General features: G+C 66.5%; 50 protein-coding genes (1 of these 50 only partly in view). 15 read left to right on the top strand and 35 right to left on the bottom strand.

The window, feature by feature from the left end; translation table 11 throughout:
* Positions 1-2,180: the 5' portion of an excinuclease ABC subunit UvrA gene (locus G5A07_RS00680; RefSeq protein ID WP_191862349.1), read on the bottom strand. 472 nt of this gene lie to the left of the window's left edge; only the first 2,180 of its 2,652 coding nucleotides appear in the window; the start codon lies at positions 2,178-2,180; its stop codon lies off the left edge, out of view.
* Between the two features lie 271 nt (positions 2,181-2,451).
* Here G5A07_RS00680 and G5A07_RS00675 point away from each other — a divergent pair, with 271 nt between their 5' ends.
* The gene (locus tag G5A07_RS00675; protein ID WP_099560609.1) at positions 2,452-2,706 is read left to right on the top strand and encodes a hypothetical protein; all 255 of its coding nucleotides are present in this window, start codon (positions 2,452-2,454) and stop codon (positions 2,704-2,706) included.
* Positions 2,703-3,125, top strand: coding sequence for a low affinity iron permease family protein (locus G5A07_RS00670; RefSeq protein WP_071305203.1), 423 nt, complete (start codon positions 2,703-2,705; stop codon positions 3,123-3,125). Before G5A07_RS00675 ends, G5A07_RS00670 begins: the two co-directional genes overlap by 4 nt.
* Positions 3,126-3,140: 15 nt before the next feature.
* Here G5A07_RS00670 and G5A07_RS00665 read toward each other — a convergent pair whose 3' ends face one another.
* A complete protein-coding gene (locus G5A07_RS00665) occupies positions 3,141-4,634 on the bottom strand; it encodes an FAD-dependent oxidoreductase (protein ID WP_191862434.1) in 1,494 nt (497 codons plus the stop codon).
* Positions 4,635-4,858: 224 nt separating this feature from the next.
* Between G5A07_RS00665 and G5A07_RS00660 the strand changes: the two genes are divergently transcribed.
* Positions 4,859-5,089 carry a hypothetical protein gene (locus G5A07_RS00660; RefSeq protein ID WP_191862347.1) on the top strand — a complete coding sequence of 77 codons (231 nt, stop codon included), beginning with the start codon at positions 4,859-4,861 and terminating at the stop codon, positions 5,087-5,089.
* 9 nt (positions 5,090-5,098) lie between these two features.
* Here G5A07_RS00660 and G5A07_RS00655 read toward each other — a convergent pair whose 3' ends face one another.
* A complete protein-coding gene (locus G5A07_RS00655; RefSeq protein ID WP_043395790.1) occupies positions 5,099-5,548 on the bottom strand; it encodes a BLUF domain-containing protein in 450 nt (149 codons plus the stop codon).
* 189 nt (positions 5,549-5,737) lie between these two features.
* Between G5A07_RS00655 and G5A07_RS00650 the strand changes: the two genes are divergently transcribed.
* A complete protein-coding gene (locus tag G5A07_RS00650) occupies positions 5,738-5,998 on the top strand; it encodes a hypothetical protein (protein WP_227199396.1) in 261 nt (86 codons plus the stop codon).
* Between the two features lie 7 nt (positions 5,999-6,005).
* Here the strand turns inward: G5A07_RS00650 and ligD are convergent, their stop codons facing one another.
* Together ligD and G5A07_RS00640 are read right to left on the bottom strand one after the other, a co-directional pair.
* Positions 6,006-8,555 carry a DNA ligase D gene (gene ligD, locus G5A07_RS00645; protein ID WP_191862346.1) on the bottom strand — a complete coding sequence of 850 codons (2,550 nt, stop codon included), beginning with the start codon at positions 8,553-8,555 and terminating at the stop codon, positions 6,006-6,008.
* A 13-nt stretch (positions 8,556-8,568) separates the two neighbouring features.
* Entirely contained in the window at positions 8,569-8,745 is a 177-nt protein-coding gene (locus tag G5A07_RS00640; RefSeq protein WP_019336566.1) for a DUF3606 domain-containing protein, read from the bottom strand.
* Positions 8,746-8,993: 248 nt separating this feature from the next.
* On the opposite strand from G5A07_RS00640, the gene G5A07_RS00635 reads away from it, so the two are divergent.
* A complete protein-coding gene (locus tag G5A07_RS00635) occupies positions 8,994-9,491 on the top strand; it encodes a DUF892 family protein (protein WP_019659711.1) in 498 nt (165 codons plus the stop codon).
* A 39-nt stretch (positions 9,492-9,530) separates the two neighbouring features.
* Here G5A07_RS00635 and G5A07_RS00630 read toward each other — a convergent pair whose 3' ends face one another.
* From G5A07_RS00630 to G5A07_RS00620, 3 genes are read right to left on the bottom strand one after another with little or no spacing between them, the layout of a single operon-like run.
* Complete coding sequence (locus G5A07_RS00630; RefSeq protein ID WP_049481219.1) at positions 9,531-10,265, bottom strand: DNA-formamidopyrimidine glycosylase family protein; 735 nt, start codon at positions 10,263-10,265, stop codon at positions 9,531-9,533.
* Entirely contained in the window at positions 10,258-11,025 is a 768-nt protein-coding gene (locus G5A07_RS00625; protein ID WP_191862344.1) for a DUF72 domain-containing protein, read from the bottom strand. Before G5A07_RS00625 ends, G5A07_RS00630 begins: the two co-directional genes overlap by 8 nt.
* Positions 11,022-11,489: a BLUF domain-containing protein gene (locus G5A07_RS00620; RefSeq protein WP_043395806.1), complete on the bottom strand. Its 468-nt coding sequence runs from the start codon at positions 11,487-11,489 to the stop codon at positions 11,022-11,024. The genes G5A07_RS00625 and G5A07_RS00620 overlap by 4 nt, the downstream gene beginning before the upstream one ends.
* A gap of 299 nt (positions 11,490-11,788) precedes the next feature.
* On the opposite strand from G5A07_RS00620, the gene G5A07_RS00615 reads away from it, so the two are divergent.
* Positions 11,789-12,058: a KGG domain-containing protein gene (locus G5A07_RS00615; protein WP_126559518.1), complete on the top strand. Its 270-nt coding sequence runs from the start codon at positions 11,789-11,791 to the stop codon at positions 12,056-12,058.
* A 158-nt stretch (positions 12,059-12,216) separates the two neighbouring features.
* Here the strand turns inward: G5A07_RS00615 and G5A07_RS00610 are convergent, their stop codons facing one another.
* The 3 genes from G5A07_RS00610 to G5A07_RS00600 form a co-directional block, all read right to left on the bottom strand.
* On the bottom strand, positions 12,217-13,125 hold the full coding sequence (locus G5A07_RS00610) for a manganese catalase family protein (RefSeq protein ID WP_019337685.1): 909 nt from the start codon (positions 13,123-13,125) through the stop codon (positions 12,217-12,219).
* Between the two features lie 39 nt (positions 13,126-13,164).
* Complete coding sequence (locus G5A07_RS00605; protein ID WP_019337686.1) at positions 13,165-13,686, bottom strand: ferritin-like domain-containing protein; 522 nt, start codon at positions 13,684-13,686, stop codon at positions 13,165-13,167.
* Between the two features lie 159 nt (positions 13,687-13,845).
* Positions 13,846-14,154, bottom strand: a complete 309-nt coding sequence (locus G5A07_RS00600; protein WP_239682781.1) for a hypothetical protein — start codon at positions 14,152-14,154, stop codon at positions 13,846-13,848.
* A gap of 239 nt (positions 14,155-14,393) precedes the next feature.
* Here G5A07_RS00600 and G5A07_RS00595 point away from each other — a divergent pair, with 239 nt between their 5' ends.
* Complete coding sequence (locus G5A07_RS00595; protein ID WP_019337688.1) at positions 14,394-14,786, top strand: response regulator; 393 nt, start codon at positions 14,394-14,396, stop codon at positions 14,784-14,786.
* A 214-nt stretch (positions 14,787-15,000) separates the two neighbouring features.
* On the opposite strand, the gene G5A07_RS00590 is transcribed toward G5A07_RS00595, so the two are convergent.
* The 6 genes from G5A07_RS00590 to G5A07_RS00565 all read right to left on the bottom strand — a co-directional run bounded on the left by G5A07_RS00590 (position 15,001) and on the right by G5A07_RS00565 (position 19,741).
* The gene (locus tag G5A07_RS00590) at positions 15,001-15,687 is read right to left on the bottom strand and encodes a glycosyltransferase (RefSeq protein WP_043395812.1); all 687 of its coding nucleotides are present in this window, start codon (positions 15,685-15,687) and stop codon (positions 15,001-15,003) included.
* The gene (locus G5A07_RS00585; RefSeq protein WP_019337690.1) at positions 15,684-16,271 is read right to left on the bottom strand and encodes an SAM-dependent methyltransferase; all 588 of its coding nucleotides are present in this window, start codon (positions 16,269-16,271) and stop codon (positions 15,684-15,686) included. The genes G5A07_RS00590 and G5A07_RS00585 overlap by 4 nt, the downstream gene beginning before the upstream one ends.
* A complete protein-coding gene (locus G5A07_RS00580; RefSeq protein WP_191862342.1) occupies positions 16,268-17,026 on the bottom strand; it encodes a PIG-L family deacetylase in 759 nt (252 codons plus the stop codon). Before G5A07_RS00580 ends, G5A07_RS00585 begins: the two co-directional genes overlap by 4 nt.
* The gene (locus tag G5A07_RS00575) at positions 17,014-17,955 is read right to left on the bottom strand and encodes a hypothetical protein (RefSeq protein ID WP_049409759.1); all 942 of its coding nucleotides are present in this window, start codon (positions 17,953-17,955) and stop codon (positions 17,014-17,016) included. The genes G5A07_RS00580 and G5A07_RS00575 overlap by 13 nt, the downstream gene beginning before the upstream one ends.
* 105 nt (positions 17,956-18,060) lie before the next feature.
* Positions 18,061-18,567 carry a hypothetical protein gene (locus G5A07_RS00570; RefSeq protein WP_019337693.1) on the bottom strand — a complete coding sequence of 169 codons (507 nt, stop codon included), beginning with the start codon at positions 18,565-18,567 and terminating at the stop codon, positions 18,061-18,063.
* Between the two features lie 10 nt (positions 18,568-18,577).
* Entirely contained in the window at positions 18,578-19,741 is a 1,164-nt protein-coding gene (locus G5A07_RS00565) for a zinc-dependent alcohol dehydrogenase (RefSeq protein ID WP_029550776.1), read from the bottom strand.
* Between the two features lie 149 nt (positions 19,742-19,890).
* Here G5A07_RS00565 and G5A07_RS00560 point away from each other — a divergent pair, with 149 nt between their 5' ends.
* From G5A07_RS00560 to G5A07_RS00550, 3 genes are all read left to right on the top strand, one after another.
* Positions 19,891-20,079, top strand: a complete 189-nt coding sequence (locus G5A07_RS00560) for a hypothetical protein (RefSeq protein ID WP_071305214.1) — start codon at positions 19,891-19,893, stop codon at positions 20,077-20,079.
* 100 nt (positions 20,080-20,179) lie between these two features.
* A complete protein-coding gene (locus G5A07_RS00555; RefSeq protein ID WP_191862340.1) occupies positions 20,180-20,818 on the top strand; it encodes a DUF6766 family protein in 639 nt (212 codons plus the stop codon).
* Between the two features lie 3 nt (positions 20,819-20,821).
* A complete protein-coding gene (locus G5A07_RS00550; protein ID WP_019337697.1) occupies positions 20,822-21,391 on the top strand; it encodes a cysteine hydrolase in 570 nt (189 codons plus the stop codon).
* 7 nt (positions 21,392-21,398) lie between these two features.
* Here G5A07_RS00550 and G5A07_RS00545 read toward each other — a convergent pair whose 3' ends face one another.
* The 3 genes from G5A07_RS00545 to G5A07_RS00535 all read right to left on the bottom strand — a co-directional run bounded on the left by G5A07_RS00545 (position 21,399) and on the right by G5A07_RS00535 (position 23,542).
* Positions 21,399-21,632, bottom strand: a complete 234-nt coding sequence (locus tag G5A07_RS00545; protein ID WP_100041155.1) for a hypothetical protein — start codon at positions 21,630-21,632, stop codon at positions 21,399-21,401.
* Between the two features lie 122 nt (positions 21,633-21,754).
* Entirely contained in the window at positions 21,755-22,201 is a 447-nt protein-coding gene (locus G5A07_RS00540) for a Rap1a/Tai family immunity protein (RefSeq protein ID WP_224329367.1), read from the bottom strand.
* Positions 22,202-22,558: 357 nt separating this feature from the next.
* Entirely contained in the window at positions 22,559-23,542 is a 984-nt protein-coding gene (locus tag G5A07_RS00535) for a LacI family DNA-binding transcriptional regulator (RefSeq protein ID WP_019337699.1), read from the bottom strand.
* Between the two features lie 156 nt (positions 23,543-23,698).
* Between G5A07_RS00535 and ptsP the strand changes: the two genes are divergently transcribed.
* From ptsP to G5A07_RS00515, 4 genes are all read left to right on the top strand, one after another.
* Positions 23,699-26,209, top strand: coding sequence for a phosphoenolpyruvate--protein phosphotransferase (gene ptsP, locus G5A07_RS00530; protein WP_191862338.1), 2,511 nt, complete (start codon positions 23,699-23,701; stop codon positions 26,207-26,209).
* On the top strand, positions 26,206-27,162 hold the full coding sequence (gene pfkB, locus G5A07_RS00525; protein ID WP_191862337.1) for a 1-phosphofructokinase: 957 nt from the start codon (positions 26,206-26,208) through the stop codon (positions 27,160-27,162). The genes ptsP and pfkB overlap by 4 nt, the downstream gene beginning before the upstream one ends.
* 87 nt (positions 27,163-27,249) lie before the next feature.
* Positions 27,250-28,953 carry a fructose-specific PTS transporter subunit EIIC gene (locus tag G5A07_RS00520; RefSeq protein WP_191862336.1) on the top strand — a complete coding sequence of 568 codons (1,704 nt, stop codon included), beginning with the start codon at positions 27,250-27,252 and terminating at the stop codon, positions 28,951-28,953.
* A gap of 83 nt (positions 28,954-29,036) precedes the next feature.
* Positions 29,037-30,290 carry a carbohydrate porin gene (locus G5A07_RS00515; RefSeq protein ID WP_191862335.1) on the top strand — a complete coding sequence of 418 codons (1,254 nt, stop codon included), beginning with the start codon at positions 29,037-29,039 and terminating at the stop codon, positions 30,288-30,290.
* 113 nt (positions 30,291-30,403) lie between these two features.
* Here the strand turns inward: G5A07_RS00515 and G5A07_RS00510 are convergent, their stop codons facing one another.
* Genes G5A07_RS00510 through G5A07_RS00480 form a run of 7 tightly spaced genes read right to left on the bottom strand, consistent with a single transcriptional unit; the run spans position 30,404 to position 42,434 of the window.
* Positions 30,404-31,249 (bottom strand): aldose epimerase, encoded by an 846-nt coding sequence (locus G5A07_RS00510; protein WP_191862333.1) that lies wholly within the window; start codon positions 31,247-31,249, stop codon positions 30,404-30,406.
* Positions 31,239-32,276: a glycoside hydrolase family 43 protein gene (locus G5A07_RS00505; RefSeq protein ID WP_010485713.1), complete on the bottom strand. Its 1,038-nt coding sequence runs from the start codon at positions 32,274-32,276 to the stop codon at positions 31,239-31,241. Before G5A07_RS00505 ends, G5A07_RS00510 begins: the two co-directional genes overlap by 11 nt.
* Before the next feature lie 16 nt (positions 32,277-32,292).
* On the bottom strand, positions 32,293-33,777 hold the full coding sequence (locus tag G5A07_RS00500) for an MFS transporter (protein ID WP_057504068.1): 1,485 nt from the start codon (positions 33,775-33,777) through the stop codon (positions 32,293-32,295).
* Positions 33,778-33,836: 59 nt separating this feature from the next.
* Entirely contained in the window at positions 33,837-36,530 is a 2,694-nt protein-coding gene (locus tag G5A07_RS00495) for a glycoside hydrolase family 3 protein (RefSeq protein ID WP_262405767.1), read from the bottom strand.
* Positions 36,527-38,221, bottom strand: coding sequence for a glycoside hydrolase family 43 protein (locus tag G5A07_RS00490; RefSeq protein WP_049409720.1), 1,695 nt, complete (start codon positions 38,219-38,221; stop codon positions 36,527-36,529). The genes G5A07_RS00495 and G5A07_RS00490 overlap by 4 nt, the downstream gene beginning before the upstream one ends.
* A gap of 53 nt (positions 38,222-38,274) precedes the next feature.
* Positions 38,275-40,227, bottom strand: coding sequence for a sialate O-acetylesterase (locus G5A07_RS00485; RefSeq protein ID WP_191862430.1), 1,953 nt, complete (start codon positions 40,225-40,227; stop codon positions 38,275-38,277).
* Between the two features lie 32 nt (positions 40,228-40,259).
* Positions 40,260-42,434, bottom strand: coding sequence for an alpha-glucuronidase family glycosyl hydrolase (locus G5A07_RS00480; RefSeq protein ID WP_262405766.1), 2,175 nt, complete (start codon positions 42,432-42,434; stop codon positions 40,260-40,262).
* A gap of 92 nt (positions 42,435-42,526) precedes the next feature.
* Here G5A07_RS00480 and G5A07_RS00475 point away from each other — a divergent pair, with 92 nt between their 5' ends.
* Positions 42,527-43,585 (top strand): LacI family DNA-binding transcriptional regulator, encoded by a 1,059-nt coding sequence (locus G5A07_RS00475; protein WP_019337710.1) that lies wholly within the window; start codon positions 42,527-42,529, stop codon positions 43,583-43,585.
* A gap of 8 nt (positions 43,586-43,593) precedes the next feature.
* Here the strand turns inward: G5A07_RS00475 and G5A07_RS00470 are convergent, their stop codons facing one another.
* The 8 genes from G5A07_RS00470 to G5A07_RS00435 all read right to left on the bottom strand — a co-directional run bounded on the left by G5A07_RS00470 (position 43,594) and on the right by G5A07_RS00435 (position 57,224).
* A complete protein-coding gene (locus tag G5A07_RS00470; protein ID WP_191862331.1) occupies positions 43,594-46,152 on the bottom strand; it encodes an exo 1,3/1,4-beta-D-glucan glucohydrolase in 2,559 nt (852 codons plus the stop codon).
* Positions 46,149-47,558 carry a sugar porter family MFS transporter gene (locus G5A07_RS00465; RefSeq protein ID WP_191862329.1) on the bottom strand — a complete coding sequence of 470 codons (1,410 nt, stop codon included), beginning with the start codon at positions 47,556-47,558 and terminating at the stop codon, positions 46,149-46,151. The genes G5A07_RS00470 and G5A07_RS00465 overlap by 4 nt, the downstream gene beginning before the upstream one ends.
* A gap of 44 nt (positions 47,559-47,602) precedes the next feature.
* Positions 47,603-48,937, bottom strand: coding sequence for a xylose isomerase (gene xylA / locus G5A07_RS00460; RefSeq protein WP_191862327.1), 1,335 nt, complete (start codon positions 48,935-48,937; stop codon positions 47,603-47,605).
* A 43-nt stretch (positions 48,938-48,980) separates the two neighbouring features.
* On the bottom strand, positions 48,981-50,474 hold the full coding sequence (gene xylB, locus G5A07_RS00455) for a xylulokinase (protein WP_191862325.1): 1,494 nt from the start codon (positions 50,472-50,474) through the stop codon (positions 48,981-48,983).
* Positions 50,475-50,636: 162 nt separating this feature from the next.
* The gene (locus G5A07_RS00450) at positions 50,637-52,169 is read right to left on the bottom strand and encodes a tryptophan halogenase family protein (protein WP_191862324.1); all 1,533 of its coding nucleotides are present in this window, start codon (positions 52,167-52,169) and stop codon (positions 50,637-50,639) included.
* Positions 52,170-52,180: 11 nt separating this feature from the next.
* The gene (locus tag G5A07_RS00445) at positions 52,181-53,203 is read right to left on the bottom strand and encodes a cupin-like domain-containing protein (protein ID WP_100050055.1); all 1,023 of its coding nucleotides are present in this window, start codon (positions 53,201-53,203) and stop codon (positions 52,181-52,183) included.
* Between the two features lie 3 nt (positions 53,204-53,206).
* The gene (locus G5A07_RS00440) at positions 53,207-53,965 is read right to left on the bottom strand and encodes a SapC family protein (protein ID WP_191862322.1); all 759 of its coding nucleotides are present in this window, start codon (positions 53,963-53,965) and stop codon (positions 53,207-53,209) included.
* Positions 53,966-54,095: 130 nt separating this feature from the next.
* Positions 54,096-57,224: a TonB-dependent receptor gene (locus G5A07_RS00435; RefSeq protein WP_100445754.1), complete on the bottom strand. Its 3,129-nt coding sequence runs from the start codon at positions 57,222-57,224 to the stop codon at positions 54,096-54,098.
* Positions 57,225-57,230: the final 6 nt, after the last annotated feature.

Below are 57,230 nucleotides of genomic sequence, written 5' to 3'. Positions count from 1 at the left end.
ACCTCGGCGATGGTGCGACCATTCCACAGCACCTTCAGGGTGGCCTCGTTGTAGCGGGCGCCATGGCAGGTCGGGCACGGCGCATAGACGCTTGGCATGAACAGCAGTTCGACACTGACGAAGCCCTCGCCTTCGCAGGTCTCGCACCGGCCCTTGGCCACGTTGAACGAGAAGCGTCCCGCATCGAAGCGACGGCGGCGCGCGTCGGGCGTTGCGGCGAACAGCTTGCGCACGTGGTCGAACAGGCCGGTGTAGGTGGCCAGGTTGGATCGTGGCGTGCGGCCGATGGGCTTCTGGTCGACCTGCACCACGCGTTGAATGGCGTCCACATCGCCGGCCAGCTGGCCCCGCGTCGCTTCCATCACGGTCGGCCCATCCGGGGGCGTGCTGTCGGCGCTGTCGTCCACGGGCTCGTGCCCCAGGTGCAGCAGCATCAGCTCGGGCAGCGCTTGTGCCATCAGGCTGGACTTGCCCGATCCGGAAATGCCGGTCACTGCTGTCAGCAGCCCCAGCGGCACCTGCGCGTCCACGCCCTGCAGGTTGTGGCGATGGATGCCCTTCAGTTCGAGCCAGCTGTTGGCACTGCGCTGCCGGCTGGCAGGCGCAGGCACCTGGTCGAACAGATACCGGGCCGTGCGCGAATCCTTTACCTGGCGCAGGCCATCGGGTTCGCCGCTGTAAAGCACGCGCCCTCCCCGCTCGCCGGCCTCCGGTCCCACGTCCACCAGCCACTGCGCGCGGCGCATCAGTTCCAGATCGTGCTCGACAACGAACACCGAGTTGCCGCCGTCGCGCAGCCGGTCCAGCGCGTCGTACAGCGCCTGGCTATCAGCCGGATGCAGGCCGGCCGAGGGCTCGTCGAGCACGTACAGCACGCCAAACAGCAACGAGCTGAGCTGGGTGGCCAGCCGCAGGCGCTGCAGTTCGCCGGCGGACAGCGTGGGCGTGGCGCGATCCAGCGAAAGATAGCCCAGGCCAAGCTCGCGCAGTTGCCGTACACGCGCCATGACCCCGCCCGCCAGCCGCTGGGCTGCCAGGCGTTTTTCCTCCGACAGGGCAGAGGTCAGCCGCACGTCAGGGGCGCCCTCGTGCGTCGCGCGGCCACTTGCCGCCCGTCGGGCACGATCGCGGGTTGTTGCACTCCTGCTGGCGCGTGCGCCCTTGTTGTGTGCGCCGAAATCACCCTGCGCGATGGGCTCCAGCAGGTCCGCCAGTTGATCCAGCGGCAGCCGCATGAACTCGCCGATATCCACGCCGGCAAAGGTGACCGAAAGCGCCTCCGGTTTCAGGCGCTTTCCGTGGCAGGCCGGGCACAGCTTGCCTTCCATGTAGCGCGAAACACGCTTGCGCATCAAGGCGCTCTGGGTGTTGGCAAAGGTGTGCAGCACGTAACGGCGCGCGCCGGTATAGGTGCCCATGTAGCTGGGCTCCTGCTTGCGCTTGAGTGCGCTACGGGTCTCGGCCGGCGTGAAGCCGGCATAGACCGGCACGGTGGGCGTCTCCTCGGTGAACAGGATCCACTCACGGTCCTTCTTCGGCAGTTTCTTCCACGGCACATCGATGTCGTAGCCCAACGTGACCAGGATGTCGCGCAGGTTCTGGCCATGCCATGCCGGTGGCCAGGACGCGATGGCGCGCTCGCGGATGCTCAGCGACGGGTCCGGAACCATCAGTGCTTCAGTCACTTCGTAGACATACCCCAGGCCATGGCAGGTGCTGCAGGCGCCCTGTGGGGTGTTGGGCGAGAAGTCTTCGGCGTACAGCATGGGCTGGTGGGCCGGGTAGGCTCCCGCCCGCGAAAACATCATGCGCACCAGGCTGGACAGCGTGGTCACGCTGCCCACCGAGGAGCGCGCATTGCTGGCGCCGCGCTGCTGCTGCAGGGCGACCGCCGGGGGCAGCCCGTCGATGGCATCCACATCGGGCACGCCCGCCTGGTCGATCAGGCGGCGCGCATAGGGTGCGACGGATTCGAAGTAGCGCCGCTGCGCCTCGGCGAAAACCGTGCCGAAGGCCAACGAGGACTTGCCGGATCCCGACACGCCGGAGAACACCACCAGTGCATTGCGCGGAATGGAGACATCGACATTCTTCAGGTTGTGCTCGCGCGCACCACGGACTTCGATGCAGCCGCTGGCTGCGGCAGCACATGACGACTCGCCATAGGGGGTGTTGGACATCTCAGCATTCCTGCAATCGGTGGGCGGCTCGCGCATGGTGCGCCCGGTAGGCCATTCTCGCTGTTGCGGGGTGAATGGCGTGAGGGGGTGCGCAACCACGTGCCGCATCAGAACGCCATGGCCGACGCAGACCGCGCCGCCGCGCTGATTGTTAACGCGCGTTGCCTGAAGGATTGACGCCACGTTGCCCCGCCCTTGATGAGGCCGCTCACAGTGCATTCCTATGCTGGGCCCGCCACCTGCGAGGTGGTGATCAACCCGGAGATGCACCATGCAACGCGACCAGAAAGACCTTCCCCATCCGGACACGGAGGCGCAGCGCCCCGATCCTGTCAGTCCGCTGCAGGCGACGCTGCACAACCGCCGCAATCATGACGAGGCGCTGCAGGAAACCTTCCCCGCCAGTGACCCGATCTCCCCCTTCGTCGCTGCGCCCACGCCGGACGAGCAGGCCAAGCGCCTCGGGAAGCGGGTCAAGCTGCCGGACCGCCACACGGATGAGGAGGCCGCGGGAGGTGACCAGTGATCCGGCGCGGTTTTGCCCGTGTCGCGGCGGCGACGGCGCGATTGTCCGGCAGCCTGGGGGCATTCGTCGCAGCGCTGGGGGTGATCATCACCTGGGCTGCCAGCGGGCCGGCCTTCCACTTCAATGACACGTGGCAGCTGGTGGTGAATACAGGAACCACCATCGTGACCTTCCTGATGGTGTTCCTGATCCAGCATACGCAGAACGCTGATACCGCTGCGCTGCACATCAAGCTGGATGAACTGATCCGGGTGAGCAAGGACGCCAACCAGGAGTTGTTGAACCTGGAGTCGATGGAGCCGGCCCATCTTGAAGAGATACGCCAGCGTTACGAGGCACTGGCGAAGACCGCTGCAGACATCAAGTCCAAGAAGGAGCGCTGCATGCCCAGCGATGCGGATGCAGCCGCCGAAGCCTGAGGTGGATGCCTGCGCCTACAGCTGTTCTGGTGTGAGGCCCTGTCTGGCAGGGCCTTCCAGCAGCGCTCCGGTGGCGGAAAAGCGGCTGCCGTGGCAGGGGCAGTCCCAGGTGCGCTCATGGCCATTCCATTGGACAACGCACTTCAGGTGCGGGCAGAGCGCCGACATCATGTGCAGGCGCCCGCCCTCGTCGCGGTAGACCGCGGTGCGCTTTCCGTCCACGTCCAGCAGTGCGCCGCAACCACGGGCAAGCTCACTGGGTGAGTGTGACGGCGCCGTGGCAAGGCGATCTCCCACCATGTGCCGCGCCACCGTGGCGTTGGTGCGGGCCCAGCCAGCGGCCGAGCGCACCGGCGTGAAACGCATGGGGCTGAGCAGCTGCTCGATCTCGCTGGTCGTGCCCATGATTCCCTCGGTGATCGCGCGCGCGGCCACGCCTGCCCAGGTCAAACCGTCCGGCCCATAGCCGGTAGCGACCCACACATTATCTTGGGCGCTGCTGCCGATGTAGGGCAGCTGGTCGGCGGGCCGGAATTGCTGCGCCGACCAGCACAGCGGCTCGCCCAGCACGTTGAAGTTGCGGCGCGCGTCGGCTAGCAGATGCTGGGCCGGATCCACCGCTGGCGTTTCGCCGGTGCGGTGTGTTTCGCCAACCAGCACAAGCCAGTCGCGGCCATCAGCGCCGTGCACCCCGCGCAATGAGCGGTGCCGGTCGGCGATCCAGTGAATGCCTGCCGCAGGTGGGTTGGCAACCGGCACCGCCACCCCGTACTCGCGGTACACCTCCATCTCGGCCTGCACCAGGTTGAAGCCTGCGGGCGAATGCGTAGCCAGCACGAACTGCCTGGCCTGTATGCGGGCGCCATCGGCTGTCGCAACGCCGGCGGATGCCTCGATGCGGTTGATCCGGGTCCAGTCGTGGATGCGCACGCGACCTGCCAGATGACGTGCCAGTTGCCTGCAGAACGCCGCAGGATCCAACTGCGCCTGATCGGGAACGCGGAAGGCGTGGCCCAATGCAAACGGCAGCCCGGACTGCCGGTGTTCGCACTGCAGGCCGACGCGCTGATAGGCCTGCAGCTCACGCTCGAACTGCGCGGTGACCTCGCGGGTGCGATCCTGCACACCGTACTGCATGCCCACGCGTTGGAAGCCACAGCGCAGATGGTAGCGATGAACCAGTGTTTCGATGGACCGCAGCGCCTGCTGCCGCCACTGCACGACACGGCTGGCCGTGTCACCGCCCCAACGGGAGATCAGATCGGCCAGCCGGGAGACGGGCGCGTAAAGATTGCCGGTGGACATCACCGTATTGCGCCCGCCGATGGGCCCCGCATCAACCACCAGCACATCCAGGCCGCTATCGGCCAGGCGGGCCGCTGTCAGCAGGCCGGTCATGCCGGCGCCCACCACCAGCACGTCCGCGCGCGTCGTGCCGGCAAGGGGGCGGAAGCTGTGCGACTCGGTGTCAGCTGACCATAAGCTGGCGCGCGGGAACGGTTCGGACATGAAAGAGATCCTTGCAGCTTCAGCTGGGAGGCCTCTCTGATACGCCTTGCCGGGTGAAACGACGGTGGCGTGGTCGTGCAGATGATGCTCACGCGCTGCCACGATCAACGCCATGGTCAAGGCCAGGTGAGCGTTGCGTGGGCAACACGCCTGTGTCGCCTCTGCGAACCGCAACTCCTTGCTTGCAGCGTGGTCGCTAACGTGCCTGGAAGGAGGATCAGGCAGTGAGCACGCACTTGGAAATCGATCTGATGATCGCGCAACTGGAGGAATTGCTGCCGACCTGGGCAGCGTTCTACCCCGAGCCGCAGTTCATCCGCATGCTCGCCGAGGCACTGGACTATATCGCTGCCAGCGCGGAGCCGGAGGCGCGGCTGTATTGCGTGATGCGCACCGGGAACCTCCATGTGTGCAGCGGCGAAATTCCGTGGGCCGAGCGCCATGGAGGTCGCTAGGCCGGTGGATCACGCCGCCACGGCATAGGGTTCCACCAACCTGGCCAGGACATCCATCGCCGTCTCGGTTGGCGCTTCGTCACCGCTGTGCTGGGCGAACCCCGACCAGTCCGCGCAGGCAAGAATTTTCAACTGCTCGGGTTGCGTCGGCAGCCAACGCATCGGCCAGAACGGGAGTCGCCGGTTGCCCACCCTGCCCCGCTGCAACTCGATGAGCCCTGCGTGGCTGGAAGCACCCACCACTCGCGAGTACGCCACGCTCAAGCCGTCCTCGGGTCCCTCCATGTACTGCAGGAAGCGGGCGCCATCGAACAGCAGAACTCCGGTAACGCCGGCATTTCGGTTGAAGCGGGCGGCATCATCGACCAGATCGTCCAGCTTCCCGCTGCGCAGGCCCAACGGGTCACCGGCAACGGCTGGGCCCGCTTCGCTGACGTATGCGACTGCCCTGATCGGCATTGACTGCTCCTGTAGTGAATCCCCCCAGATTCCGTGCCGCTAGGATAGGCCACCTGCGCCCCGCAGTTGTTCCCATCCTGTGCATTTTGTGAATCAGTTGGGACCCAGCCGACAAACGGCATGCAGGACGCCTCCCCGCCCAATGCCATGGATCGTTTACGCTTGGGGCAGATGACTCGGGAGCACCCCATGCCCAATACCGGCCTTTTCCATGTTCTGGAGCTGGACGCCGCTTCCGGCGTGCAGGGTATTGAGCGCGTCAGGTCCATTCGCGTGCGCTGCAACACCTGCGGCGGGATTACGCAGTTGTCGGGGGACGCGTTGGGGGCGGTACCCGGTGGAACGACGCTGGTGTGCGGTGCTTGTCCGTCGCGCCAGACGGTCAGCAACGCGCGGCTGGTCGAATGCGATCATGTATTGCCCGGTAGCGTGCAGGCGCCCGAAGCGTAGGCGCGGGCTACGGGTCTGCCTGCGCCCATCGCGCAAGATTCTGTTTCACTTTCCCGATACCGGCCCAAGGGTCTTTGCGCTGCCGTTTCAGCTTTGCTGGCACGTCCTTGATCGTGAACGCGTCTGCGCGCTTGAGTTTCGTCAGATCGCCCCAGGCGATCGGCAGTGCTACCGGTGCCCCCGGCCTGGCCCGCAGCGAGTAGGACGCAACCGCCGTCGCACCGCGCCCATTGCGCAGATAGTCCACGAAGATCCGCTTGTTGCGGAGGCTTTTGGTGGCCGTTGCCAGGAATCGCTGGGGCTCGGATTGCGCCAGCGCATCGGCGAAACCCTTCGCAAAGCGCCTGGTCAGGTCCCAGTCGCATCCCGGATTGAGCGGCACGACCACGTGCAGGCCCTTGCCACCGGATACACGCAGGAACGATTCCAGCTCCAGCTGCGCCAGCAGTTTCCGGATGTCGGTTGCCGCTTTCTTGACCTCGGCAAAGGGTACGTCCGGTCCTGGATCCAGGTCGAACACCACGCGGTCGGCCTTGTCGGGCGCTTCTGCGTGGCTGCCCCAGGGGTGGAACTCCAACGCGTTGAACTGCACCAGTTCAAGCAGGCTGGCTGCGTCCCGCACCACCAGGTAATGGGCGTTTATACCGCTTTCTTCCTTGAGCTTTACTGCGTCGACCAACTCCAGCCCGGCTGTATGGTGTTTCTGGAAGAAGCAGGGTTTTGCGGTGCCACTGGGGCATCGGATGATCGACAGCGGACGATCAACCACCTCGGGCAGGAGATGCTCCATCACAGCCGCGTAGTAGTCCCATACCTCCTGCTTGGTGTAGCCATCGCCAGGAAACAGGATCTTGCCGGGAGACGACAGCGCGGGCGGTGTGCGGTCGGTAGCGGGTGACGTTTTCGCATCGCGCGCAGGACGCGCCGTTGCGGACTTCCCACCAGAGACCGTGACCGGCCCGGCGCGATCGGAATCTGCGAGATCGGCGATGTCCTTGTCCGCCCGTACCGCCTTCAGTGACGCCTGGCGCAACAGCTTCTGCCCGCCAATCCCGCGATAGAAGACCTCCACCACGAAACGCGGCGGGAACCAGGTCGCGGCGCGCAGGTCGGTGTCCTGGGTGGGCACATGCGCCGTCGGCTTGCGGCTGCCGCCGCCTTCGATGCGCTTGCTGACTTCGCCGATCAGTTCGTCCGAGAACCCGGATCCGACGCGGCCGACGTAGAGCCAGCCATGTTTCGGGTCTGGCCGCGCCAGCAGCAGCGAGCCGAACCCGGTGCGGCTGCCTTTCGGCGTGGTGTATCCGACCACCGCAAACTCGTCGCTGGCCAGCTGTTTGGTCTTGCGCCAATCCTCACTGCGGCCACTGTGGTAGCTGCGCTCGGCGCGCTTGGAAATGATGCCTTCGAAGTGCTGCTCACCGGCCAGGCGATAGGCCTCGTCGCCATCCCCCTGTACATGCGAACTGAACGCCAATGGCCTGCCCTGCCCTTCCAGCACGGATTGCAGCAGGGCCTTGCGTTCCAGCAAGGGCGCATCGGCGACGTCCACGCCATCAAGGTGCAGCAGATCGAACAATGCATACGTCAGGACGCCCTGCCGCTCGCCGGAGAGCGTGGCCTGCAGCAGGTTGAAGTCCTCCCTGGTGCCGGCGCCGGCGATGAGCTCACCGTCCAGTGCCGCCGAGGTGAGGCCCAGTGCTGTGATCGCGTCACGTATTTCAGGGAGCTTGCCGGTCCATTCCAGTGCGTTCCGCGACCATAGCTGCACGTTGCCCTCAGCCACCGTAGCAAGGATGCGGTACCCATCCCATTTGATCTCATGCACCCACTGCCCGCCCTGGGGCGGCGCTTCGCCCAGCTTGGCCAACTGTGGCTCAAACGGCCCGGACGGCGCTGCGGCCTTTCTTGCCTTGCTGAGCGCCAGGGCCTTCTTCGCCCAGTTCTTTCGTCGGGCGCGTGTGGCGGGTACGACCGTGAGTTTCTTCTTCGCGGTCTTTCCGGCCCCGGCACGCTTCAGGTCCACCGGGGGCGCTACAGCAACATCCGCCAGCAGATCGTCTGCCTCGATGTCGCTCGCAAATTCATCGTCGTCCTTGAACAGCAGCCACTGTGGCTGGCGCGCTGGCTTGCCTGAACGGACCAGATGCCATCCACCCTTGAGCTTGGCGCCGAACAGCTCGAATCGTAGATGGCCCTTGGCGAGCTGGGCTTCCGGGTCGCCCTGCGTAGCCCACACACCGTGGTCGAACTGGGCGACATGGCCGCCGCCGTACTGGCCTTTGGGGATTTCGCCTTCGAAGGTCGCATAGTCGACAGGATGATCTTCCACCTCCACCGCCATGCGCTTGACCTTCGGGTCGTAACTGGGCCCCTTGGGCACGGCCCAGCTCTTCAGCGCGTCACCCACCTGCAGGCGGAAGTCGTAGTGCCTGCGGCTGGCGTGGTGCAGCTGCACCACGAAAATGGCGCGTTGCCCTTTCGGTAGCGCCTTGCCCGGCTCGGGCTCCTTGGTCTTGTCAAAACTGCGCTTGCGGCGGTACTCGACCAGGGACATGGGCAACTCCGCGCTATTTTCCCAGATGCTTGCGGACAGCAACGGCTGTGGGGCCGACCGCCGCCACAGCGGCACGAAGTTCCTCGGCGGACACGCCCAGCGCCGTGGTCCAGTACTGCAGCTCGTAATCTTCGTTGACGTTGATGCGATCCCGGTCCGGGCGTCCGGTGTTCTTCTTGTCGTCGCTCATGGGAGTCTCCACGCGTGATCGGGCGTGAAGTGACCGTACCGGCCGGTGCATGGGCACCAGGCGATGCCATTGTGAAGCCATGGCGAAGGCTTGGCGGCACCGGCGCCAACCCGCAGTGGCGGATCCCGCATCGTGAAGGGCACGCGCACGGTTCGCGTGGACCTTCACATGCCGCCTTCACCTGGCACCTGCCTGATCGCAACCGGGCAGACCCTACGCTGATCGCTCCACTCACTGCGGAGCCCAGTATGGCTATCAAGACGGCGGAAGACCTGTTCATCCACGAACTCTCGGACATCTACAGCGCCGAGAAGCAGCTGACCAAGGCCCTCCCGCGCCTGGCCCGTGCGGCCGAGAACCCGGACCTGGCCACGGCGTTTGAAACGCACCTGGAAGAAACCCAGGGCCAGATCGAGCGCATCGACCAGGTTGTGGAGATCCTGGGCATTCGCCTGAAGCGCATCAAGTGCGCGGCGATGGAGGGCCTGGTGGAGGAAGGCAAGGAAGTGATCGACAGCATCGACAAGGGCCCTGTGCGCGATGCCGCCCTGATCGGTGGCGCACAGAAGGTCGAGCATTACGAGATTGCGTCCTACGGCACCATCGCCGCGCTGGCCAAACAACTGGGCTACAAGGACGCCCTGCCGTTGCTGCTTGAGACGCTTGAGGAAGAGAAAGCCACCGACGAAAAGCTCACCCTGCTGGCCAAGGGCGGCGGCAACGCCAAGGCAGCGCAGGCCGCCTGATCGACGCGCCCCGGAACCCGGCTGCCACGGACGGCAGCCTCAGGGCCCGTACAGCACTTGATCATTGGGGCAGAAGAACGTGCGTCGCCGCGTGGTCCCCATGTAGAGCTTGCTGATCGGGCCACCGCACACGGGACAGACCTTCTTCGTGTGCACCTGCCAATGCTTCTTCAGCTCAAAGCAGCGCTTCCATTCCAGGAAATCGAAGCTGTAGGCGCGGGCCTGCTCGATCAGCGCGGTAAGCCTGCGTGGCGGCAGGTCGCCCAATCGGGTGGCGGGATGCACGCCTATCCGGAACAGCACCTCGTTCTTGATGATGTTGCCGACGCCGGCGAAGACCGTCTGGTCCAGAAGCGCATCGCAGGCAAGGACGTCCGGCATGGTTTTCAGCTTGCGCCTGGCCAGCTTCGGATCCCAGGCATCGTTCATCACGTCCGCCCGCCAATCGTAGATGTCGTCCAGAGGCTGGTCGATCAGGCGCACGGAACACGCATAGAAGTTCAGCTCACCGTTGTCGAACACCAGCGATACCCGCGCCGGGGCTGGCTTCCGCTCGTCGATGCGCCAGCTGCCGAACATCATCAGATGGATGCGCAGCGTGTGATGGCTGAATTCCAGCAGGAAGTGCTTGCCCCAACTGCGGACCGCCTTGACCCTTCGGCCCTGCAGCGGCGACAGGTCGATGCGGCTGTTCCCGGAGACGGTGCGGACCACGTGCCCCTTGAAATGGCTCGCTGCTTCGCGCAGCAGGACGATCGAAGGGCCTTCAGGCATGTTCGTTCTCCTGCAGCAGCGCCTGCAGGTGCAGGGCATTGCCGGTGGCGTGACCCAGCGCGGTATTGTCCAGTACGAACCAGGCGGGTCGTTGCGCGTCGGCCTCGGCCAGCAGCTGCCGCGCAAGGCGGGCAAGGGTCGGCTCGTCGTAGGCACTGCGATAGATCTGCGGCTGGCCGTGCCAGCGCCAGTAGCTCCACGTGCGATCACCGCCGGGAATCGCTGCCGCCGGCACACGTGCTGGATCTGCGGCAACCCGTGCAACGCCATGCGCGCTCAGCAGCGCATCCACGTCCGCCGTAAACCAACTCGGATGGCGCGGCTCGCACGCTACTTCGGCCTGCGTGCGCGCGCGCAGGCCCCGCAGGAAGGCTTCGGCCGTGACCGTGTCGTACACCAGGCTGGGCGGCAACTGCAGCAGCAACGGACCGAGCTTTCCACCCAGTTCCAGCACGCCTTCAAGGAACCGCTCGAGCGGTTGCATTGCATCACGCAGCCGACGCTCATGGCTGATCTCGCGCGGGAGTTTCACCGCGAACCGGAAGCCCTCCGGAACGCTCGCCGCCCACCGCGCGTAAGTCCTGGGCTGGTGCGGTCGGTAGAAGGAAGAATTGACCTCCACCATCGGCAGGCGTGTGGCATAGCGCTGCAGTACGCTGTCGCCCGCGCCGAACGCCTCCTGATCCGACCGCGACAGCGACCACCCCGCACAGCCGACGCGTAGCAGCTCAGGCACCACCGGGGCGGCTGACGACATCATCGTGCCAGCTGCCCGTCTGGTTCCATGATGCCGCCCGCGCCTGCTTCCGTCTGCGATTGCGAAACCGACAGTAGTCGATCCAGGGCGCTGGTGCCCGATTCCAGCGCCGACGCGCTGCGCACGAAGCCGGTCCAGTCGGATATGGCGATCTTCCCCAGCGCGAGCTCATCCACCCGCACGCTGCGCATCCGCCAGTGCGGAAACTGCCGGCGCCCCACCCTGCCCCGGTTCAGTTCGACGATCCCACTGTGGCTGCCGGCCGCGAGAATGCGCGCGTAAGCCGCATTGATCCCGGCCTCCGGGCCCTCCAGATACTGCAGGAAGCGCGAGCCGTCGAACAGCAATGTGCCGGTGACATCGGCGGACTCATTGAACTGCACCGCCTCTGCCACAAGTTCCTGCAGCCGCTGTTCCGTCAGGTTGCGGGAGGCTTCACTTACATAGGCAATCGCTCTAAAGGGCATGGCACCACCGGTTGTTGCAGACCGCTCTACCTTAGCCACACCGATCGTACGCGCGGTGAGACCGGTGTGGAGGCTGCGTCGAACTGTGGCGTGTACCTTCCGCATCGCGTTGACGCGCGGTTGGGCCGCTGAACGTGTGCCTGCCACTGTGCGCACGCACGAATGTTCGTGGAGGCCGGATGAGGAATCAGCGCCTTCGGGATGACGCGACGTTGGCAGTCGTGCCACCGCCGTCTAGCGCCGGATCTGGAAGATGGTCGCTGCCGCCAATGAGGCGGCTGAACCCAAGGAGACTTTCCATGGCCAACCAGAACCAGAACCAGGGCACCAGCAACCGCGGTTTCGCTTCGATGGACGAGGACAAGCAGCGCGAGATCGCCGCCAAGGGTGGACGTGCCGCGCACGAGTCAGGCAACGCCCATGAATTCAGCTCGGAAGAAGCACGCGAAGCCGGCCGCAAGGGTGGCGAAGCGGTGAGCCAGGACCGCCAGCACATGGCTGACATCGGCCGCGAAGGCGGCCAGAACAGCCGTGGCGGTGGTAACCAGGGAGGTGGGCAGCAACAGTAGCAACGCGGCGGCAACAACCGCGGTGGCCAGCAGCGCTGATCGGCGCTGAAACCCGATGCATCCCTTCGTGGGCGGACGTGATGTCCGCCCACTTTCGTATGCCCCACGCTGCCCAGGGGCGTTGCAACCGGGGCGCCGCACGGGCGCACCGGGTTCTTTCACGGCTCGCGTGGTGGCAGGTCCAGTGCGCCTGCGCCCGGGCCGGCCCCCAGCTCGGCCCCGGTGGTCGGCCGCGCTTCCGGGTCGGAGAGCGTGCGCAGGGTCATGGCCTGTACTGCCGCTTGTTCGCGTGGGTCCAGGTCCACCGTGCCGCCGCCGTCGCCACCATCCACAGCGGCCTGTGCCTCGCGGTCGCTGACCCGCTCCCAGAGCTCGCCGCTGTTCCAGCTGCCCTGCAGGTCGTCGGCGCCGTCGCCCTGCGACATGTCCATGTACAGATCGGTGAATGCAGGGTCCCCCGGCAGCTTGCCCGGCGGGAAGTTGGGCTGGATGCTGTGCAGCGCCTTCTCGAATGACTTCATGTGCGCGATCTCGCGCGTCATCAGGAAGCGCAGCGCATCCTTGATGCCGGGGTCGTCGGTGACGTTGATCAAGCGCTCATACACCAGCTTGGCGCGCGCTTCGGCCGCGATGTTCGAGCGCAGGTCGGCGGTGGGGTCGCCGATCGAGTCGATGTAGGCGGCTGTCCACGGCACCCCGCTGGAATTGACCAGCGCGGGGCCGCCACCGTACAGGATCTGTTCGGTGTGGCTGGTGCTGTTCTGGCCCAGCAGGCGCATGTCCTCGGCCTCGGCAAGCCCTTCGGACTGGATCGCCTTGGGCCCGCGGTTGAGCATGGCGATGATGGTGCCGATGATCTCCAGATGGCTGATCTCCTCGGTGGCGATGTCCATCAACAGGTCCTTGCGCCCGGGGTCGCATTCGCCAAGTCCCTGGGTGAAGTAGCGCATCGCGGCGGCCAACTCGCCCTGTGGGCCGCCGAACTGTTCAAGCATGAGACTGGCGAGCTGCGGGTTGGATTCGCGCACGCGTACGGTGTACATCAGCTTCTTGTGATGAAAGAACATGAGGGTTTCTCCGGTGGCTGGCGTGGGCTGGCTTCGGGGTCAACGCTTGGCCTGGGCGCCAGGCGTTTCGTCACGGTTGAGGAACGCTCCGACCAGTCCGTCCTGGTGGTCCTCCAGCCAACGCGCCATGGCAACCTCTTCCTGCAGGATCTGGCCACACACGGCCGCAATGTCGGGCGCGCCGGCGCGCTCGGCAGCGATCACCAGCGCCCGGTACGTGGCGATCTCGGTATTCTCGAAGCCGAACGAGAGGCCTACGCTCTTGACCACCTCGTCCTCCATCAGACTGGTGCCCGCCGCGTGGAGGGCGGCAGTCATGCTCGCGAACAGCCCCTTTGCGGTGGGCACGCTTCCCCCAAGCGCCTCAATGCACTCGCGCAGGGAAGCTGCCTGCCCTTGCGTCTCCTGGACGTGCTGGCTGACGCGTGCGGCAAGCTGGGGATAGTTCTCGATCCGCGAAGCCATGGCCTTCATCATGGTCTCCGCTTCCTGTTCCATGGCGTAGGCGTCCTGCAGCCACTTCAGCAGGCGCTCGCTTCGGGCGGTGTTCTGGTCTGCCATCTCGATCTCCGGTGCGGGGCAACATGCCTCCGGAGACCATGGTGGAGCGCTGGCAATCACCGCCTTGTCGGCCGCTGTGATCCGCCGAAGCTCGGCGCTGCACGCAGCGCTGATGCGGCGATAACAACATCCGCGTCCCCTTGCTGGACCCGGGCGCTCTCAGTTCGCCAAGGCGCTGGATACGCCTACGTTGACTGCAGGGCGCTGGCGCCTGGCGTTCGAGGCGCCCGCGCCCTCTGCCGCCATCACGGCCTGCATGACCCGATGTTCAGCACGATGCGCGCCGCCGTCCACGCCCACGACATAGACAAAGCGCCCATCAAACTTGGCCTGTGCACCGTCCAGGGCGTCGTCGGCCAGCAGCGCTCGCTTCAGCGACTTCATCCATGTCCGATCAGGCGTACGGTCCAGTTCCACGACAATGGCGGCGCCGCCACAATCGAGCGGCATGCACTCGATACGCAGCACGCCAGGAGAGGCCGCTTCGGTTCCGGATTGAGGCATGACAGAAACTCCGATAAGGGGTCGGCGGCAGTATCCACAGTGCATGCCAAGAAGCCGTCAACGAAATCCATAACGCCTTCCACGCCTCCTCCACGAGGTTGGCCACGCGCGCAGAGCTTCGCGCCGGACTGACAATGCACACGCAGGATCTTGATGCAGCACAGCAGAAACTGGTGTTCCCAGGACAACACAGGCATGCACGCATGCAATCCGCAACCGGCCAGCGCAGATGCAACCTGCTGCTGGTGGAAGACCAACTCGACCTGGCCGCACTCATGGAGCACGCCCTTGAGGACGTCGGCGATCAGGTGACGCATGCCTACAGCGTGTTCGACGCTCTCGGGCTGCTGGACACCCAGCGGTTCGACGGCGCCGTGCTCGATGTCGAACTTCGCGACGGTGTGGTCTTTCCCGTCGCTGATCGCCTGGCAGAACTCGGCATCCCCTACCTGTTTGTCTCTGCGGTCTACGACCAGCTGGTGCCGCAGCGCCACCGGCGCGCAGCCTTCGTGGCCAAACCGTTCCATGTGAGTCAATTGCAGGACACGGTCCGGCGCGTGCTGGGCGATACCTGCGCGCAGCCGCCCGCGCATTGACTCCATACAACCGTCACCCCAGGTACGGGGCCACCACCAGGCTCAGCTGGCGCAGCGCGCCACCACGGGAGAGGCCATCCCAGTTGCTGCGCGCCACGCTGCGGATCTCGTAGTAGGCAGGGATGAGGGCCTTCGTGGCCTGCCCTGTCCCAACGCTTTCCTAAACTGCACGCTCCCATAACACGGGACCCTTGCGTGACGGAGTCGCTGACCCTCAGGTGATCAGGGCGGGTGCTTCCGCGCCAGAGCGCTCGCCACCCAGCGCCGCCAGATAAGCGGAGAATCCGCCTGTAGCGCGCCCCTGCAGACGCGCACTGGTCATCACCACGGGAGCGCCGGCCCATCGCACCACCGCACCGCGGCGTTGCAGCGCTCTGACAAGCGCCACGTCTTCACTACAGTGCAGGGGAGCAAAGCCGCCAACGGCCCGATAGGAACAGGCAGAGACGCCGAGGTTGGCACCGTGGATGCGCCCATGATGGTCGCCCCACTGCTGCCTTGCCTGGAATGCCCTGCGCAGGCGCCGTTCACTCTGGCAGGTCGTCGCTATGTCCACCAGTCCGCAGAAAGCGTCACAACTGCTCTGAACCTGTGCGGCCAGCCACTCGGGAGGCACCTCACTGTCAGCGTCCGTGCTTGCCAGCCACCTGGCGCCCCGCCCCAGCAGTTCAGCAGCGGCTGCGGCCCGGGCGACACCGACGCAGCGTGCATCCAGCTGTACGCTCCCGACCCGGTATCGGTGGCAGATGGTGCCCGTTGCATCCGTACAAGCGTCCAGCGCGACCATTACCTCCACTGCTTCGCCGCCGAGGCCTGGGTGCAGGGCCGCCACCCGGATGGATTGCAGGCACCGCGCGATACTGTCCGCCTCATTGTGGGCGGGTATCAGGACGCCTATCACCGCAAGCCCTCGTTCCGGGCCAATGATAAGGGGCCCCGTGTCCATCCCTGAAGCACGAAGTCCGCATCGCGGTAGTGGAAGGCTTCCTGCAGGCCTTCCCCCAGGCATCGATGCACCACCTCGGTCCGGCTCGCGCGTCCCGGGAACGAGGGCAACCAATGGCAGGCGACCAGCAGGCCGTCATCGCGAAGTGCTTCATCGATGCCACCGCGCAGTTCGCGCAGTGCGCCTGCCCCCAGGTAGTAGCCCATTTCGCCGCAGACGATCAGGTCGAAGCGTCCTGGCGGCCATTGCTCGGGATGGCTGGCGCAATGGACCTGCACGTGCGGCAGATGGGCCAGGTTGCGGCGCGCCTGGAACGCCGCACGTGGACTGATGTCGGTTGCAAGCAGGCGTTCGCAACGTGCCGCCAGCGCCTCGGTCAGTACGCCGTTGGAACACCCCAGTTCCCAGCCGCGAGCGAACTGGCGCTGGCTGAGGCTTGCCAGCAGCAGCGCACGCTTGCGCTCTTCATACCACCGGCTGCGGTAGCCGAACGGGTCCTCCTGCTCATGCAGGTCATCAAAGTACGGTTGGGCGCTCATGCCAGAAACACCTCGTAGTTTCGGAAGAATCGGGCGAGTACATGTGCGGGCAGCACCGGCGGGCTGTTCAGGCCCGCCACGTCACCCGTCTGCGTCCGGAAATGCGCGATCGCGTTTCGTTTTGCGGACGCCACCGCTGAAATGTCGATCAGCTTCGGAACCTCCCACGCCATATGTGCGCAGGCAGGGTCAAGCCAGTGCCAGCCCCACACCGGGTACTCCAGCCGGTGGCAACCGGCCGCCCGCGCGGCGCGGCAGGCAGCGCGCCCTGCGGCTTCGTGATCGGGGTGGCCATCAAACCGCCATGGCGCCAGGACCAGATCGCGCGGTTGCAGATACTGCTGCAGCCAGCCTTCCAGCCCCTGCTCGTGCGCGCTGACCGCGCCGTCGGCGATACCCAGGTGGAAGATGGAGCCGACCGGAATACCTAGTTCGCCCAATGCCGCGGCAAGCTCCGCTCGGCGCGTTGATCGCAGGCGTTCGGGCGTCCACCACGGCTCGCCCGGATAGCATGCTTCACCGTCGGTCACCGCAACGACACTGACGTCGATACCCTGCCCCACAGCGTGATGCAGCAGCCCGCCACAGCCGAGTATTTCGTCATCCGGATGCGGCGCGACCACCACCATGCGGTCATGCCCGCTGCAGAGTGCGGTTGCCGGTATGGTCGGTTGCTGCCAGAGCCAATCGCAGTGCAGCCAGGCCGGCTCCTGGGTTCCTTCCCCTTGCAGGGGTGTCCTGGCTACAGCGCCCATGTCGCCTCCTGTGTGGCACGCTGCTCGCCCAGCCATTCCCAATCGCGATCGGCGTGGCTCTGGCGAAGGAACACGGTCAGGTCCGCGCAGCGCCGGGCATGGGAGGCCTCCAGGCACATCGGGCCCGGGCCCAGCGCGCGACCCGCCAGGTCCAGCACACGCGTTGCCGCACGCTCGACCACACAGCGCAGGCGCACCACATCTTCGCGATGGGTCAGTTCGGGCGCGGCGTCGATGCGCGCCGCCAGTTCGCGAAGCAGCGCGGCAGCCGGGCCCAGGGCGAGGTCCACTTCACCCAGCAGCCGCGCGCGATTCCCCTCGGTGCAGGCCGGTCGCATGCGCTCGGCCAATGCGGCCGCTGCGCCAAACCAGACCGCCGCGATGCCTGCCCCGCCATGCCAGAAGCCCGGGCGCTGAAGGTAGTCATCGCGCGTCCCCAGGATCACCATCGGTGCGCCGTCAAAGCGCACCGTGGTGGACGGGATTGCGGCCATGCCCACGGCGGGCCATGGCTCGCCTGCAAGTGTGTGCCAGTGTTCCGCCGCCACCTGGCATAGCCACACGCCCTGCGCGTTGCGAACCGTTACCAGTGCCGAATCCACCCATGCGCTGCCGGAACACCAGGGCTTGTCACCGTACAGTCCACCGCCGGCATCGATGCGAACGGTGTTGGCCGGACCCTCTGCAGCCCACACCGCCAGCAACGTGTCTTCAGCATGGATGGGCACCCTCAACTCGGCAGCAATCGCTTGGGCGTCATAGTGGGCCTCCAGTACCTTGGCCAGGCAGAGATCCTCTGCCCCGCAGGCTGCCAGCGCCTGCCAACGCTGCAGCGTCTGGCCGCCCCCGGGCAAAGGCAATGCCGGTTGCTGTACCAGCACCTGGCGTGCGCGATTGAACAGCGAAGAGGATGACGTCACATCCTGCATGGGTGGCAGACCTGCATTGGAGATACGCCATGAACGTAGGCGGCAGGCAGTCACATGCCTGTCTTGACCGCGTGGCGGGCACATGAATGCCCGGTACCGTGATCCTCACGGACCCGTCTGCGTGCGTTGCTCTCGTGCACGCACGCACTGCCGCAGTTGCCACAGCCATGGCAGCACCACCAGGCCCAGTGCCGGCAACAGGGTGAACCACCAGACGTCTGGTGCTGCAGATTTCACGTCGAGCGACCACCGGGGGTGCACCTGCCAGCCGACCCAGCCCAGCAGGACCCACGGCGCGGCATCCAACACGCTGTGCACATGTTGTTCCGCCGGGCTGATGCGTCGACGGCCGTCCGCGCTGACGGTATCGAAGTATCCGGCGACCGCGTGTGCGATGACCAGAAGTGCCAGAAACGTGAGGAGCGACAACGTGTTTTCCAGCAGCAGCCACGCCAGCACGCCGCTGCCGATCAGAAGCAGCTGCACCCCATGCAACAGGCTTTCGCGCATCGCGGAGGTGTGTGGAAGGTCGGTCCGGCGGTGAAAATGGAAGTCCAGCCAACCGGCCACCAACCACAGTGCGTACACACAGCCCACGACAATCGCACTCATGGCGCCACGCTCACGGTGTCAGAACGATCTTGCGGCAGTCGTCATCCTTGGCATCAAACATCGCATAGCCCTGCGCTGCATCGGCCAGGCGCATCCGGTGCGAGATGATGTCACCCGGGTCCAGCTTTCCTTCCATGATGGCGTCCAGCAGCTCGGGCATCAGCCCCTGGACATGGGTCTGCCCCATCTTGAACGTCAAGCCCTTGTCGAACGCGTCGCCCAGCAGGAAACCGTGGATGAAGCCGGCATAGACACCGGGGATGCTGACCACGCCGCCGCGGCGGGCCGCTGCGATGCACTGCCTGATCGCCACCCCGCTGCTGCCTTCCAGTTTCACGGCGGTCAGCGCTGACTCCAGCGCACTGCCTTCGGCCTCGAAGCCTACGGCCTCGATGCAGGCGTCTGCGCCGCGCCCGCTGGTCTGGGTCAGGATGTAATCGGCCGGGTCCTCGATCTCCCTGAAGTCGATGGGGGTCACCCCGTAGGCGCGACGCGCGTAGTCAAGGCGGTAGCGAAGATGGTCCACCATGAAGATGGTCTCGGCCCCCAGCAGCCGGCAGCAGGCTGCGCTCATCAGCCCCACCGGCCCGGCACCGAAGATGGCCACCGTCGAGCCTGCCTTGACCCCTGCGTTCAACGCAGCCTGGTAGCCGGTGGGGAGAATGTCAGACAGGAACAGCACCTGCTCATCAGCAATGCCTTCCGGAATGCGCAAGGGACCCACATTCGCCTTCGGTACACGCACGAATTCGGCCTGCCCACCGGCCACGCCGCCATACAGATGGCTGTAGCCGAACAATGCGGCCGGAGGCAGTATGCCCTTCTGATTCAGTGCGGCGCCCTTGCCCGGATTTGTGGTCTCGCAGGCGGCATACTCGGCCAGCCGGCAGTGGAAGCACTCGCCACAGGCAATCACAAACGGGATCACCACGCGATCACCGGGTTTCACCTGGGTCACGCCGCTGCCGACCTCTTCCACCACGCCCATGAATTCGTGGCCCAGCACATCGCCATCGTGCAGGTCAGGAATCTTGCCCCGGTACAGGTGCAGGTCCGAACCACAGATGGCGGTGGCGGTCACCCTCAGGATCAGATCATCCTCGGCCGCCAGTACCGGGTCCGGCACGGTCTCGACGCGCACATCCTTGCGGCCGTGATAGGTCAATGCCTGCATCGCGGTGCTCCAGAAAGATCGGAACACCAGCATCGCAGGGCGCTCCTCCTGCTGCGGTGACATCCGGGTGTGCGCAGCGTTCATTCCGCGGCGTCGTGGCGTTAACCCGGACCGGTGCAGGCTTCAGGTTCTCGCCGCAGGAGCTGCCCATGAACGACAAGCTGCCTTTCAATCCAACCACAGACGTGGACGATCAGTCGAAGGCCCATACGCCGGACAAACGTCGCAACGACCAGGCCAGGTGGAAGGAGCACGACATGCCCGACGATGGGGACGGCCCCAAGGCGGTACCTGAAGACTACGAGCGGCCGGATCCTGACCCGACAGGCAAGCGTTGAGCCCGCCTCACATTCCGGATGCGCAGCAATCACGAGGCAAGGCCCTTTGCCCACGCAAGCTTCATGGACGGTCTTTGGAGCAGCCTGAACGAGGTGTTGCATGTGGAAACGCAACGGTCTCTCGCTGGTGCTGCTTGCGCTCACGTTGGTGCTCATTGTGGGGCAGGCAGTTGCAGGGCATCACGTGCACAACCAGGAACTGGTCGAGCACGGACGCATGCCGATCGATTTCTGGCACTACCTGGCTACCGGGCACTTCGTCAGCGCTACGTTCGAGAATTGGGAGAGCGAATTCCTGCAGATGGGGATGTACGTTCTGCTGACGGTCAGCCTGCGCCAGCGCGGTTCGGCCGAATCGCGGCCGCTGGACCCTGCGCAGGAACAGAATCGCATCGAACCCGGCCGCACGCCCTGGCCGGTCAGGCGCGGTGGCCTGTGGAAGGTTCTTTACGGTCATTCGCTGGCGATTGCGTTCGGGCTGTTGTTCCTGTTCAGCTTTACGCTGCATGCATTGGGAAGCTGGCGCGCCGAGGAGGCCGAACAGCAGTTGAAGGGATTGCCGCCGCCAGGCTTTGTGGAGCACCTCGCCAGCAGCACATTCTGGTTCGAATCCATGCAGAACTGGCAAAGCGAATTCCTGGCCGTGCTGTCTCTGGTGGTGCTGACGATCTTCCTGCGCCAGAAAGATTCGCCGCAATCCAAGCCGGTCGAGGCGCCACATACCCAGACAGGAGATTGAACCATGGCAGATGATCCGTCGACTGCCTTGCTGATCATCGACATGTTCAGCCGTTTCGATTTCCCGGGCGCGCAGGAGCTGGCGCCCGCGGCAGAGCGGGCGGCCCGGCAGATCCGGCGCCTGAGGGATGACTTCGACGAACGCGGGTGGCCGGTCATCTACGCCAATGACAACTTCTCGGATTGGAAGCGCGATTTCCGCCAGCAGGTGGAACAGTGCCGGCGTGACGGCGGTCCGGCGGGGCGGATTGCCAGCCTTCTCTCACCTTTGCCCGGTCATTACTTCGTACTCAAGCCCAAGCATTCGGCGTTCCTGGCCAGTCCCTTGCCGATTCTGCTGGCCAAACTCGGAGTGCGCCGCCTGTGCCTGAGTGGCATGACGGCCGATTCGTGCGTTCTCGCCACCGCGCTGGATGCCAACGCCAGAGAGTTCCACGTCGTGTTGGCACCGGAGGTCGTGGCGGGGCTGCCATCCCGGAAGCGGCGCGCACTGGCGCTGCTGGCTGATTCGGGCGCAGCCAGGATCGCGCGGCTTTCTTCGCTCGTCTCCGGGCAGGAAGCAGGATGGCGCTGAAGGCAGCTCAGGCCCGGTCGGCTATACCCTGTACGCCCGCATGACCGGCGCAATGTGCACAGCAGAAGATCTGGCCATTTCCTTCAACGCCATGCCCGATAACCGCGCATTCGCAGTGTGCGCAGCGGGGTGCGAATGCGTGGATCGCGCACTCGAACGAATCGAACGTGCCGCTGCGCCCGCCCTGCTGCAGCGTAAAGCTTTTGTCGTAGTTGTTGCCGCAGACATCACAGGTAGCCATGGGGCACCTCGTGCTGTGGAAGGAACATGCAGTGTGGCAAGCGCGAATGTCGGTGGCCGTGAATGCACCGTGTCGCGAGGGTGTAGGACGTTCGCACCGTCGCCAAGCGGGCGCGGCGTGCTTCATTGGTCATTGCCGGGCTCGGCACTGTTGCCACGTGGTGTGCCGCGACCACAGGGAAACGCCGTCCGCAGCCCTTCGACAACCAGTGGCGACGCATCCTGCTGCAATCGCTCGCGGGGCAGTTGCCGGAGATGGGAAGACACATGGTCGACCAGTTCATGCGGAAGGATCTGGCCCTGCCCGCACCACTGTCCGCGGCTGGCATCGGCGACGCCCAGGATATAGCCGCTGGCGCGAGCGCTGGACAGGCTCCGGCACTGTTCGCCGTCGCAGAACCCGTCATCGCCTTTCCCCTGCAGGAGGGTGATGAGTTCCGTGCCGCTGACAAGCCAGGTCCGTGCCGGCTGCGTTGTTCCGGCCACGGCGGACCCAGCCAGCGCGCAGAGGCCAAGTGCGAGGAGCCGACACATGACGCGGCGCGCCTGGGGTTGGTGATGTCCCTTCATGTTGAGGCCCTGGCTGTTGCTTTCATGGATGCCACGCGGCAGAGGTCAAAGCCGATCAAGCTAGCCAAGAAACGCGATGGCATCGTAGAGGCTTTCAGAATACGTCGTATTGGCCGTTTTCCATGCGCCACTGCCCGGAGATACGTCGCCAGTCGGACCAACGGGATGCTGAAGGCACGGGCGCTGCCAGCCATCTGGAAAGATCGTGGTGGGATATCTGCAGGCGGAGCAGTGTTGAATATGGCTCTGACAATGCGATCCTCCACTGTGTCTGCGTACGGATGGCTTGTAGCAGACAACGCATGACCCGCCAACACCTGGCGGCTGCTTCATGGACTGCCGCAAGCAGGCGCCGGACTATCGCGCAGCCGTCGACCCTCTCACGACGCACCTTCCCGTCATCACCAGTCTGCGCACGGGCAGCTCCGGCATGCGCAGGCGTTCCAGCAACAGCGACATCGCAGCTCGCCCCATGTCTTCAACCGGCTGCTCGACCACGGTAATGCCAGGTTCGACCAGTTCGGTCCAGCGCTCGTTGTCGAACCCTGCCAGCGCCAGCTCTCCTGGGATGGCGAGACCGGCGCTGCGCGCCGCCTTCAATGCACCCATGAGCAGCAGGCTGTTGCTGGTGACCAGCGCGTCGGGACGCGAAGGGCCGGCCAGCCATTGGTCGACCGTTGCGATGGCGGCCTCGGCCGTTGGCTCGACTTCGCGGTAATCCGGCTCCAACCCGTGCGTGCGCATCGCAGCAAGATAGCCGTCGCGGCGCTCGGCCGCCGTGGTGCTGGTGCTGCCGAACAGGCCGCCGATGCGGCGATAGCCACGCTCGACGAGATGCTCGACCAGGGCGCCCATCGCCGCGGGATTGTCCAGCACCACGCTGTCGATCGACCCGCTGGCCGCGGCGCGGTCCACCAGTACCGTCGGGAAGTCCAGCGCGAGCCGTTCCAGCCGCCCCACCGTGGTCCGTGTGGGCGCAAAGATCAGTCCACTGATGCGCTCCTCGTGCATCAACTGAAGATACAGCGCCTCGCGCTCGGGGTCTTCATCGGTGTTGCAGAGCGTGACGCGCAGGCCTTCGCGATAGGCGACCTCCTCCACCGCACGGATAAGCGCAGTGAAGAACGGGTTGCGGATATCCGCAACGATCAACCCGATGATGCCGGTGTGCCGGGAGCGCAGCCGTCTTGCCTGCAGGTTCGGCCGATAGCCGGTCTGGCGGATCGCCACCTCGACCCGGCCGCGAACCTCTTCGCTGACCGGGCCGCCCCCGAGCACCCGTGACACCGTGGATTTGGAGACCCCCGCCACGCGTGCGACGTCGTTGATGCTGATGCTCATTGGAAACGTTCCCGGAAACGTGCGCTGTTCATGGCCGAATGGCTGTCCAGGATAATCCTAACGCCAAAGGACTATTGGCTTTTTGTGCAGTGCACATTGAAATACGGAGTGGGAACGTTCCCAATACGTCCCAGCCCCCCCTTCCCGGAGCCCGCTTTGTCGCCCCTGACCTCCCCCTCCCCCGTCAGCCGGGAACTGATCCGCCTGGACGCGCGGGCACAGGACAAGACCGATGCCATCGCCCAGGTAGCCCAGATGCTGGTCGCCGCCGGCTGCGTGGCGCCGGGCTACGAGGCCAGCATGGGACGCCGCGAAGCGCTGGCGAACACCTTCCTCGGCCATGGTGTGGCGATCCCGCATGGGCTCGGCGAGGACCGCCACCTGGTGCGCCGCGACGGCATCGCGGTGCTGCAGTTGCCGGAAGGCGTGGAATGGAACCCCGGCCAGGCCACCCGCCTGGTGGTTGGCATCGCTGCCCAGTCCGATACCCACATCACCCTCCTGCGCAGGCTGACCCGCCTGATCCAGGACGAGGCCGCGCTGCAGCGGTTGTTCACCACCCCCGATGCGAGCGACATCGTCAATGCGCTGGCCAGTGATGTCGCAGTCACGGCAGCCCACGTGCCGGTGGCGGACCTGGCCGAGCGTTTCGACTGGACCATCGCTTACCCCAGTGGACTGCACGCGCGCCCGGCCACGCGCTGGGCCGAGACGGCGCGGGGTTTCACGGCCCGTGCGCAGGTGCGCGCGGGCGATCAGGTGGCCGATGCAAAGAGTCTGGTTGCGCTGCTGCAGCTCGGGCTTCGCGAGGGCGATGCCGTTAGTGTTTCTGCCGAGGGTGCCGATGCCCACGCCCTGCTGGCCGCACTGCGCAAGGTCATGGATGGGCTGGTGGCGCAGGAAAAGACCGATGCGGAGCGTGCAGCACAGCGAAAGGCAGCGCCGGTCGCGGGCTGGAGTCCACCCGAAGCGCAGGCGGCGATCGTCGGCATCGGCGCCAGCCCCGGACTGGCCATCGGACCGGTGCATGTACTGGCCAGCGCGCAGGCCGATGTTGCCGATCGCCCTGCCCCGCTCGGCGAGGGCGGCGCACGCCTGCAGGATGCACTCGGTCGCACCCGCCAGCAGCTGGCCGCACTGCAGGACGACACGCAGCGCCGCCTTGGCGCTTCGGATGCTGCGATCTTCAAGGCGCAGGCTGCGCTGCTTGACGACACCGACCTGATTACCCGCACCTGCCAGCTGATGGTTGAAGGTCATGGTGTCGCCTGGTCGTGGCACCAGGCCATCGAGCAGATCGCCTCCGGGCTGGCGGCGCTGGGCAATCCGGTGCTGGCCGGGCGCGCTGCCGACCTGCGCGATGTGGGTCGGCGCGTACTGGCGCAGCTTGACCCCTCTGCGGCCGGTGGCGGCCTGGCCGATCTGCCGGCGCAGCCGTGCATCCTGCTTGCCGCCGACCTGTCGCCCTCGGATACCGCCAACCTCGACACCACCCGCGTGCTCGGCCTCGCCACCGCACTGGGCGGGCCGACCTCGCACACCGCCATCCTCTCGCGCACGCTCGGCCTGCCGGCGCTGGTTGCCGGTGGCGCCGAACTGCTGGCGATCCAGGCCGGCCGCGAGGCGATCATCGACGGCAGCAGCGGGCGGCTCTACCTGTCCCCCTCCGAGGCAGATCTTGCTTCGGCTCGCGCCTGGATCGCTGGGCAGCAGCAGATCCGCGCGCGAGAAGCGGCGCAACGTGCGCAGCCAGCGCAGACCACCGATGGCCATCGCATCGACATCGGCGCCAACGTGAACCTGCCCGAGCAGGTGCCATTGGCGCTGGAACAGGGCGCGGAAGGTGTCGGCCTGATGCGCACCGAATTCCTGTTCCTCGAACGCGGCAGCACGCCCAGCGAGGAGGAGCAGTACGCAACCTACATGGCGATGGCCAACGCGCTGGACGGCCGTCCGTTGATCGTGCGCGCGCTCGATATCGGTGGCGACAAGCAGGTCGCCCACCTGGAGCTGCCACACGAGGAAAACCCGTTCCTCGGCGTGCGCGGCGCGCGCCTGCTGCTGCGCCGCCCGGATCTTCTGGAACCGCAGCTGCGTGCGCTGTATCGCGCAGCCAAGGACGGTGCACGCCTGTCCATCATGTTCCCGATGATCACCTCGGTGCCCGAGCTGGTCGCTCTGCGCGCCATCTGCGAGTGCCTGCGCACCGAACTCGAGGCGCCCGACGTGCCGATCGGCATCATGATCGAAGTGCCGGCCGCTGCCGCCCAGAGCGATGTGCTTGCCCGCCACGCCGACTTCTTCTCGATAGGTACCAACGACCTGACCCAGTACGTGCTGGCGATCGACCGCCAGAATCCGGAGCTTGCCGCAGAGGCCGACAGCCTGCATCCGGCCGTGCTGCGCGCGATCCGCGCCACGGTGGACGGTGCACGCACGCAGGGGCGCTGGGTGGGTGTCTGCGGCGGCCTGGCCGGCGATCCGTTCGGTGCGATGCTGCTGGCGGGACTGGGCGTGGACGAACTGTCGATGACCCCGAACGACATCCCGGCCGTGAAAGCACGCCTGCGTGGCAGCGCGCTGGCCGATCTGCGAACGCTGGCTGCGACGGCGCTGGACTGCGAAACCGCTGAGCAGGTGCGTGCCCTCGATGGAGCGCGCGCATGAGTTCCCGCGCCGTCACCATTACCCTGAACCCGGCAATCGACCAGACCGTGCGGCTGGCGAACCTGCAACCGGGTCACGTGCATCGCGCCCGCAGTTCCCGCGACGACGCCGGCGGCAAAGGCATCAACGTGGCCGCCTGCCTGGCAGACTGGGGCGTGCCGACCACTGCGCTGGGCGTGCTCGGCGATGGCAACGACGGCGTGTTCAGCGCACTGTTTTCCGATCGGGGCATCGCAGACGCGTGTCTGCGCGTTCCGGGCCGTACCCGCACCAACATCAAGCTGGTGGAAGACGCCAACGGCGAGACCACCGACATCAACCTGCCCGGCCTGTCACTGTGTGACGCCGATCTGGACGCGGTATCGCGCCGACTCGACGCACTGCTCCAGCCGGAGCTGCCAGTGGTGCTGTCCGGCAGCCTTCCGTCCGGGCTGCAAGCCGATGCATGGGCCCGACTGCAGGCGCAGGTGCGCGCCGCCGGCGCGCGCGTACTGCTGGATACCAGTGGCGACGCGCTTGCCGCGGCGTTGAGTGGTGCACAGGGTGCACTGCCCTACGCGGTCAAGCCCAATCGCCACGAACTGGAGGCCTGGACCGGCACCCAGCTGCCGGACCGCAGCGCCCTGCGCGTCGCTGGCCAGGCGTTGGTCGAACGCGGTATTGCGCTCGTAGCGATCTCGATGGGCACCGACGGTGCGCTGTTCATTGATCGCAGCGGCGCGCTGGTCGCACGACCGCCGCGACTGGCCCGGGGCAGCACGGTCGGTGCGGGCGACGCCATGGTCGCCGGCATCGCTGCCGCGATGCTGGAGTCCTCCCTCGATCTGGCCGGTTGCGCACGGCTGGCGACCGCGTTCTCGATGAGCCGGCTGCAAAGCGGTGACGCACGACGGCTGGACCCGGCGCAGGTACGCGCATGGGCCGGCGATGTACTGATCGAGCGGTTGGATTGACCCCTCCTGCCGGAGGCACGGCGGCTGGCTTCACGCCAACCGCAGCGCCCTCGGCAAGGACGAACCCGAAGAATTCCAGGAGTTCCCATGCACGCTTCCACCGTAGTCATCGCCGCTGGCGAGCGCAGCATCGAGGCGGTTCTTGCCGCCGAAGCGCTGCGCCGCGCCGCCCGCCAGCGCGGGCTCGAGCTGATGATCGAGATCCGCAGCGACCAGGGCGTGACCGGCGCACTGCCTGCATCGAACGCCGCCGCCGCGACGCACCTGCTGCTGGTGGGTGATGGTGAGGCGGACATCGCGCGCTTCGCCAATGCTGAGATCGCGCATGCCAGCCTGGGCGAAGTACTGGACGACCCGGTTGCGGCGCTCGCACCGCTCGCGGCCGCACATTCAAACGACGCCGGCACGAATGCGGACAAGCGCATCGTTGCCGTTACCTCCTGCCCCACCGGCATCGCTCACACCTTCATGGCGGCTGAGGGGCTGCAACAGGCCGCCAAAGCGCTGGGCCATGCAATCCGGGTCGAAACCCAGGGCTCGGTCGGCGCGCAGGACGCGTTGAGCGACGAGGAAATCGCGGCTGCTGACCTCGTCCTGATCGCCGCAGACCGCGAAGTCGATCTGTCGCGCTTCGCTGGCAAACGCCTGTTCAAGAGCGGCACCAAACCGGCGATCAACGACGGCCAGAACCTGATCCGCAAGGCGCTGGCCGAGGCCGGCGTGCAGGCAGGTACGGCAACTTCAGGGCGCACGACCGAAAAGACCAAGGCCACCGGGCCCTACAAGCACCTGATGACCGGCGTGTCGTTCATGCTGCCGTTCGTCACTGCCGGCGGCCTGCTGATCGCACTGGCATTCGCACTCGGCGGCATCTATGCCTTCGACGATGCACACAAGGGCACGCTGGCCTGGTCGCTGTTCCAGATCGGCGCCAAGTCCGGCTTCATGCTGATGGTGCCGGCACTGGCCGGCTACATCGCCTACTCCATCGCCGATCGCCCGGGCATCGCCCCGGGCATGATCGGGGGATTGGTGGCAGTCAACATGGATGCGGGCTTCATCGGCGGCATCCTGGCCGGTTTCATCGCCGGCTACGGCGTGCATTGGATCAACCGTGCGCTGCGCCTGCCGCGCAGCCTGGAAGGCCTCAAGCCGGTGCTGATCCTGCCGGTGCTGGGCACGCTGCTGGCCGGCCTGTTGATGATGTATGTGATCGGTACGCCGGTGGCCGGGCTGCTGGCCTGGCTGACCGACTGGCTGCGCGGCATGCAAGGCAGCAGCGCGATCCTGCTTGGCCTGCTGCTGGGCGGAATGATGGCAGTGGACATGGGCGGGCCGGTCAACAAGGCGTCCTACGCGTTCTCTACTGCATTGATTTCCAGCCAGGTCTACACGCCGATGGCGGCGACGATGATCGGCGGCATGACGCCGCCGCTGGGTATCGCACTGGCGACATGGCTGTTCAGCAACCGCTTCACCGCCGAGGAGCGCGGCACGGCCGGTGCCGCCGGCGTGCTTGGCCTCAGTTTCGTGACCGAAGGCGCGATCCCCTACGCCGCGCGTGATCCGCTGCGCACCATTCCGGCGCTGATTCTTGGTTCTGCCGTGGCAGGTGCAATCTCGATGGCCGCTGGCGTCGAGCTGAAGGTGCCGCACGGCGGCGTGTTCGTGCTGCCGATCCCGAACGCAGTCACTCACCTCGGCATCTACCTGCTGGCACTGCTGGCGGGCGTGGCCGTCACTGCAGTCGCGTTGCGCATCCTCAAGAAGCCGGTCACCACGCCGGCCTGATCCACCCCATCACCAAGCCCCTTCCACCTCCCCTGCGCACGCAGGGGCGCAGCGACCTACGCCCTGCACAAGGACCCTCGCCCATGACCCGCTCTTCCCGACACATGTTGCCGATGGCGATCGCGCTTGCCCTGCCATCCCTGGCCACCACCGCAGACGCGAGCGACGTCTTCACTCCCAAGCTCGCCTACACCGGCGAAGCCGCCGCCACGCTCGATGGGGGCAAGCGGAGCGGCACGGCCTATGCCGGCCAGCTGATGTTCGGTGCCGATGTGGACCTGGACGCTGCGTTTGGCTGGCGAGGCGCGACGATCAAGGCCTACGGCATCAATCGTCATGGCACCAACCTCGCCAACAGCAGCACGGGCAACAGCACCTCGGTGCAGGAGATCTACGGTGGCCAGGGCACGCGCCTGGCCAACCTGACGCTGGAGCAGAAACTGCTGGACGACCGGCTGGTGCTTGAGGCGGGACGCAGCGTCGCCAACATCCATCATCTCGGTTCGGAGCTGTGCCAGTACTTCCAGGGCAACTCGGCCTGCGGCAACCCGACCTACGTATTCCGTACCAGCAACTTCACCTGGTGGCCGGTATCGAGCTGGATGGCCGATGCCACGGCCTGGGTGACGCCCGATGTCTACGTGCGCGTCGGCGCCTACCAGGTTGATCCCAGCCAGGCCGAGGATGGCCAGCATGGCCTGAAGTGGAATACGAACCAGGCCACCGGCTGGATCGTGCCCTACACGATCGGCTGGCGCAGCCCTGCTTCGGCACGACTGAAAGCCCGCTACGAACTCGGTGGCTGGCAGGACAACTCGACCTATCGCGATCCGCTGCGCGATGCCAACGGCATTCCCGCGCTGCTCAGTGGCCAGGAGTACGCGACACGTCACGGTCGCTCAGGCGCGTTCGCCCGCTTCGAGCAGCAACTCACCAGTGATGGCGCCGGCCGCGGCCTGACCTTTTTCGGTGCGGCGCTCAAGGGCACCTCCGGCCAGTTGATCGAGGATCATTTCCTGCAGGCCGGGCTGGTGCAGAAAGGCACGTTCGCCCGCCGGCCGCAGGACAGCATCGCCTTTGTCGTGACCCAACAGAAGTACAGCAGGATCGCACTGGAAAACCTGCGCCTTGCCCGTGCCGCAGCGGGTGGCAGCGGTACCCCGCGCGGGAGCCAGGTGATGATGGAGCTGAGCTATGCCATCCAGGTCACCCCGCAGCTTCGGGTCGCGCCGAACCTGCACTACATCGTGCATCCGGACCAGTTAAACGAACCCGCACGCCAGCTGGACCTGCCGAATGCGCTGATCGCGGGCATGCGGGTTGACTGGAACCTGTAGCAGATGGCACGTGGTGGTGAGGCGCAGCCCGTGTCATGCACCAGGGTCCACAACCGGTCCGGGCGGCGTACCGACACTCCGGAACCAGGGCGATTGCGGGCCCTGGCCGGGCTTCAGCTGCTGTCCGCCGCCCACGCCAGGTCGAACGTCAACGCGAGGCACTGGCCGGGCTCCAGCCGGTGCGGCGCCAGCGTGAAGCCGTCCGGCGGACCGCTCTGCGGCTCGACACAGGTGGCGTGCGGCGTGCCGTCGTAGACCACCCAATGGTCGTGGTCCGAGCGCAGCCGCAGGCGCTGGCCTTCGCGTATCAGCGTGATGTCGCTGTCGGCGATGAAGCAGTCATCCCAGGGACCGATGGTCGGATCCACACAGGGCAGCGTGGCAATACCTTCCTCGTCCCGCGGGTACATCGCACGAGGCGTGAACAGCAGCCGGTCCGGCTTCCGGAACCAGGGATGCCAGCCCAGCACCGCCGGCATCGCCTGCTCGCCGGCCTGGACCGAAAGGCGCATCTGCAGGGTGTGGGCCTGCAGCTGCAGGTCCAGCATGGCAATGCCACCGAAGGGCCAGTAGCCGTCGTGCGGCAACGCCAGCGCCAACCTGGCTGTCGCCGCATCCAGCCGGTCGATCTGCCACGGTCGCGAGAAGCCCAACCCATGAATGGCATGCCCGTCGAAGTTGAGCGGCAGCCGATGCGGCCTGCCATCAAAGCGGAACGTTCCATGGCGGATGCGCCCGGCCCAGGGCACCATCGGGTAGCAGCCCCAGGCGATCGCAGCCGCCCCGCCCTCCTGCGCATCCACCAGCCACTCCACGCCCTGGTAACGCAGGTGCGCCACGCGCCCGCCCGCCCCTGCGGCGAGCGCAACCTCCAGTTCGCCGCATCTCAGCCAGTGCAGTTCACCGGCCGGCAGCGGGGCCAGCGCATCATCCACCGGCAGCATGCGCTCAGGCCCCATACGGATTGATCGTGCGGATGCTTCCGTCCGGCTCCATGTGCAGCGGCGTGCACTTGGCCGAGCGCAGGTGGGTGATGCCGCCGGACATCAGCGCATCGTGATAGAACAGGTACCACTGCCCTTCGAACTGGCAGATGGAGTGGTGGGTGGTCCAGCCCACGACGGGGGTGAGGATCACGCCAGCGTAGGTGAACGGGCCATACGGGCTGTCTCCCACGGCGTAGCACAGCTGGTGGGTGTTGCCAGTGGAGTACGACAGATAGTAGCGACCCTGGTACCTGTGCAGCCACGGGCCTTCGAAGAAGCGGCGCGCATGGTCGTCCGCACGCAGCGGCTGGCCATGCTCATCCAGGATCTGCACTTCGCGGGTGGGTTCGGCCAGCTCGGTCATGCCGACATCCAGGCGGCCCACGCGCGGCCCCAGGGCCGGCGCGCTGCCCTCGGGTTCCTCGTGGGCCTCGCTGTACTGGTTGTCACGATACTTCTGCAGCTGCCCGCCCCAGATGCCGCCGAAGTACAGGTAGTGGCTGCCATCCTCGTCTTCGAACACGGCCGGGTCGATCGAGTACGCGTCCTTGATCGGCTCCGGCTGGGGCACGAACGGGCCCTCCGGCCGCTTACCGATCGCCACGCCGATGCGGAACCGGCCCTCGGCGTCCTTGGCCGGGAAGTACAGGTAGTAGTGGCCATCGCGGCAGGCGGCATCGGGGGCCCACATCTGTTTCCGCGCCCAGGGCACGTCGCGCACGTGCAGCGCCATGCCGCAATCCATGGCCGCGCTATCGGGCGTATCCATCTTCAGCACATGGTAATCCTGCATGCCGAAATGGCCACCTTCGTCGTCGAATGGCTGGCCACCGTCGATGTCGTGCGAGGGATAGATGTACAGGCGCCCCTCGAACACGTGCGCCGAAGGGTCGGCGGTGTAGATGTGGGTCACCAGCGGTTGCGAAATGGCGTGCGCGGTGAGCTGCGCAAGACGGGCTTTGCTGGCCTGGCCGTCTTCGCCGGCATGGAGGTCGATCATGGTTGTCATCTTGGCGTTACGCGGAGGCGTCGGCGGAACGTCGACGCAGGTGGAGGTCCTGCTCGATGCGGGTTTCGGTGCGCTTGTCGATCCTGTAGAAGAACAGCAGCGCCACGGCGAGCAGGAAAGGAAGGGAGCAGTAGACGCTTACGGTCAAGCGGATGCCCTGCACCACGCCCTCAGGCTGTTGCGCCAGTCCTGCCTGGTAGCCGTAGTGGGCAAGGATCGCGGCGACCAGCGCGCCTCCGACGCTGAGGCCGATCTTCAGCCCGCACAACATCGCCGAGAAGATGATCGCCGTTGCCCTTCGATGGTTCTTCCACTCCGAGTAGTCCGCGACGTCGGCGATCATCGCCCACAGCAACGGGATGGTGATGCCATAGCAGAAGCCATGCAGCATGAAGGCTGCGAACGCCACCGCCACCGCCGTCGGGGGGAACAGGTAGAAGGCCAGCAGGAACAGGGTCGAGACAAACAGGGCGCCACCGAAGACATCGCGCTTGCCGAAGCGATCCGCCAGCCGCCGTGATGCGCCGATACCCAGGATCATGCAGAGGATGCCGCACGCGTTGAACAGGCTGAACGCCGAGGTGGCCGCATCCTTCGGCCAGGTGAACGCCGCGAAACCGGCGCTGGCCAGGGCGCCATTCAATGCACTGATCAGGCCGTTGAAGCCTGAGTTTTCCAGGAAGCCGGCCAGCGCCGCTTCGCTCATGTAGTACTGGAAGTAATAGATGTAGGTGCCGCCTTTCAACGCCAGGTTGATGAACACCAGCACGGTCAGCGCCAGCATCACCTGCCACGGGCGGTTGTGCAGCAGGTCCGAAAGGTCCTGCACTATGCCGCCGGTCTGCTCGCGCGTCGGCACGATGCGCTCGCGGGTGGTGGCGAAGGTGATCAGGAAGAACACCGTGCCGATCAGTGCGAAGGCGGTCATGACCTGTTCAAAGCCGCGCACCCGGTCGCCATTGCCCAGGATCAGCACCAGCGGCATCAGCAGCACCTGGATGATGAACTGCGCGATCATCACGGCCACGAAGCGGTAGGCCGACAGGCTGTTGCGCTGGGCCATGCTGCCGGTCAGCACGCCGCTCAACGCGGAGTACGGCAGGTTGTTCGCGGCGTAAACGCAGACCAGCAGCGCGTAGGTGGCCAGTGCATAGATCACCTTTCCGCGCTCGCCCAGGTCGGGGGTGCTGAACGCCAGCAGTGACAGTACGCCAAAGGGAATGGCCGTCCACAGGATCCACGGGCGGAAGCGGCCCCAGCGGGTGGACGTTCGGTCAGCCGCGATGCCGATCAACGGCGTGAACACGAACGCACCCAGCAGGCCGACCACGAAGATGATCGTGGCCGCGGTGGCAGCTGGCAGGCGGTAGACGTCGGTGTAGAAGAATGCCAGGTACGTGATCAGGGTCTGAAAGATCAGGTTGGCGGCGAGATCGCCCAGGCTGTAGCCGAGCTTCTCGCGTACCGATAGCGCGTGTTCAGTGCTTGCCATGCAGCGGACATCCTTGAAAAGGAATCTGGTCGAAGGGGAATCGATGCCGGCGGGGGCGATCAGTCATGCGCGGGCACCACGGTGAACCTGCCCCGCGCACGTATATCGGCACTGGACGCCCCCACCCTGACCTCGTAGGCACCGGGCTGCACTGCGTACGCCGCACGCGCCTCGTCATAGTGGCGCAGGGCCTGCGCCGCCTCCAGGGTGAACGTCACCGTGCGGCGTTCGCCCGGGGCCAGCTGGACGCGCTGGAAGCCACGCAGTTCCTGCACGGCATCGCCGCTGCCGGCGTGCTCGCGCCGCACGTACAGCTGTACCACTTCGTCACCGCTGCGCGTGCCCGTGTTGGCGACATCCACTGCCACGCCCAGGCGGCCATCGGCGCGGAGGCTGTCTGCATCGAGGCGGAGCGTTCCATAGTCGAACCGCGTATACGACAGACCGTGACCGAACGGATACAGCGGCGTGCCGCGGAAGTAGCGATAGGTGCGGCCCTCCATGGCGTAGTCGTCGAATGCCGGCATCGCTTCGCCGGCCTTGTAGAACGTGACCGGCAAACGGCCGGAGGGATTGACGTCGCCGAACAGCGCCTGGCCGACAGCGGTGCCGCCGCGTTGCCCCGGGTACCAGCTCATCAGGATCGCCGGCAGATGCGCCTGCGCCCAGTCCACGGCGATGGCCGAGCCACCGGTGAGCACCATCACCACCGGCTTGCCGGTGCCGTGCAGGGCCTCCAGCAGGGTGCGCTGCGGCGCGGGCAGCCGCAGGTCGGTACGGTCGCCACCGGCAAAGCCCGGGTAGTTGACCGTCATCTCTTCGCCTTCGACATCGCCGGTGAGGCCACCGACGAACACCACCACATCGGCATCGCGTGCTGCATCCAGCGCTTCGTCGAAGGGCGCCTTGGCGCCGGGCATGCGCCACCCAAGGCGCACGCCCGCATCGCGCTGGTCGTCGTAGTACTCCAGTGTCAGCGCATAGGCACGCCCGGCCTGCAGGTCCAGTTCGACGCCCCCGGCATGCAGGCGATCAGTATTCACCCAATGATCGATCACACGCTTGCCGTCCAGATACAGGCGGTAGCCATCATCGCCGGCCACCTCCAGCCGGTAACGGCCGGACACGGGTGGCAGCAGTTGGCCACTCCAGCGGATGCTGAAGCGGTCGTTGGGAATCCCCTGCCCCGGTGCCGCTTCGCCGCGTGCCAGCAGGTTGTCGGTCGGCGAGCCGCGGTCCCAGCGGAAGCCGATCTGCGCGTCGGTACGCACCAGGGCCGGAGTGCCGGACAGGTCGGGCGTGCGGAAGTACTCACCGCGCAGGCCGCGCTCGGGCGAGTCCGCCGAGGGCCGCAGGTAGGTCGGCTCGATCAGCGGTGTGGCGCCGGGATCGTCACGGCCTTCCACGAGGTCGACGCCGCGGGCATAACGCACTTCAACGCCCTTGGCCGCCTCGCGTATGCCCTGCAGGATCGTCACCGGCGCGGCCGGTGTGCCGAAGTAGTTGCCGAGCAGCGCCATGGTGTCGTCGGCGGTGGGTCCAACCACGGCAATGCGCCTGGTGTTGCGCGACAGTGGCAGGATGCCGTCGTTCTTCAGCAGCACCAGCGATGCCTGCGCGGCCTTGAGCGCGAGCGCATCATGGGCCGGCGCCTGGTTCACCGAGGCGGGAATGCGCGCCCAGCGCACCCGCTCCGGTGGGTCGAACATGCCCAGGCGCATCCGTGCGGTGAACAGGCGGGTCACTGCATCGTCGATCTCCGCCTCGCTGATCAACCCCTGGCGCACGGCCGAGGGCAATGTGGCGTACTCCTGGCCGCATTCCAGCTCGGTGCCCTTCCTCACCGCCAGCGCCGCAGCGGCTTCGCGCGTGGTGACGATACGGTGGTGCTTCCAGATATCGACGATGGCCCAGCAGTCCGAGACCACGTAGCCCTTGAAGCCCCAGTCGCGTCGCAGCACATCGCGCAGCAGGAAACGGCTGGCACTGGCGGACTCCCCGTACACGCGGTTGTAGGCGCCCATGACAGCATCGACGTCGCCCTCCTTCACCAGCGCCTCGAACGCCGGAAGGTAGGTGTCATACAGGTCGCGCCGGCTGGGCCGTGCATCGAAGTGATGGCGGTCGGCCTCCGGTCCGCTGTGCACGGCCAGATGCTTGGCGGTGGCGTCCAGCTTGCGGTAGACGGGGTCGTCGCCCTGCAGGCCACGTACGAAGGCCACGCCCATGCGCGCGGTGAGGTACGGGTCCTCGCCATAGGTTTCCTGTCCGCGGCCCCAGCGCGGGTCGCGGAAGATGTTGACGTTCGGCGACCAGAAGGTCAGCCCCTGGTAACGCCCGTGCAAGCCTTCGCGGAGGAACTGGTGGTGCTTTGCGCGGGCCTCGTCGCTGATGGTCGTGGCCACCTGCCCCATCAACGGTACATCGAAGGTCGCGGCCAGGCCGATTGCCTGCGGAAACACCGTGGCCTGCCCTGCCCGTGCGACGCCGTGCAGCCCCTCGTTCCACCAGTCGTAGGCGGGTACCCCCAGCCGTTCGATCGCCGGCGCGGCGTTCTGCATCTGCGCGGCCTTCTCTTCCAGCGTCATCTGCGCGACGAGTGCGGCGGCCCGTTGCTCGAAGCTGGCCGAAACGTCCAGCCAGGGCCGCGGCGCGGCCGCGGACGCGGCGGCCGCCACGCAGGTCAGTACGAACAGGGCGGCCCCACCGCGCAAGGTACGGCGGCGGGCCTTGGACGAAATCGACAGCCTCATTTGCTTCTCCCGGTGCGCTCGTCGCGCGCGAAAGGACCCAGCAGTGCGCCCACGAAGCCGCCTGCCCGGTCCGTACTCAGAACGGTGCCGTCCACCCCGCCTGCGAGCAGTTGCCAGCCCTGCCCATCGCCGGTGTCGAACGAGAACGCATAGTCGCCCTCGTTGCCGGCAATCTTCAGGCGCAGTGCTGCAGGCACCGGTACTTCACGGCTGGCCAGCGTCCGCGTGCTGCGGCCACCGTCGCGCGCTTCGAGGAAGAGCGAGAGGCGCCCCCCGCCAAGGTCACGAACGCCAAGGAAGTACCAGTACGCCTCGCTCTGGAACGCCGCCAGACCGGCGGCGACTCCGGAAGCTGGCGGGGTCATCGCGGTGCTCGCCTCGAAGCGCAGATGCTGCTGGCGCCGGCCGAGAAATGCCGGATTGCGCAGCGTGTCCAGATCCTCGGCGAGCGGGTGCACGGCCAGCATGCCGGGGCGCGTGGCCAGGTCGGCCCAGGCATGCCTGGGCACCCGCACGCGCAGCCACTGTGGATCAAGCGTCGGGCCATCGAAATTGTCGCGCGCTACGAAATTGCCGGTCGAAGGGGCCTGGGATGCCTCGCCCTGCATCCACGCGGGGGCCTTGGCCACATAGGGAATGGCCCGGTCAACCGGCAGGATCTGCGGCCAGCCATCCTGCCAGCGTACCGGCAACAGGTAGGTCTCGCGCCCGGTGTTGTAGTGCTGCTTCTGGTAGTTACGGCTGGCCAGGAACACCGCCCACCACGAGCCATCCGGGCCTTCGACCAGGTCGGCATGGCCGGCATTGGTGATCGGAAGTGGACGGTCGTCCGGCAGTTCGCGCTGGGTCAGGATCGGATTGCCCGTATAGGGAACGTAGGGGCCCCACACCGTGCGGCTGCGCAGCACCACCTGCGAATGCTGCGGCCCGGTACCTCCTTCAGCGTCGGACAGGTAATACCAGCCCTCCCGCTTGTAGATATGCGGTCCCTCGATCCAGATGGGATTCTTCGCCGGCTCCACGCCTCCGTCAACCAGCACCCGGCGCGGCCCGACCGGCCTGAATGCCGCCAGATCGATCTGCTGCATCCAGATGGCGCGGTGCCCGTCGTAGCGCGGCGGACCGGGCGGTGCATCGTTGTTGACCAGGTACACCTTGCCGTCATCGTCGAAGAACAGTGACGGGTCGATGCCATCGATGCCGGGCAGCCAGTGCGGATCGGACCACGGACCGGCCGGATCGCGCGCGGTGGCGATGAAGTTGCCACCACTGTCGGTGGCGGTGGTGACGACGTAGAAGGTACCGTCGTGGTACTCGATGGTCGGCGCGAAGATGCCGCGCGAGACGCTCAGGCCGTCGAAATCCAGTTGCGTGGGGCGGTCAATCACATTGCCGATCTGCTTCCAGTGCACCAGGTCGGCACTTTCGAACACCGGAATGCCCGGGAAGTAGGTGAAGCTGGAATTGACCAGGTAGAACCGGCCGTTCGCGCGCACGACGCTGGGATCGGCATGGAAGCCGGCCAAGACAGGATTGCGGTAGTGGCCGGCCGGCAGCGGCACTTCAAACGCCTGGTCATTGCCGCGGTACTCGAACCAGTCGAAGTACACCGGGGGAGCATCCGGCGGCGCGCTGGCCCGGGTGGTTGCGGCCGACAGCAGGAACAACGCCCCCAGCAGGTGTCGCGCCATCGACCTCAAGCCGGCCCTGTCGCGGGCCAGAGGGGACTGCTTGGACAACGTCATCATCGTCGGGCCTCGGCTTCGGCAATGGGAAGTTCGAACGGGCCGGCCGGCGCCCCGCTGCGGTCGCGCAGCGTGCACACCGGGCCATCGGCCCAGCAGTAGCGCACATGCGTTGCGCGCGTGGACAGCGGGCCGCGCAGCAGGATCCGGCGCGCATCCAGTCCGGCATCGGCGTACTCGCAGTGGCGCGTATGGCCCCTGGCCTCGCACAGTTCAAAGCCGATCGGACGCAGTGCGCCGGTCGCGGTGAGCGCGCCTTCGACATCCTCGAACGCAATGGCGACGCCCGTGGGTGTCCGCACGGCGGTGACCGCTCGCGGGCCCGACGGTGCTACGCCCTGCTCGCCGTACACGACATGGCGTGCCACGCGCGCCAGGCGGCGCCCGAGCTCCTGCTTGTTCGGCGGATGGATGTCGTAGGCGTCGCCGATGTCGATGGCAATGGCAAGACCGCTCTGCGCATCCTCGGCCGCGACGCGCCGCTGCGCCTCACGCACCTGCGCCCAGCCGCTGTCGGCGGGCGCAGCCGGCGGCTGGCCGTAGCCGGCCAGTTGTACCAGCAGCAGTGGCGTGCGCGCACCGAACTGCCGCCGCCAGTCCTCGCGCAGCGCACGCAACCGCACTGCATAGGCCGCACCATCGCCGGTGTTCGATTCACCTTGATACCAGAGCATGCCGCGCAGCCCGAAGCCCCCGAGCGGTGCGATCATTCCGTTGTACAGCGTCGACAGCCCGGTGGCGGCCTGCCACGGGGCAAACGGCGGCGCCTGTTGGCCCGGCGCAACCCGATACATCCACGGTCCCTGCAGTGGCACCCGCTCGCCGGTATCGAACTGCAGGCGGTGTGCCGTTGAAGGACCGGCCAGGCCGCCTTCGCCGTAGGTGTCCAGCACGTTGACCGCAATGCTGTTGGATCCTGCCTTCAGCAGGCCATGTGGCAACGGGTAGCGCCTCTCGCCGGCGCCGTACTGGCTGCCGACGGCGACCCCGTTCACCCAGGTCACGTCCACCTCGTCAGCCGATGCCAGCTCCAGGGTCGCGCCGCGTGCAGCCTGTTCAGCGCTCAGCATCACCTGCGTGCGATACCAGACCATGCCGTTGTAGTCGGCAAGTGCGGGCTCGTTCCACCGCTCCCATGCGCCCAGTGTGGCCGGTGCGCGCGACCATCCGCGGTCATCGGCATCCGTCCGCCATGGTGCGTCACCTGACAGTGCGCCCTCGCGTGTGGCCCACCAGTGCTGCCAGTAGCGACCCCAGCGTGCATGTGCCTGCTGCGGGTCGTGGGCAGACTGAGCAAGGATGTCCAGGGGCTCGTCCATGCCGCCCTGCCCGCGCAGCGCGCCCGGGCTGGTCCACGCCTCGATACGGGACCCGCCCCACGCCGCCTGGATCAAGCCCATCGGCACGGCAGCCGTGCGCTGCAGCTCGCGCGCGAAATAGAAACAGGCTGCGGAGAAGTCGCGCACCCTGTCGGGGGTTGCCGTTATCCATGCAGGGTCGCCCTTGAAGCTCTGCTGTGCCTGCGCGGCCCCCTCCTGCGGCACGGTGAACAGCCGGATCCGTGGCATCGTGGCCGAGGCGATCTCGCTGGCAGCGTTGAGCGAGCGCCACACCGGCAGCTCCATGTTCGACTGGCCCGAGCACAACCACACGTCGCCCATCAGCACATCGCGCGCCGTCTGCCGGCGCGTTCCGTCGTTTACCTCCAGCGTGTAGGGACCGCCAGCGGCGACCGGGGACAGCATCGCCTGCCAGCGGCCTGCGGCGTCCGCCCGGCTGCTCACCGCCTGCCCCGCAAACGTCACGGAAACCGGCTGCCCGGGGCCTGCGTGCCCCCAGACCGCAATGGGCCGGTCGCGCTGCAGGACCGCGTGATCCTTGAACAGGGGATGCAGCAGTCCCGTCGTTTCCCGCGCCGCGGCCGGCATCGCCACTACTGCCGCAGCCATCATCAACAGCGCACACCCGACCGCTCCGAACCTGCTCATCGGCCATCCCCCGGTGCGAACGGAAACTGCAAGGCCTGGTAGTACGACAACGGATGCGGCGGCGGCCGCTCGCCGGCGGGCAGTGGCCGGCCACTGAGCGACTGGAAGTACGCCACGCTGGCGTCACGCCACCATTGCGCTTCGTTGTGCTGGATCTGCAGGAACGCCGCGACGTGCCGATGCCGCTGCGGATCGATCCGGTCGCTCAGGCCGGCCCAGGTCGCCTGCATCGACTGCACCTGGCGCACGCCGCGCGAATAGCGCCCGACCAGTTCGTCCCAGAGCGTCCTGCCCGAGCGCATGCGGCGGTCCCACGGCACATGATGGAACCACAGCAGCAGCGACTCGGGCACCCGCTCGGGGTCGCCATAGACCTCGGCCACCTGCGACGCGTACTGGCCCACGGCGTTGCTTCCGCTGGCGCTACGGTCAAAGCCGATGCCCTTGCTATCTGCGCGGTGGTAGTACACCGACGTCCAGTCCGCACGCGGGCCGCCGTCCACCCAGGGGCCGGGGCCGTAGTGATGGCCGCGTGCCATCAGGTGATGCAGGCCCAGCGGCGTCATGTAATCCACCACCGCCTCGCGCGAGTCCATCATCATCCGCACGATCGGGCCGGTCACCTGCGGGTCGGGCGAGAAGGTCAGCGCTGCCCAGTCTTCGGCAATCGCGCGCGCGGATTCCTGCGGGTTCCAGGCCAGTCGGCCGAAGGCGTACCAGTTGGCCTGATCGAAGTGCGAGCCACTCCAGGTGCGGTCCACGCCGATGTTGGCGACGCCGGCGATACCGGTCAGCGCATGCCCCTCCAGCGAGCCATCGACCACGCGGGAGACCGTGGAGCCTTCGCCGCGTGCATGGGTGTCGGCCTGCAGCACTTCCTCGTAGAGCGTTCCCAGGTACACCAGGTGCGTCGCAAAACCCAGGTACTCCTTGGTGATCTGCAGCTCCATCATCAGCGGCGTGCGCGGCATCGCGCCAAACAAGGGGTGGAACGGCTCGCGCGGCTGGAAGTCGATGGGGCCGTTCTTCACCTGCACGATCACGTTGGGGCGGAAGGCGCCGTCCAGCCCGACAAACTCGCTGTATGCCTGCTTGGCGCGATCTTCGGGAACCACGTGCGAATACACGAAGGCCCGCCACATCACCACACCGTTGTAGGGCGCCAGCGCGTCGGCCAGCAGGTTGGCGCCGTCGGCATGGGAACGACCGTAATCCTGCGGGCCGGGTTGCCCTTCCGAGTTCGCCTTGACCAGGAAGCCGCCAAAATCCGGAATGCGCGTATGGATCTCATCGACCTTGTCGCGCCACCAGCGCCGCACAGCCGGATCCAGGGGATCAGCCGTTGCCAGGCCGCCGAGTTCGATGGGTGCACTGAAGCGCGCGCTCAGGTAGACCCGGATGCCATAGGGGCGGAACAGGTCGGCCAGCGCGGCGGCCTTGGCCAGATAGGCCGGCGACAGGCTCATCGCACTGGCATTGACGTTGTTGAGGACGGTGCCGTTGATGCCGAGCGAGGCGTTGGCACGGGCGTAGTCGGTGTAGCGCGGGTCACGCCACTGCGGCAACGTCTGCCAGTCCCAGAGCGAGCTGCCTGCATAGCCACGCTCGACGTAACGATCCAGGTTGTCCCAATGGTTGAGCACACGCAGTGCGACCCGAGGCGACTCACGCACCTCCAGCCCCCGCAGCGACGTGCCACGCTGCAGCAGGCGCAGCAGATGGAAGGTGCCGTACAGCACGCCGACATCCTGGCGTGCCGCCACCAGCAGTACATCGCGCCCCTCGATCCGGACCCGCCGGATCAGGAACCCCCCGTCGCCCAACGTGGCGATCTCGTTGCCGTACGCGGCGACGAGGGTCGAGGATTGCGGCGTGCCCAGCACCAGGGCATGGTCAGTACTGATTGCCGTTCGCATTGGCGGTGCCGCTCCCAGCAATCCAGGGAGGCTGCGCGCAAGCTCGTCGCGGGTAGCGCGCTGCATCGGCGTGCAATCCGGGGCCACCACTTCGGCCAGTTGCCGCCGGTAATCGGCAGCGACCGTTGCGGCAACCGGCTGGTACCGCATCCACAGCGCATAGCCATCCTCCGCCCGTGCCCCGCCAGCACAGGCCAGCAGCACGACCACGGCCCACAGGCGCGTGCCGACAGCACGCAACAAGGGCGTTAACATGCGCCTTTGTAGACTACGTCCGGGCCCGGGACAGCGCATCATCGTCCTTCGCACCCGCGCGGCAGCGCCACCAAGAACAAAGGGATCGTGCATTGGACAAGCCGAAGAAATCGGTTCGCCGCAGAACCGCAGGCGTGACGATCGACGAGGTTGCGGCCCTTGCCGGCGTTTCGCCGATGACCGTGTCGCGGGTGATCAACCAGGGCAAGGTGCGCGACGTCACCCGCGAGCGCGTGCTGCGCGCCGTGCGTGAGCTGGGCTATACGCCCAATCTTGCCGCCAGTTCGCTGGCCGCCGCACAGCACACGCGCATTGCGCTGATCTACACCAACCCCAGCGGCGCCTACCTGCGTGAACTGCTGGTGGGCCTGCTGCGCGTCGCCTCCAGTTCCGCCATCCAGCTGGTCATCGACTACTGGGACAACCTGGATGCCGAATCCGAACGCAGGGCGGCGCGCGCGCTCGCCGGACGCGTCGACGGGGTGATCCTGCCGCCGCCCCTGTGCGAATCGCAGGCCGCCGTAAGCGAACTGGTCAAGGCTGGCATTCCGGTGGTGGCCATCGCATCGGGGCGCCTGAGCGAGGCCCTGTCCTGCGTCCGCATCGACGATTTCAGCGCGGGCAGGGAAATGACCGATCACCTGCTCCGGCAGGGACACACCCGCATCGGCTTCATCCGTGGGCGCGATGACCTGAGCGCAAGTGCGCTCCGCTACGACGGCTTCGTCACCGCCCTGCGCGAGGCCGGGCTGGCGGTGGACCCCGGCCTGGTCCAGCACGGTGACTACACCTACCGGTCCGGCCTGGCTGCGGCCGAGAAGCTGCTGTCCCAACGCCGGCCACCGACCGCGATTTTCGCCAGCAACGACGACATGGGCGCCGCCGCCATCTCGGTGGCGCATCGGCGCGGGCTGGAAGTGCCGCGCGACCTGTCGGTCGTGGGTTTCGATGACACCTCGGCCGCCACCACCGTGTGGCCGGAACTGACCACGATCCACCAGCCCATCGCCTCGATGGCCAACGCGGCCGTCGACATCCTGCTGCGCACCATCCGCCGTCCGGCGGCGGACGCAACGGTGCTGCGCGATCATGTGATGCCGCATCGGCTGATCGCACGCGATTCGGTCGCCGCGCCGCCCCGGCGGCGGTAGCGCAGGCATCATGCTCCGCATCCGAGGGTGACCTCGGCTTCGTTCAGCGCACCCAGCGCGACGCGTGACACGGAGATCGTCATCGCATCGCCCGTCACCACCGACCACGGCCGGTCGATCGCGTCCAGTTTGGCGCCCGCCTTGGCCAGGCACTTCAGCGGCACGCCAGCACGCTTCCACTGGCCTTGTGGAAGCGCCGCCAGCGACGACCCGATGGCGATGCGTGCCGAGCAGCCCGCGCCGCAACCGACCGACAGCCACACCTCACCCTGCGGCGCAGCGTCGACCCGCAGCGTGGTCAGCAGCATCAGGTCGCCGTTGGATTCGCGCTGCAGGTCCAGCGCCGTGTGCGACTGCAGTGCAGCGACGGCCTCGCCCTTGCCCGACCAGGCCAGGCGTCGCCCATCCTCCTGCGCCAGATGATCCACGCCGGTGATCTTCAGCCGGTCATCTGGCAATGCGTCCGGTACGCGGGTCACGGTCAGGCCCTGGCCAGCGGCATCCTCGAGTCGCAGCGCCATGCCAGGGCCTGCGTCACCACGCGCGAAGTAGACGCCGGTCGCGCCCTCGTTGCCGGTCACGCCCGATGCCTCCGGCAGCGCGGCCAGGTCGCCGTTGTCGGCGTAGGTCAGGCCGAAGCCGAACGCAAACAACGGATCGTAGTCCTTCTGGCCAACGTTGTTGGCGTACTGGGTGGCGGTGCGCGGCCAGCTGAAACTGAGCTTGCCCTTGAAATCGTGCTGCACGCGGCCATCGCTTCCGCGCAGCAGTACATCGGCAATGCCGGCGCCTTCCGAGCCCGGCAGCCACGCAGCCACGAAGGCATCGGCGGCATTGATTTCCCGGTTCACCCAGAGCGGCCGCCCGCTCAGGAAAACCGCAACAACCGGTATGCCTTCGGCCTTGAGCCGCTTGAGCAGCGCCAGGTCCGTTTCGTTGCCGGGCTTGTAGGCCAGCGTCGACCGGTCTCCCTGGAACTCGGCATAGGGGTCTTCGCCAAACACCACCACCGCCACATCGGGCCTCACTGCATAGCGACCGTCAACGGCAAGCACGGCTTCACCACCCGCCGCGCTGGCCTGGCGCGCGATGCCCTCATAGATCGTGTCCGCATTGGGGAAGTCCTTGCGGGTGGTGCCGGTGCCCTGCCAGTTGAGCGTCCAGCCGCCCGCCTGCTTGCCGACATCGTTGGCACCGTCGCCGGCCACGAGGATCCGCTGCTTCGGAGACAGCGGCAGGACGTGGTCCTGGTTTTTCAACAGGACCAGCGATTCGCGCACGGCCTGCCGGGCGACCGCGCGATGTGCCGGCGCGCCGATCAGTGCGAACTGCCCGCCGACGGCCCGCGTGGATGGCCTGCCGGCCTCGAACAGCCCAAGGCGGAACTTGACCCGCAGGATCCGGCGCACTGCATCGTCCAGCCGCTGCGTCGTGATCCGGCCGTCCTTGACCGCAGCCAGCGTCGTCTCGTAGAAGCCCTTCCAGCTGTCCGAAGCCATCGCCATGTCCAGGCCCGCGATGATGGTGGCCGGGCAGTCTGTGGTGGTGCAGCCCTTGACCTGTCCATGACCATTCCAGTCACCCACCACGAAGCCACCGAAGTTCATGCGGCCCTTGAGCACATCGGTGAGGTAATGCCGGTGCCCATGCATCTTTTCACCGTTGACGCTGTTGAACGACGCCATTGCGGTCTGCGCGCCGGCGGCGATTGCCGGCGGGTATCCGGCCGCGTGGATGCGCACCAGATCTGACTCGCTGATACGGGTGTCGCCCTGGTCCTTGCCGTCAGTGGTGCCCCCATCGCCCAGGAAGTGCTTCACCGAGGCGATTACATGGCGGCCATCGAGGAACTCCGGTGTTCCCACCCTGCCCTGCAATCCCTCCACCATGGCGGCGGCATAGCTGGCCACCACCTCCGGCGATTCGGAGTAGCCTTCGTAGGTGCGTCCCCAGCGATCATCCTGGGGTACCGCAACGGTCGGCGCGAACGTCCACTCCATGCCGGTGACGCGGGTCTCCAGCGCGGTGATGCCACCGATCTGCCGCAGCAGCTCCGGATTGCGCGTGGCGCCCAGCCCGATGTTGTGCGGGAACAACGTGGCACCCATGATGTTGCTCTGCCCGTGCACGGCATCGATGCCGAACAGCAGAGGGATGGGCTTGCCGCCTTTGGAGGTATCCATGGAGGCGTCGTAGAACGCGTCGGCCAGCGCCAGCCATTCGGCCGGCGAGGCGTCATAGCGGCCGCCGGGATCGGAGTTGCCTCCGGCCAGGATCGAGCCGAGGCGGTAGCGGCGCACGTCGTCGGGGGTGACGCTGGCGATGTCGCCCTGCACCAGCTGGCCGACCTTTTCCTCCACCGTCATGCCGGCCATCAGGTCGGTGATGCGCTTCTCCAGTGTCGGATCCGCAGCCAGCGGCCAGGCGACCTTCGGCCAGGGATCATTGTCGGTAGCTGCGGCGGCGGCAGCCCGGTCCTGGCCGCGGCAGCCGAGCAATCCCAGCATCAGTGCGGCGACCAACGCACCGCTGCGGATTACCAAGGCCTGCGATGTCATGGCGCTCATCCTTCCATCTGCTCCAGTTCCTTGCCCTTGGTCTCGTGCACATGCCGGACGACGAAGATCACCGAGATCACGGCAGCCACCAGGTAGATGCCGTAGGTGGCTGCCAGCCCTGCCGCGGCCAGCAGCATCGGGAACGTCACCGTGACCACGAAGTTGGAGGTCCATTGCGCTGCGCCAGCGACCGCCAGTGCCGAACCGCGGATCTGGTTCGGGAACATCTCGCCCAGCATCACCCACATCACCGGCCCCCAGGACAGATTGAAGAACACGACGTAGGCATTGGCCGCCACCAGCGCCAGCGTGCCCATGCGACCGGGCAGCTGCAGGTGCCCGTCCGCCAGCGAACCGCTGGCAAAGGCCACCACCACCAGTGCAAGCGACAGCGACATCCCTGCCGAGCCGAACCACAGCAGGGGCTTGCGGCCGATCCGGTCAATCAGCAGTACCGTGACAACGCAGGCACCGATGCTCAGCGCGCCGGACAGCACGTTGATCAGAAGCGCGTCGTTTTCGGAAAAGCCGACCGCCTGCCACAGCACGGCGCCGTAATAGAACACCACGTTGATGCCGACCAGCTGCTGAAAGCAGGCCAGCCCGACGCCGACCCAGACAATCGGGCGGATCCGCCCGGTCGCCCGGCTCTTCAGGTCGGGCAGTCGAGGGCGATGATGGTCGTTGGACAACGAGGCATCGATCTCCTCGAGCGTGGCGCGGGCCTTGTCGCTGCCCAGCAGCCGGGTCAGCACCCGCAGTGCATCGTCCTTGCGCCGCTTCACCACCAGGTAGCGCGGGCTCTCAGGAATGGTCAGCAACAGCAGCAGGAACAGCAGCGATGGCGCGGCCTGCATCCAGAACATCCAGCGCCAGGCGGCCTGCCCACCCCACAGCGGTTCGGTCGACGCGCCCGCTGCAGCCGCCAGCAGGTAGTTGGACAGGAAGGCAGCGGTGAGCCCGGTGATGATGGCGATCTGCTGCACCGTAGCCAGGCGGCCGCGATAGCGGGCCGGAGCGACCTCGGCAATGTAGGCCGGCGAGATCACACTGGCCGCGCCTACCGCGAATCCGCCCACCACCCGCGCCGCAATGAACCAGCCTGACGAGACCGCCGCCCCGGCACCGAGCGCCGACAGCAGGAACATCACTGCCGAAAGGATCAGCACGTTGCGACGGCCCAGGCGGTCGGCCAGCCGTCCAGCACTGAATGCGCCCACCGCACAGCCCAGCAGCATCGACGCGATCTCGAACCCCTGCATCCATTCGCCGGACCGGAACGCCTGGTGCAGGCCATCCTGGGTGCCATTGATCACACCGCTGTCGAAGCCGAACAGAAAACCGCCAATCGTTGCTACCACGCTGATCAGTACGATCAGTCGTGTGTTTTCACCGCTGCCTGCTGCCTGGTTCATCCCCGTCCCCTTGAGTGCACCGTTGCGCCCTTCGCCTGCCGCGCTCAGCGCAGCAGGTATTGGTTGAGCAGGTTTTCGTAACGCTCCTGCTTGCCGCTGGCCTGGCGCGGTTCGCCGAGCCGGGAGGCCAGTGCCGCCAGGTCCGGCAGGCTGAGCGTGCCACGCTCGAAATCCTGGCCGGCACCGCTGTCGAAACTTGCGTAGCGCTCCTTGCGCCATTGCTCCCAGGGCGACTCGGTCAGCAGTGCATGGGCAACCTCCAGGCCGCGTGCGAACGCGTCCATGCCGCCAATGTGGGCAATGAACAGATCCTCCAGGTCGGTCGACTCGCGGCGCACCTTCGCATCGAAGTTCAACCCGCCCTCCAGCCCACCCTGGCGCAGCACGACCAGCATCGCGCCGACGGTGTCGTACAGATCGCTGGGGAACTGGTCGGTGTCCCAGCCGTTCTGCGCGTTGCCGCGGTTGGCGTCGATGCTGCCCAGCAGGCCGTGATCGGACGCGACCTGCAGATCGTGCTCGAAGGTGTGCCCGGACAACGTGGCGTGGTTGGCCTCGATGTTGAGCTTGAAGTCCTTGTCCAGCCCATGCTCCTTCAGGAAACCCACCACCGTGGCACTGTCGAAGTCGTATTGGTGCTTCATCGGCTCCATCGGCTTGGGCTCGATCAGGAAGTTGCCCTTCAGGCCAATGCTGCGGCCGTAGTCGCGGGCCATGGTCAGGAAGCGTGCGAAGTGCTCGATCTCGCGCTTCATCTGGGTATTGGCCAGCGACGCATAGCCCTCGCGTCCGCCCCAGAACACGTAATGCTCGCCGCCCAGCTCGACCGTCGCTTCCAGTGCAGCCTTGACCTGCACGGCTGCACGCGCGACTACCGCGAAATCGGGATTCGTCGATGCACCGTTCATGTAGCGCGGGTGCGAGAACAGGTTGGCCGTGCCCCACAGCAGCTTTACGCCGGTGGCCGCCTGGCGCGCCTTGGCCAGGCCCACCATGTGCGCGAGGTTCTTCTGGTACTGGCCGATGTCATCGGCATCCGGCGCCAGGTCGATGTCGTGGAAGCACCAGTACGGCACGCCCAGCTTCGTGAAGAACTCGAACGCTGCGTCCACCTTTGCCTCGGCCGTGGCCAGCGGTGACGATGCCTCCCACGGGAATTGCCGGGTGCCCGGGCCGAACGGATCGTGCCCGGCATTGCAGAAGGTGTGCCAGTAACACACGGCGAAGCGCAGATGCTCCTGCATGGTCTTGCCGCCGATGACCCGGTTGGCATCGTAGACCTTGAACGCAAGCGGATTGTCCGAGCCCCTGCCCTCGAACGGAATGCGGCCGACGCCGGGGAAGTACTCCTTGGCGCCGATGAAGGGCTGCGTGCTCATGGTGCGTGCTCCTGTCGTTGTACGGGGTGTCGTGGAGGAGCCATCAGCCGCGCTGTAGCGGCGTGATGGCATCAAGATGGCTGAGGAAGCGTGCGTAGGCCCGTGCATAGGCTTCGCTGCGGTCCGGATCCGGCCGTGCGGACAGCGCGGGATCGACGGTGACGTGGCGCGCGGTGATGTCGCTGATCGGGGTGGCGTCTCCCTGCGCCCTGGCGAACGCCCACAACGCCTGTAGCGCCGCTCCAAATGCCGCACCTTCGGCCTGCACCGGGACGTCCACCGGCAGGCCGAACACATCAGCCACCAGCTGACGCCAGGCAGCGCTGTTGCTGCCACCGCCGGTGAGCACGATGCGATCGAACTGCATGCCTGCGCGGACAAAGGCGTCGTAGCCGTACTTCAGGCTGTAGGTCGCGCCCTCCATGGCGGCGCGGTACACATGCGCCGGGGTGAAATTGGCGGTGTCCAGGCCAGCCAGCACGCCCTTGCCCAGCGGCAGGTCAGGGGTACGTTCGCCATTGAGGAACGGCAGCATCACCAGCCCGCCTGCTCCCGGTGGCGTCGCGCGCAGGTGCGCATCGCCGTCGCGAGTGCTGAAGCCGAAGGCACGGGCCACCTGTTCGGTCGCCACGGTGCAGTTCATGGTGCAGATCAGCGGGAGCCAGCCCCCCGTCGACGAGCAGAACGCTGCCCAGGCGCCGTCGGTATCGATCACCGGCGATCCGGAGTAGGCAAACAGCGTTCCGGAGGTTCCCAGGCTCATCGCCAGCCGACCTTCCTTGACGCAGCCGGTGCCGATCGCCGCCATCATGTTGTCGCCGCCGCCAACGGCCACCTTCACCGCCGTCGGCAGCCCCAGCGCGGCTGCCGCAGCAGGCGCGATATCGAACAGCGCATCGGGTGATGCGATGGGCGGCAGGCAGGCGGCAAGATCACGATCAGGGTCGGTTGCGCGCAGCAGCTGCTGCGACCAGGTGCGTGTGCGCACGTCCAGCCAACCGGTTCCAGACGCATCGCCAAGCTCGCAGAACCGCTGCCCGGTCAGCACGAAGTTCAGATAGTCGTGTGGCAGCAGGATGGTCGCCATCCGCGCGTAGGCGTCGGTACGGTGGATCCGGGTCCAGGGCAACTTGGACGCTGTGTAGCCGGCCAGGATCGGGTTGCCCGCCAACGCGATGGTCCGTTGCAACCCGCCCACGGCGTCCATGATCTGGATGCACTCGGCCGAGGTGCTGGTGTCGCACCACAGCTTGGCCGGTGCCAGTACCTCGCCAGCATCGTCAACCGGCACGAACCCATGCTGCTGGCCCGATACCGCCAGCGCAACGATGCGTGCGCGCAGCGAGGGATCGATCCGGGCAAAGCAGTCGCGCAGGGCCGACACCCAGTCGGCCGGCGCCTGTTCACGGCTGCCATCGGCACCGCTGTCCAGCGCGAGCGGCGCGCTGGCCGAGGCCACAACCGCCTGCTTCCGCGGGTCATAGACCAGCACCTTCAGGCTCTGCGTCCCTGCATCGATCCCTGCAACCAGACCCATCGAAACCGCCTCCATTCAAAAAAGGTAGCGCTAACATTCCGTGGACTCAAAAAAGGGGCGTGATGTTCAGCCCCTCCTTGCCACCGCTCGCGTCATCGCCACCGGTGTTGCCGCACTGTAACCAGCTGCAGCGGAAAAAGCGTGCTGCAACGCAAAACCCTGCTACGCGTTTGCTGCCGTCGAACGCCACACGTCAACGCCGGACCTGCAGTACTGCGCGATGAACTCCGCCTGCGTCGGCATCTGCGCGGCGGCCTGCTGCCCCGGCTGCTGGATGCCCTTCAACAGGGTGCGCAGATCGGCGTCGCTCACTGCCCGCGCCAGCGGGTGGGCAGGACCGGGCGCGATGCCCTGCCCGAGCAGCACGCTGGTCCACGATTCCACGCGGAACAGCTCGCCGGGGTCCTGCCAGGCGTGTGCGCGCTCGCGCCACGCCTGCAGCCGCTGCTGCAGCGATTCGGGCACGCGCATTTCGCGACACGCCTTCCACATCGGTTCGGTGCGCTGCGTTGCGTGATAGTGCAGGATGATGAAGTCGCGCACGTGCTCCATTTCCTGGCGGCTGACATCGTTGTACAGCTTCACCAGCGACGCACGGATGCCGTCGAACGGGAACAACTGGATCAGGCGCACCACCGCGCTGATCGTCAGATGGATGCTGGTCGACTCCAGTGGCTCGATGAAACCGCTGGCCAGCCCGAGCGACACCACGTTCCCGTTCCAGGCCTTCAGCCGGCGCCCGCTGCGGAACGGCACCTTCCATGGATCGCGCAAAGGTGGGGCCCCGGCATCGCGCAGCAGCTTCGCTGCGGCCTCGTCATCGGACAGGTGGCGGCTGTCATACACCAGCCCGCAGCCAACGCGGTGCTGCAGCGCGATGTGCCAGCGCCACCCCGCTTCGTGGGCGATCGCGCGGGTATAGGGAACCGGCGGCGCCACCGCTTCGGTCTGCACCGCCACGGCCCGATCGCACGGAAGCCATTCGTGCCAGTCCTCGTAGCCGGTGCCCAGCGCCTGCTCGATCAGCAGGCCACGGAACCCGGTGCAGTCGATGAACAGATCGCCCTCGATCACCTGGCCGTCGTCCAGCACCAGCGCCTGCACCGAGCCGTCGTGTGCGTGCTGCCTGACCAGGGCGATCCTGCCTTCGATCCGGCGCAGGCCGTGGGCCTCGGCCCTGTGGCGCAGGAACCGCGCATACAGGCTGGCATCGAAATGATATGCATAGCTGGCCTGCGGCTGGGTGTGCAGCGAGAAGCGGTCGCCACGCGAGGCGATGCTCTCCAGGCAGAAGTCGCCCAGGTCCGAGGGCATGCCGCGGCGCAGGCTGTCCAGCCAGAAGTGATGGAAGGGAGCCGCCCAGGTGCCATGGCCGATGGTGCCGAACGGATGGAAGAAGCGATCCCCCGGCAGCCGCCAGTTCTCGAACGAGATCGACAGCTTGAAGGTACCGGCCACCGCGCGCAGGAACTCCTGCTCGTCGATCTGCAGGAAGCGATGGAAGGTGCGGATCGGCGGCACGGTGGACTCACCGACGCCGACCGTGCCGATCTGCTCGGACTCGACCAGCGTGATCTGCAGTTGGTCACGGAACTGATGCGCCAGCGCGCAGCCGGCCAGCCATCCCGCTGTACCGCCACCGGCAATGACCACTTTACGGATGCGCCCTGCAGGCGTGCTCTCGGTATCCAACACGGTGCCCTCTCTCAACGGTTGAGCCTGCCCAGCAGCATCGCGCGCATGCGGCGGGCGCGCTGCTCGTCGAACGGTGCCAGATCCCCGCGCGCCGTGTCAGGCAGGTGCTGCCCGGCGCGCTCGCCGGGGCCGAATACGTAGTATCGGAAGAGCCCTTCCCAGGCCTGCTTCTCACGCGCTGGCAGGTCGCGCACGGACCACATCGCGTGCTGTAGCGCCGCCAGAGGCGCCCCCAGCCAGGCCGGCGAGCTTCGCCACCAGTAGTTCACCAGCACGTTGAACGGTTCCAGGCTGCGTACATGGTGCCACCACATGCTGGGAATGAAGATCGCATCGCCCGGCCCAAGCACCGCCCTGCGTGCATGCGCCAGCGCGTCGCGGAAGCGTGGATGCCGACCGAAGTCGGGGTGTTCGAAGTCCACCACGCTGACCACCTGTCCACCCGGCGTGGGATCGAGCGGACCCGGATAGAGGTTGTCGATCTGTGCGGGCGGGAACAGCGTGAACTCGCGCTGCCCCACCGCGCAGCAGGCGAGGTTGTCGGGTGTGTCGAAATGGCACGAGGCCGTCACCCGGTTGCCGATCCAGATGCTGGCGGTGGCGTCGATGCCCTGCTTCGCCAGCCCGGCGTCGTTGGCCTGCGCGAATGCCGGCAGCAGGGCCCGCGCGATCGGCAGCGAGGCCACGTAATAGGTTGGCGGCCGCGGCGCATGCAGCGTCGTGGCGATCTCTTCCAGCACCTGGGCCAGCAGGCCCCGCCGCACTTCGAAGTTCAGCCGGGTGAAGTCCGCGCTGTAGAACGGGCGGCCTGCGATCTCGGGGCCGCCGAACGAGTACTGGATGGGCGCACCCGCATCGACGCTGCACAGGTACACCATCGCGTCGTGCACGCCGCCCAGTCCGGCCTGGACCAGTGGCCAACCGCTGGCGATGCCGCGCAGTACGACCGGCTCACCGGCGTCCACCAGGTCAGCCAATGGCAACGCGGCAGGATCGATGCCTTCCAGGATCCGCATCGGCAGGCTGGCGTGCACCGGTCAGTTCCTGATCGCCTGCGTGGTGCCGTCCTGGACGCGGAGACGGCGCTGCTTCTCGGCGATCAGGCGGCGCATGTTATGCAGCGAGGCAAGCATCAGGTATGCACCTTCCAGGTAACCGGCGCGGTTCAACGCAGCCAGGCGTGAACTGTCCAGCGCCGCCAGGCGCTCGCGGTCAATGCCGTGCAATCCGCTCACGCCCACGCGGTGATACGGCGCGAGCTGCACATCAAGCGTGACCGGCTGGATGAGCCCGCAGTCGTCGAGCATCGTGAACATATTGGCCGCGAAGGCACTCCCCTCGTGGATGCCGCGCAGCACGCCGGCGATGTGGTCCAGGTAGGGCGTGTTGCCGCCCTGCGGCAGGAACACCGGCTCACCGGCGCCGGCGGTGACGCGCGGATGGTCCAGGTCCACGTGCATCACCGCATCCTGGGTGAGCACGCCATCCACGTAGTGCTCCTGGAACCCGATCAGGAACGGCCCTTTGGCGGCCGCGCCAGGCAGGTAGGAGGCATTCCAGCGCCCGTCCTGCAGGAACAGGTTCTCGTGTTGTTCGAAACCCAGCAGGGCCACGGACTGCCACGCTTCCGTCCCGGTTTCCCTGCGCAGGAAGATCGGATACTCACGCTGCAGTTCAGCGAACTCGCTGGGATAGGCCGGCACCATGCCCACCGCATCGCCGAACTGCGGCCCGAAGCCGGTGGCGACCTTCAGGTCCCGATGCGCGATGTTGTTGAGCATTTCATAGCGGGCCATCAGGATATCCAGTCCAGCGCGGGGTGGCTGGACAGCAGGGTAGCGCAGGCGCGACAGGTGCGGCGATACCATCCCGGCACGGCACCGCTGGCGGGCAGCGGTGCCGTGCCGGACGCGTCGGCAACCAGGCTCAGAACTTGTAGCGGACGCCCAGCATGTAGCGCGGGCTCTGGTCTGCCAGCTTGACGATCATCTGCGACGTGCGCGAGCGCCACCGCACATCCTCACCGGTCAGGTTGATCGCCTCCAGGCTGAAGGACCAGTGGTCATCGAGCGCGTAGTTGACGCTGAGATCCCACTGCTCGTACGGCTCCACATAGTACGGATTGCGGCTGGAGCCCTGGTTGGCCAGGATCAGGTACTGATCGCGCCAGTTCCATGCCAGTCGCACCGACCACCCGTACTTCTCGTACATCAGCATGGCGTTGGCGGTGTCGCTCAGGCCGGTGAGCGAGAACTGGTCGATACCCGGATCGCCGCCGTTGTTGTAGCCGACATCACCTTTCACCACCGTGTAGTTGGCCAGTACGCCGAACCCGGTGTCACCGAAGAAGTACTGCCCGCCCAGCTCCCAGCCGTGCAGCTTGGACTTGTTCTGGTTGATCGGGCGATTGACGTTGAACTGGTATAGCGGATCGTTGGCCTGCCCATACAGATCGTAGGCCGCTTCGGTGGCCAGGACCTGCGCATCGGTTCCGTTGTAGGCGCCCAGGCCGGCAGGATTGTTGCGCAGCAACGCCAGTGCGGTGAACAGCGAGGTGTCGTTGGCCGAGCAGGCGGCTGCGTTGGCCGGCCCGACCTGGGCGACGCAGGCGCCGCTGGTCAGGAAGTCCAACGCCGCCCGCGCATCCGGCCCGGAGGTCGGGTCGGTGAGGCCGTACAGGCTTTCCTGGACGACGGTGTTGCCGATGAAGTTGCTGACCGACTTGTTCCAGTAGGTCAATGACACATAGCTGGCATCGGCGAAGTACCACTCCAACCCCAGGTCGAGGTTGTCCGATTCCAGCGGCTTCAGGCTCGGGTTCTGGGAATTGCCGCTGGCGCGCGACGAGGGATCGATCAGCACCGAGCCGAACGGTTGCTGGGCCCCGGGTCCTGCATAGAGATTGCCGTACGGCGCGCGGGCGATGCTTTTGCCGAACGACACACGGCCCTTCAGTTCCTCGGTGAGGTCGATGCTGAAATCAAGGTTGGGCAGGATGTAGCTGTACCGCGCCTTTTCCGTGAAGGGCTGCTGCTCATCGGACAGCACGATGCGGAAATCGTTGTTGGCCTGCCACTCGATGGACTCGGGAACGGCAATGACCGAGGTCGACACCACGTCGGTGGTTTCATAGCGCACGCCCAGGCGCGTGTTGGTGCGCATGCCCCCCAGTTCCCCGTCCAGCTCTACCTGGAAGTACGCCGCCTTGGTCTTCTCTTCCACGAAATTGTCGGCCGCGCGTTGCGGGTTCACACCCAGGCCAACGCCGTACTCGCGCGACGCCCATTGCGCGAGCTGCCCGGCATTGCCGCGCCAGGCCGGCCAGCTGTTTGCACTGTAGTCGTCGAACAAGCCGACGATGCTGACCGGTTGAAGCAGGTCCATCAGGCCCGCGGCGGTATCCCGGTCCACGTTGGCCACGCCCCAGTCGCCCAGGGTGGAGTAGGCCTCGGCGGCCTGGATGCGGTGGGTGGTGGACTTGTTGGTGTCCACGCCGAACTGGAAGCGGCCGTGGTCGAAGTTCCATTCGCCATCGACGCGCGCCTGCTTGATCTCGCTGATCTGGGTCTGCGCGTTGACGCGCAGCACCTGCGTGCCAACCTCGCCTTCCTGGAAGCCCGGATTGACCACGCCATTGGTCCCGGCGACCGCATCGGCGGTGCTGGGATACCAGACCTGGGTGCCAACCGGCAGGCCATTGTTGAAGTTCAGCTCCTGCACCCAGGAGCCACCGCAATGCGGGCCACGGGTGCAGTTGTTGGTGCCGGCGATGCTCATGAAGATCGAACCACCGCCGGTCAGCGGATCATTCGGGCGGCTCTCGTTCTTCGAGTTGTGCGCATCGAAGCTGAGCTTGAAGCGGTCGCTGACATTCCAGACGGCGTTGAAGCCCAGCGAACCCAGCTTGTACTCCTGCATGCTGCGCTGCTGTTCCAGGCCGAAATCCTTGGTGCCGGCGATTTCGCGGATGTATACCGGCGTCGCGACGGCGCCACTGGTGTCGAACTCGACGTTGGTGTAGTTGCTGTTCTGCAACCACATGCCCTGCTCGCCGCGATTCTCGGTGATCTCGTTGGTCGAGTAGGTGTAATCCACGGTCAGGGTCAGGCTGTCCGTCGGCGCGAACTGCAGCACGGCCTGGCCGTTGACGCGTTCGCGCTCGAATTCGGAGAACGCGTAGCGCAGGTCATTGGGCCGCGCGTAAAGCTGGCCGACGGCCGGAGCATTGACCACGGTCGGGTTGCCCGGCATCGACCCTGTCCACGGCTGCACGTTCCAGTAGTTCTCCGTGGCCTGCACCGAGCCACCCTTGCGCTTCTGCTGGCTCGCGCTGAGGCTGACGCCAAAGGTCTTTTCCGGATTGCTGTAACTGAAGATGCCCGACAGCTCCGGTGTCAGGTCATTGTCGAACGGCTGGCTCTGGTCGGACACCAGCTTCGCCCCGGCGCTGGCCACGATGCCGGCGTGATCGAGCGGACGCGAGGTCAGGATGTTGATCGTCGCACCGATGCCACCGCTGGGCACCTGTGCCTGGCTGGTCTTGTAGACCTCGATGCCATTGATGGCCTCGGCGGCCAGTTGCGCGAAATTGAAGGCGCGGGTGCCGCCGTCGACACCGCCGATGGCCACCTGTCCGGAGGCACCGAACGCGTCCGCGCCCGGCATCTGCCGACCGTTGAGCGTGACCATGTTGAACTGCGGACCGAAGCCACGCGCGGTCACCTGCGCGCCCTCGCCGTCACGGCGCTCGATGGAGATGCCGGTGATGCGCTGCAACGACTCGGCAAGATTGGTATCGGGGAACTTGCCGATGTCCTCGGCGCTGATCGCATCGACCACGCCCGCCGAGTCGCGCTTGATGTCCATGGCCTGGCTCAGGCTGTTGCGTATGCCCGTGACCTGCACTGCATCAAGCTGGGTGGGTTGCGACTGGCTCTGCGGCTGCGGCCCGGTCGCCGGTGCGGCGTCCTGCGCAAAGGCGGGATTGATGACCAGGGCACCACCCACGAAGGTGAACATGGCCCGGGACCGGAACTTCGCCAACGCGCGGCTCATGAACCG

It is taken from the genome of Stenotrophomonas sp. AS012628, assembly GCF_010608305.1.
GTDB lineage: Bacteria > Pseudomonadota > Gammaproteobacteria > Xanthomonadales > Xanthomonadaceae > Stenotrophomonas > Stenotrophomonas geniculata.
The sequence above is the reverse complement of the archived record's forward strand: the minus strand, read 5'-3'. Positions and strand labels throughout refer to the sequence as shown.

Excerpts from the sequence above, each read along its gene's own strand:
- G5A07_RS00675 (WP_099560609.1), top strand. The coding sequence starts at position 2,452 with ATGCAACGCGACCAGAAAGACCTTCCCCATCCGGACACGGAGGCGCAG.
- G5A07_RS00665 (WP_191862434.1), bottom strand. The coding sequence starts at position 4,634 with ATGTCCGAACCGTTCCCGCGCGCCAGCTTATGGTCAGCTGACACCGAG.
- G5A07_RS00655 (WP_043395790.1), bottom strand. The coding sequence starts at position 5,548 with ATGCCGATCAGGGCAGTCGCATACGTCAGCGAAGCGGGCCCAGCCGTT.
- G5A07_RS00650 (WP_227199396.1), top strand. The coding sequence starts at position 5,738 with ATGCCCAATACCGGCCTTTTCCATGTTCTGGAGCTGGACGCCGCTTCC.
- ligD (WP_191862346.1), bottom strand. The coding sequence starts at position 8,555 with ATGTCCCTGGTCGAGTACCGCCGCAAGCGCAGTTTTGACAAGACCAAG.
- G5A07_RS00640 (WP_019336566.1), bottom strand. The coding sequence starts at position 8,745 with ATGAGCGACGACAAGAAGAACACCGGACGCCCGGACCGGGATCGCATC.
- G5A07_RS00635 (WP_019659711.1), top strand. The coding sequence starts at position 8,994 with ATGGCTATCAAGACGGCGGAAGACCTGTTCATCCACGAACTCTCGGAC.
- G5A07_RS00630 (WP_049481219.1), bottom strand. The coding sequence starts at position 10,265 with ATGCCTGAAGGCCCTTCGATCGTCCTGCTGCGCGAAGCAGCGAGCCAT.
- G5A07_RS00625 (WP_191862344.1), bottom strand. The coding sequence starts at position 11,025 with ATGATGTCGTCAGCCGCCCCGGTGGTGCCTGAGCTGCTACGCGTCGGC.
- G5A07_RS00620 (WP_043395806.1), bottom strand. The coding sequence starts at position 11,489 with ATGCCCTTTAGAGCGATTGCCTATGTAAGTGAAGCCTCCCGCAACCTG.
- G5A07_RS00615 (WP_126559518.1), top strand. The coding sequence starts at position 11,789 with ATGGCCAACCAGAACCAGAACCAGGGCACCAGCAACCGCGGTTTCGCT.
- G5A07_RS00610 (WP_019337685.1), bottom strand. The coding sequence starts at position 13,125 with ATGTTCTTTCATCACAAGAAGCTGATGTACACCGTACGCGTGCGCGAA.
- G5A07_RS00605 (WP_019337686.1), bottom strand. The coding sequence starts at position 13,686 with ATGGCAGACCAGAACACCGCCCGAAGCGAGCGCCTGCTGAAGTGGCTG.
- G5A07_RS00595 (WP_019337688.1), top strand. The coding sequence starts at position 14,394 with ATGCAATCCGCAACCGGCCAGCGCAGATGCAACCTGCTGCTGGTGGAA.
- G5A07_RS00585 (WP_019337690.1), bottom strand. The coding sequence starts at position 16,271 with ATGAGCGCCCAACCGTACTTTGATGACCTGCATGAGCAGGAGGACCCG.
- G5A07_RS00580 (WP_191862342.1), bottom strand. The coding sequence starts at position 17,026 with ATGGGCGCTGTAGCCAGGACACCCCTGCAAGGGGAAGGAACCCAGGAG.
- G5A07_RS00575 (WP_049409759.1), bottom strand. The coding sequence starts at position 17,955 with ATGCAGGATGTGACGTCATCCTCTTCGCTGTTCAATCGCGCACGCCAG.
- G5A07_RS00570 (WP_019337693.1), bottom strand. The coding sequence starts at position 18,567 with ATGAGTGCGATTGTCGTGGGCTGTGTGTACGCACTGTGGTTGGTGGCC.
- G5A07_RS00565 (WP_029550776.1), bottom strand. The coding sequence starts at position 19,741 with ATGCAGGCATTGACCTATCACGGCCGCAAGGATGTGCGCGTCGAGACC.
- G5A07_RS00560 (WP_071305214.1), top strand. The coding sequence starts at position 19,891 with ATGAACGACAAGCTGCCTTTCAATCCAACCACAGACGTGGACGATCAG.
- G5A07_RS00555 (WP_191862340.1), top strand. The coding sequence starts at position 20,180 with ATGTGGAAACGCAACGGTCTCTCGCTGGTGCTGCTTGCGCTCACGTTG.
- G5A07_RS00550 (WP_019337697.1), top strand. The coding sequence starts at position 20,822 with ATGGCAGATGATCCGTCGACTGCCTTGCTGATCATCGACATGTTCAGC.
- G5A07_RS00545 (WP_100041155.1), bottom strand. The coding sequence starts at position 21,632 with ATGGCTACCTGTGATGTCTGCGGCAACAACTACGACAAAAGCTTTACG.
- G5A07_RS00540 (WP_224329367.1), bottom strand. The coding sequence starts at position 22,201 with ATGAAGGGACATCACCAACCCCAGGCGCGCCGCGTCATGTGTCGGCTC.
- G5A07_RS00535 (WP_019337699.1), bottom strand. The coding sequence starts at position 23,542 with ATGAGCATCAGCATCAACGACGTCGCACGCGTGGCGGGGGTCTCCAAA.
- pfkB (WP_191862337.1), top strand. The coding sequence starts at position 26,206 with ATGAGTTCCCGCGCCGTCACCATTACCCTGAACCCGGCAATCGACCAG.
- G5A07_RS00520 (WP_191862336.1), top strand. The coding sequence starts at position 27,250 with ATGCACGCTTCCACCGTAGTCATCGCCGCTGGCGAGCGCAGCATCGAG.
- G5A07_RS00515 (WP_191862335.1), top strand. The coding sequence starts at position 29,037 with ATGACCCGCTCTTCCCGACACATGTTGCCGATGGCGATCGCGCTTGCC.
- G5A07_RS00510 (WP_191862333.1), bottom strand. The coding sequence starts at position 31,249 with ATGGGGCCTGAGCGCATGCTGCCGGTGGATGATGCGCTGGCCCCGCTG.
- G5A07_RS00505 (WP_010485713.1), bottom strand. The coding sequence starts at position 32,276 with ATGATCGACCTCCATGCCGGCGAAGACGGCCAGGCCAGCAAAGCCCGT.
- G5A07_RS00500 (WP_057504068.1), bottom strand. The coding sequence starts at position 33,777 with ATGGCAAGCACTGAACACGCGCTATCGGTACGCGAGAAGCTCGGCTAC.
- G5A07_RS00495 (WP_262405767.1), bottom strand. The coding sequence starts at position 36,530 with ATGAGGCTGTCGATTTCGTCCAAGGCCCGCCGCCGTACCTTGCGCGGT.
- G5A07_RS00490 (WP_049409720.1), bottom strand. The coding sequence starts at position 38,221 with ATGGCGCGACACCTGCTGGGGGCGTTGTTCCTGCTGTCGGCCGCAACC.
- G5A07_RS00485 (WP_191862430.1), bottom strand. The coding sequence starts at position 40,227 with ATGATGGCTGCGGCAGTAGTGGCGATGCCGGCCGCGGCGCGGGAAACG.
- G5A07_RS00480 (WP_262405766.1), bottom strand. The coding sequence starts at position 42,434 with ATGTTAACGCCCTTGTTGCGTGCTGTCGGCACGCGCCTGTGGGCCGTG.
- G5A07_RS00470 (WP_191862331.1), bottom strand. The coding sequence starts at position 46,152 with ATGAGCGCCATGACATCGCAGGCCTTGGTAATCCGCAGCGGTGCGTTG.
- G5A07_RS00465 (WP_191862329.1), bottom strand. The coding sequence starts at position 47,558 with ATGAACCAGGCAGCAGGCAGCGGTGAAAACACACGACTGATCGTACTG.
- xylA (WP_191862327.1), bottom strand. The coding sequence starts at position 48,937 with ATGAGCACGCAGCCCTTCATCGGCGCCAAGGAGTACTTCCCCGGCGTC.
- xylB (WP_191862325.1), bottom strand. The coding sequence starts at position 50,474 with ATGGGTCTGGTTGCAGGGATCGATGCAGGGACGCAGAGCCTGAAGGTG.
- G5A07_RS00440 (WP_191862322.1), bottom strand. The coding sequence starts at position 53,965 with ATGGCCCGCTATGAAATGCTCAACAACATCGCGCATCGGGACCTGAAG.
- G5A07_RS00435 (WP_100445754.1), bottom strand. The coding sequence starts at position 57,224 with ATGAGCCGCGCGTTGGCGAAGTTCCGGTCCCGGGCCATGTTCACCTTC.